The sequence below is a fragment of the Streptomyces sp. AM 4-1-1 genome, assembly GCF_029167625.1.
Lineage (GTDB): Bacteria > Actinomycetota > Actinomycetes > Streptomycetales > Streptomycetaceae > Streptomyces.
The window spans coordinates 1,147,673-1,204,119 of record NZ_CP119145.1 but is presented as its reverse complement, the minus strand read 5'-3'; the positions used below and the strand labels follow the sequence as shown (position 1 = coordinate 1,204,119).

The window sequence follows — 56,447 nt, the reverse complement described above, 5'->3', positions numbered from 1 at the left end:
GTCGCGGCCGCACAGGTGCGGCAGCCGCTCCCGGGCCGCCTCGACGTCCCCGGCGGCCAGCGCGGCCCCGACGGTACGGGCCTCGCGGCCCAGCGAGGTGCCGCCGAGCACGGACCAGGTGGCGGCGGCGGTCAGGGCGACGGCGGCGACGGGACGGTCGCGCACGGTACGGGCGGCCAGCGCGGCGGCCCCGGCGGCGCCTCCGGCGCAGACCAGGGCGTGCAGCGCGCCCCGGCCCCGGTCGTCGCGCCACAGCCGTCGTTCCACAGCGGCGGCGGCCCGCCCGAACACGGCGACCGGGTGCCCGCGGCGCGGGTCGCCGAGGAGCAGATCGCCGGCCAGACCGGCCGTGGCGCCGTACGCGAAGATGCGATCGGCACGCATGGGTTCAGACCGCCGTCACGCCTCGGTGGATCGTCGTACGGGGGTCTCGGGCGCGGGAAGCGCTCGGGCCCGCGGGGGCGGGGGCCGACGCACGGCAGCCAGGCATGGCGTTATGTCCTCACTCAGGGTCCGCGCCCTGGTTCGACGTGACCGGCGACGCAGAGTCTCCTGGCTCCCGGATCGGCGGTTCCCCCGGTCTTCCGGCCCGCTCGCGCGAACCGTGACTTCCGGTGGATGGGGGACCGCTCCCCGGTGACAGTGGCGGGACCGCGCCGGATTCGCACCGGACTTCCTCTGCTGTCGCCGTAAATGGCTTCGGCAGTCCACCACGCTCCGAGAACACCCGTCAACCTGCCGTTGACCTGCGACGGCGCAGTGTGCGAAGACGCACATCGGACCGGCCGCGGGGGAGTGCGGCCGGTCCGATGGAGGGTGAGCGCGCAGAGGGGCGCTCACCCCGGTGGTCAGGTGCGGTCGGAACCGCGGCCGGTCCCGGCGGGCGGCGTGTGCCGGGCCCGGACCTCGGGGCGTGCGCCGGGCTCAGGCGACGATCAGGAAGATCCCGTACGCGACCGCCGCCGCGCACAGCCCGAAGCAGGCGTACGCGCCCGCGCGCGCCGCGACGAGGGAGCCGCCGGAGCGTTTCCCGTCGACGCCCGGCGCCGTGGGCTCCGGCCGCTGCTTGGCGAGGCCGACGATGCCCAGGGTGAACAGGCCCACCAGGGCGACGGTGACGACGAGGGAGACGCCGAAGACGGTGCCGAGAGCGGCCCAGTCGATGTGCATGGTGCGGTGTCCTTTCTGCCGCTGGTGCCGGGGCGGTACTAGACCGTGGCGGGGCGGGCCGGGTCGGTGGCCGCCGGGGCCGGCGCGGGGGCCGGGATGGTGGCCTTGAGTTCGGCGGCCAGGACCCCGGCGGTCGGCGGGGGGCTGACGGCGGCGATGGCGGTGGTGACGACGCCCGCGGGCTCGGCGGCCGGGTCCTCGGGGGCTGCGCCCGAGGGAGCGACGTCGCCGTGGCCGACCGGACGGCGGCGGGACAGCGCCCAGATGGCGCCGGAACCCGCGGCCAGCAGCGCGGCGACCACGACCACACCCCAGGTGCCCTGCTGCGTCAGGAACTCCGCGCCCGCGCCCACCAGACCGGCGGCCGGCAGGGTCAGGCCCCAGGCGACGAACATCCGGGTGGCCGTGGACCAGCGGACCGCACCGCCCCGGCGGCCGAGGCCCGCGCCCATCACGGCACCGGAGCAGGACTGTGTGGTGGAGAGGGAGAAGCCGAGGTGCGAGGAGGCCAGGATGACGGTGGCCGCGCTGGTCTGCGCGGCGAATCCCTGCGGCGGCCGCAGTTCGGTGAGGCCGCTGCCCATGGTGCGGATGATGCGCCAGCCACCGAGATAGGTGCCCAGCGCGATGGCGGTCCCGGCGGCGACGATGACCCACACGGGCGGGTTGGAGCCGGGGGAGAGGACCCCGCCGGTGACCAGCGCGAGCGTGATGATGCCCATGGTCTTCTGGGCGTCGTTGGTCCCGTGGGCGAGTGAGACGAGACCGGCCGAGGCGATCTGCCCGGCGCGGTAGCCCTTGGCGGCGGCCTTCTCCTGCGCCCCGCCCCGGATCTTCCCGCCGATCCGGTACGTGAGCCGGGTGGCCAGCAGCGCGGCGATCCCCGCGACGACCGGGGCGGCGACGGCGGGGAGCAGCACCTTGGTGACGACGGTGCCGCCGTTGACGGACGACCAGCCCGCGGACATCACCGCGGCGCCGATGAGGCCGCCGAAGAGCGCGTGGGAGGAACTGGACGGCAGGCCGACCAGCCAGGTCAGCAGATTCCACAGGATGGCGCCGACGAGCGCGGCGAAGATGACCTCCGTCCTGATCCCGCTCTCGTTGATGATCCCGCCGGAGATCGTCCTGGCGACCTCCACGGACAGGAAGGCGCCGACGAGGTTGAGAACGGCGGACATGGCCACCGCGGTCTTGGGCTTGAGTGCGCCGGTCGAGATGGTCGTCGCCATCGCGTTCGCGGTGTCGTGGAAACCGTTCGTGAAATCGAACACTAGAGCTGTCGCGATCACGATCGCGAGCAGCAGCGTGATGTGTTCCATTTACCCAGGCAATCGTTCGACGTCAGTGGCACGTGGACCGTAGGCAACCTGGATGAACGGGAGATGAACTGGACGGGGCGTTGTGGTGACCCGAACGGCGCGTCGCCGTTCCGCTTGTGTCCGTCCGTGCGGGTGGGGGAGAAGCGACCGGGCGGTACGGGCGCGGCCCGGTCCGCCGTGGCCCGTACCGCACGCCGTTCCACGGCCGACGCCGACGTGCCGACGCCGACGTGCCCACGTGCTCGACCCGTCACATGACCCTCACGTCCGGAGTGACAGGATTCCCGTATGAGCGAGCGGATGCCGGACGCGATCGAACGGGCCTGGGACGAGGTCGTCACCACCGCCCGCAGGACGGTGGCGGACGGCCTGGTCGTCGGTACCTCGGGGAACGTCTCGGCGCGGGTCGGCGCGGTCGTCCTGGTCACCCCGAGCGGTGTGCCGTACGAGCGGCTGGGGCCGCGCGACGCCGTGGGCGTCGACCTCGAAGGCAATCAGGTCGTCGGAACACTCGCACCGACCAGCGAACTCCCCCTCCACCTCGCCGTCTACCGCACCACCGGGGCGGGCGCGGTGGTGCACACCCACGCCGTGCACGCCACCGCTGTCTCCACGCTGGTCGACGAGGTGCCGTCGGTGCACTACGCCGCCGCTTTCCTCGGCGGCCCGGTCCGCACCGCCGGTTACGCCCGCTACGGCACGTCCGAGCTGGCCGAGAACATGCTCGCCGCCCTCCGTGACCGCACGGGCTGCCTCCTGCGCAACCACGGAACCGTCACGTACGGCGACACCCTTGACGAGGCGTACGAGCGCACCGCCCAGCTCGAATGGCTCTGCCGCCTCTGGCTCACCGCCGCCTCGGTGCCGGGCCGCAGCCCGAGCCTCCTCTCCCCGGCCGAGATGGACGACGTGCGGGTGGCGCTGAGGGACTACGGCCAGCCGGGCGGAGCGCGCCGGGTCCGGGACTGAGACGGCCCGCGCGGGGAGGCCCCCAGTACCCGGAACGCACCGGCGGCCGGCCGGCCGCCGAACACGCGAAACGCAGGGCGCACGAAACGCACGGAGCACGGGGTGCGCACGGAGCACGGGGTGCGCTGGACGCCGGAGCGCACCGAACGTGGGGGCGCACTGAACGCACAGAGCACGCCGAACGCGGGGGAACGGGCTGGCCGCGGGGAGTGCGCGAACCGCACCCGGCCGCTCCTCCCGACAGGACCGGCGTGCCCGCGCCGAAGAACCGATTCCGGCGCCCGCCCCGCCTCCTCGGTGACCGTCCGACCAGCGGCGTCCGCCCCGCCCACACCACCCCGACACAACCGGACGGACCCCGTCCGCTGGCATCACGCGCCCCGCCCCACGACACTGAAGCCGTGCGCCCGGCAACAGCGACGGCAGCGACCGTCTCCACGATCCTCGGCGTCGGCGCGGCAGCGGTCGCCGCCGGCCGGTACGCGGGCGACGCCGCCCTCAAGGTGCCCTCCGACCGCCCCCTCCCCGCCGACCGCCGAGTCACCGTGCACGCGACGGCCGCCGGGCAGATCACCCTGACCCGCTCCTTCGCCGCGCTCAGGCCCGGCACCTACGGACTGGTGGGCCCCGGGGTGCACGCGGTCGTGGGACCGGTGATCGAGCAGGCGCACCACGCCGCCGACACCGTCGTCCGCAGACTGGAGCGCGTCAGCCACGGCGTCCTCCAGCCCGGGGACAAGGTCCGGTTCACCCCCGAGCTGCACAGCGGCGACCCACGCACCGCCCTCGGCCTGGACCACCGGGACGTCGAGATCCCCGGCGAACTCGGCGCCCTCCCCGGCTGGTTCGTCCCCGGTGTCCGTGAGACCTGGGTGATCACCGTGCACGGTCTCGGCGCCACCCGGGACCATCCCATGAACGTCATGGGGTTCCTGCACGACCAGCAGCTCCCGGTCCTCGACATCGCGTACCGGGGCGATCCCGGGGCACCTCGTCCGCCGGACGGGCTCAGCCGCCTCGGCGAGTCCGAGTGGCGCGACCTGGACGCGGCCATCCGCTACGCCGTCCGCTACGGCGCCGAGAACGTCATCGTGCACGGCTGGTCCACCGGGGCGACGATGGCCCTGTACGCGTCCGTCAATTCCGGGCTCCGCGACCGGATCAGCGGTCTGGTGCTGGACTCCCCGGTGCTCGACTGGACCACCACCCTGCGCGCCCTGGCGGCCGCCAGGGGGGTCCCGGCCGCGCTGTTGCCGCTCGCCGTGCGCGCCGCCCAGGGACAGACCGGACTGCACGGCACCCGCCTCCTGGACACCTCCCTCCCGCAGACCCTGAACATTCCGACGATGATCTTCCACGGCCCCGACGACACCCTGGCGCCCTGGCGCGACTCCCGCGAACTCGCCGGGCACCGCACGGACCTGGTCTCCCTGCACCCCGTACCGCGGGCTCCGCATGGGGCGATGTGGAACGCCGACCCGGCCGGGTACGAGGAGGCGCTGCGACGCTTCCTCACGCCCCTGATGTGAGCGGATGCCGAGCTTCGTCCGTTTGGTCCCCCATTCCGTGAACCGCCCGCCCGCACAGAATTCGGGTTCCGTTTGGGCTTTCGGCCCGTCAACGGGAAGACTGCTCCCCGTGACGTCCCGTACCCCGCGCGACTCCAGGCTGCGACTTGTCCGCCCGCGACCCCTTGCCACCGCTCGCAAGGCCGTGGCTTCCCGGCGCACCAGGCCGGCTCCCCGCCCTCCCGAGGGCACCCCGCCTCCCGCGGAGCTGGCCCGCCAGGCCAGGGCAGTGCTCGCCGACGCCGTGCGCATCGCGCGCTGGGTCGCCGACGGCGCCGCGCCCGGCACCACGCCGCTCGCCGCCCAGGCCCTGGAACGGGCCGCCGCCGCGCTGGAGTTGTCCCCGGACCGGATCAGGACCGGCTGGGACCGGGCCCGGCTGGCCGGCCTGATCGAGCTGCACGGCGACACCGCACGCGCCGGCTGGCGGCTGCGCGCCTGGGACCGCGACGACACCGCCGTGCTCCGGGGCTGGGTCGCGCTCTTCGACGCCTGGTCCCTCATCCACCCGGCCTCGCCCGACATCGAGGCCACCGCGGTCGCCGAAGCCGTCGAGGCCGTGCCCCAGGTGCTCTCCCTCCTCCAGCTCTCGGCGGGCCCCGTCACCGTGCCCGCCCTCCTCGACCTCCTCGGCCAGCGCGTCGCGGAACTCCACGAGGAGCGCTGCGAGGTGCCGTACGGCCCGCAGCCGCTGTCCGACGACGACCGGACCGCCCCGGCCGCCCACCCGGCGGAGCTGATCTCCCGGCTCCTCGACTGGGCGCTGGAGGGCCTGGCCTCCGTCGGAGCGCTCACTCTCGGCGCCGGACACGCCACCCTCTCCCCGCTCGGCAACTGGGCGGTCTGGGTCAAGCTGGAGCAGATCTGCGTCGCCGCCCAGAGCCCGGCCGGAAACATCGAACAGTCCGCGTCCGACATGCTGCTCGGCTGCGCCCGGCTCACCCCGGGACCGGCCCGCGCCGAATACCGTGCCTGGCTCGCCGCCCGCCCGGTCGGCAGCGCCGTCGCCGAACTCCTCGCCGTCGCCCGGGGTGAGGACGCCCTGCTGCGCGGTCTCGCCTTCGAGGCGCTGCGGGTGGTCGGCGCCCCCGCCGAGCCCGAGGTCCGCGCCGTTCTCACCGAACCCCCGCTGCGTCCCTACGCCCTGCTCTGGCTCGCCGAGTACGAGGGCGCCGATCCGGACGACGCCCAGGAGGTCCTCAGCAGGGAGGAGGCCACCTGGCTCTGGGTCGACACGGCGGCGGCCGTCGCCGACCACGGGGAGACCGCGCTGCTGGTCCGCCACCTCGAAACGGCGGTGCAGGGCACCGTCCCGGCGCTCCTCGACGAGATCCGGGCCGTCGGCCATCCCCGTACCGTCCAGGTCCTGGTCGCGCTGGCCGCCGCCCACCCGGACCCCGCGCTGGCCAAGGCCGTACGCAGAGCCGCCTTCCAGGTGCACACCGGCGGCGCCTGACCCGTCCCCGGACCGGCGACGCTCCCGGGACCATCCGCTTCGGGCCCCGGCCCCGAGGCGGGTGGACCTGTCGGTACCCCCGACCTGCCGGGGGCGTACGGCCCGTCGTGATCCCCGACCTGCCGAGGCCGTACGACCTGTCGTGATCCACGATCTGCCGGCAGCGTACGGCCCGTCGGGACCCACGACCTGCCCGGAGCGCGACCCCCGGTCCACGCCGCACCGCCCCGCGCCCGCCCCCACCGTCCACACCCCGGCCCGGCCCGCACCGACCACACCCCGCGCCTGTCCCGTCCCGACCCGGTCCCCCCGAGAGCCCCGCACCCCCGGAGCCACCGACGCTCGCCGCCCCGTCCCGGAGCGCGACCCCCGAGCCACCGACGGTTGGTCGCCGCCCCGTCCCGGCGTACGTACGTCAGGCCGTGACCCCCGGGGTGTACGTCCCGAAGCTCCACACATTGCCCTCCGCGTCCCGCGCCATGTAGTCCCGTGAGCCGTGGTCCTGGTCGGTGGGCGGCATCAGTATCTCCACGCCGTGCTCGACCGCCCGCGCGTGATGCGCGTCGACGGCGCTCACCACCACGTACACCCCGGCGGGTCCCGCGCCCTCCATCGCCTTGGCGAAGACGCCCCCGCGCCCCTTCGAGCCGAGCATCACCCGCCCGTTGCCGCAGGACAGCTCGGCGTGCAGCACGCTGCCGTCATCCCCCTCGTACACCGCCTCGGCGACGAATCCGAACGCCTCCGTCAGCGTCCTGATCGCGCTCTTCGCGTCGTCGTAGAGAATCGTCGGAAAGACCGTCACCAAACCGCTCGCCGTCTCTGTCATCGTGTTCGCCCCTTCTCCTGTTCCGTGCCGCACGTGCCATGTCGAAAGGCTCGTCCCGGCCGAAAGGCCCGTCCCGTGAAAGCCCGTGCCGGACACCGGTTCATCGGGGACCGGGCCTTTGTGTGACCTGTGTCTCAGTCTGGCACCCGCCACTGACAATGCCCCGCCGAGCGCCGTCGGCCCAGGTCAGGAGGGGAGCGGAGCGTGCGGACGGCCGGGCCGCGGGCCTCGGGGAGTGCGTGGTAAAGAAGTTGCACACCCCCAGTAGAATGGGCCGTATGGCAATTCTCCTTGTGCACTAGACGGCGTCGAGCCAGCTCCGTCCGCCGTCCCTCCGCCGTCCATACCGCCCTGGAGTTTTTCCCGTGATCACCGCTTCCGGCATCGAGCTGCGTGCCGGCGCCCGCATCCTCATCGAGTCCGCCTCCTTCCGTATCGCCAAGGGCGACCGCATCGGCCTCGTCGGCCGCAACGGCGCGGGCAAGACCACCCTCACCAAGTGTCTGGCGGGCGAGGGCACCCCCGCCGGGGGCACCATCACCCGCTCCGGCGAGGTCGGCTACCTCCCGCAGGACCCCCGCACCGGTGACCTCGACGTCCTCGCCCGCGACCGCGTCCTCTCGGCCCGTGGCCTCGACGCGATCCTGCGGAAGATGCACGAGAACGAGGAGCGGATGGCGAACGGCAAGGGCGCCACCCGCGAGAAGGCGATGAAGAAGTACGAACGCCTGGAGACGGAGTTCCTCACCAAGGGCGGTTACGCCGCCGAGGCCGAGGCCGCCACCATCGCCGCCGCGCTCAACCTTCCCGACCGGGTCCTCGGCCAGCCGCTCCACACCCTCTCCGGTGGTCAGCGCCGCCGCGTCGAGCTGGCCCGCATCCTCTTCTCGGACGCGGACACCCTCCTCCTCGACGAGCCCACGAACCACCTCGACGCGGACTCGATCGTCTGGCTGCGCGACTACCTCAAGAGCTACCGCGGCGGCTTCGTCGTGATCTCCCACGACGTCGAACTCGTCGAGACGGTCGTCAACAAGGTCTTCTACCTCGACGCCAACCGCGCGCAGATCGACATCTACAACATGGGCTGGAAGCTCTACCAGCAGCAGCGCGAGGCCGACGAGAAGCGCCGCAAGCGCGAACGGCAGAACGCCGAGAAGAAGGCCGCGGCCCTCAACACGCAGGCCGACAAGATGCGCGCCAAGGCGACCAAGACCGTCGCCGCCCAGAACATGGCCAAGCGCGCCGAGCGGCTGCTCTCCGGTCTCGAAGCGGTCCGCGTCTCCGACAAGGTCGCCAAGCTGCGTTTCCCCGAGCCGTCGCCGTGCGGGAAGACCCCCCTGATGGCGGAGGGGCTGTCCAAGTCGTACGGGTCGCTCGAAATCTTCACCGATGTCGACCTCGCCATCGACAAGGGTTCCCGGGTCGTCATCCTCGGCCTCAACGGCGCGGGCAAGACCACTCTGCTCCGCCTGCTGGGCGGCGCCGAGAAGCCCGACACCGGCCAGGTCATCGAGGGCCACGGCCTCCGGCTCGGCTACTACGCCCAGGAGCACGAGACGCTCGACCCCGAGCGCACCGTGCTGGAGAACATGCGCTCGGCGGCGCCCGACCTCGATCTGGTCGAGGTCCGCAAGACGCTCGGCTCGTTCCTGTTCTCCGGTGACGACGTCGACAAGCCCGCCGGGGTCCTCTCCGGCGGCGAGAAGACCAGGCTGGCCCTGGCCACCCTGGTGGTCTCCTCCGCGAACGTGCTGCTGCTCGACGAGCCGACGAACAACCTCGACCCCGCCAGCCGCGAGGAGATCCTCGGTGCGTTGCGCACGTACAAGGGCGCGGTCGTCCTCGTCACCCACGACGAGGGCGCGGTCGAGGCGCTCCAGCCCGAGCGCATCATCCTGCTGCCCGACGGTGTCGAGGACCTGTGGGGCGCGGACTACCGGGACCTCGTCGCGCTCGCCTGACCCGCTCGCCTTACCCGCTGGCCGGGCCCGTACCACCATGGCCCGGCCACGACCGCCGGACGCGCGGCCCCCGGTCACGGCCGCCGCGCGCCCCGGCCCCGGTCGTCACCACCGGGCGGGTACGCACTCATCGACGCCCGGTGCCCGCGTACGGCCGGCCCTCCTCGCGCCCCGGAGCGTCGCGTTGACACCGCTGATGCCTCCTGATCCACTCCGACCGGATCATTCGGCCCATGGGTGATCCTTCATCTGAGTGAGTACGTCTCGTACCCCGGCGTGGTGCCCGGTGGATAGCTGCTTAACCCATCCATTTTCGGCCTCGGTCGGCCCTGCGGCCCTGACCTGGCAGTTCGTTGATGTCGCGGCGCCGACGTGCGCTCCGGGCGCTCGGAATCCGCGCCTCCAGGGGCGTCGACACACCGTCCGGCCGGGAAATCCCGACGTACGTACCTTGCCGAATGGGTGGCCAGGAAGCCCCCGAGGGGTGATCATGAGAAGTCCAGAGCGCACTTCCCATGAGGAGGCACGGGTGGCCGAGACTCTGAAGAAGGGCAGCCGGGTGACCGGCGCCGCGCGCGACAAGCTCGCGGCAGACCTGAAGAAGAAGTACGACTCCGGTGCGAGCATCCGGGCGCTGGCCGAAGAGACCGGCCGCTCCTACGGGTTCGTCCACCGGATGCTCAGTGAGTCCGGAGTGACGCTGCGGGGACGTGGCGGCGCGACGCGAGGCAAGAAGGCCGCTTCGGCCTGACGGCCGACGGCGAGCGGGACGCGTCCTCGGACCCGTCCCGGTGCTCACCGGTTCCGGTGGCCACCCGGCCGATCGTGCGGTCGACCGGGTGGTTACTGTTCAGTCACTTATTTCTTGAGTGCTGACTGCACCCGATCCGGAGGGCACCTCATGACCTCGCTCGACTCTGTGCTCGACCAGGACGGCGTACGGCTCACCGTCGATGACGCGGTCGCCACGGTGACCCTCTGCAATCCGGCCAGGCGCAACGCTCAGTCTCCCGCTCTGTGGCGGGCGTTGACAGAGGCCGGACGGGTGCTGCCCGGCAGTGTCCGGGTGGTCGTGCTGCGTGGCGAGGGCGTGTCCTTCTCCGCGGGGCTCGACCGGCAGGCGTTCACCCCCGAGGGGTTCGACGGTGAGCCGTCCTTCCTGGACATGGCGCGCGGCTCCGAGGCGGAGCTCGACGCGACCATCGCCGCTTACCAGGAGGCGTTCACCTGGTGGCGGCGCAACGACCTCGTGTCGATCGCCGCCGTCCAGGGCCACGCGATCGGCGCGGGATTCCAGCTCGCCCTCGCCTGCGATCTGCGGATCGCCGCCGAGGACGCGCAGTTCGCCATGCGCGAGACCACGCTCGGTCTGGTCCCCGACCTGACCGGCACCCACCGCCTGGTGCACCTCGTGGGGTACGCCCGCGCGCTCGAAATCTGCGCCACCGGCCGCTTCGTGCGGGCCGAGGAGGCCGAGCGCACCGGCCTCGCCAACCTCGTCGTCCCCGCCGACCAGCTCGATGCCACCGCCCAGGACCTGGCCGCCGCGCTGCTGGCCGCGCCGCGCGACGCCGTCATCGAGACGAAGGCCCTGCTGAGCGGAGCCGTCTCCCGCACGTACGAGGAGCAGCGCGCCGCCGAACGGGCCGCGCAGGGCCGCCGGCTGCGGGACCTGGCGGGCATCACCGACTGACGTCCGATCCGGCTCCCGGTCCGGTCACGCGTCGTCGACCACGGCGGTGACCAGTACGGCGACCGGCGGATGTCCCGCCACGGCCGCCGTCACCGCCTCGCGCACCGCCAGGGCCACATCGAGCGTCCGGCGGTCCCCGGACGCGGCCACCTCGACCCGCACGTGGTCCGCCGCGACGTGCACCCCGCTGCCCAGCATCCGGGTCAGTGACACCACGCCGGGTACCGCCGCCGCCGCGATCCCCGCCGGGCCGTCCGGTTCGTCGCCGCGTACCGCGTCCGCCGAGGCCCCTCCGGCCGCCGTCTCCCCGGTGGGCTGTCCGGGCGCCGCGTCCAGCAGCTCCGTCACCCGCAGATCGACCTCCGACACCACCAGGCCGAGCCGGGCCGCCGCCGCAGACAGCAGCGCCGAGCGCAGCGCGGCGGCCGCCGCGGGCAGCGGCTCGGCGTCCGTGGCCGCCAGGCTCGCCTCGATCCGCAGCGGGCCCGGCGGCAGGGCGCTGGGCGGGCGCGGCACCACGGGCTCCGCCACCGCGTCGGGGTCCGCGGGGCCGAGCCTCAGCTTCCCGATCACCACCCCGGGCCGGGCCGCCGTCCGGCGCAGCACCCCGGCCGCCGCACGCTCCGAGATCCACGCCCCGTCGGAGGGGCCGCCCAGGGGGAGCAGCCGCCCCATGCCGAGCCGGTGCCGGGTGGCCGAAACCAGGGCCTCCGTGGCCGCGGCGGTCCTTCTGTCGTCCCTGTGCGGACTGTCAGCCGTCGTCATTGCTCCAGACTGCCCCATTCACGGCGCGAGACCGGGCAACCGGACTTAATGTGAACAAGGAAGTCAAATCATTCCCGAAGGGAAGAGCGGCGATGACCGAAACCCCCCAGCGCAACCGGCCCGAGAACCCCGACAAGGACTCCGGGGACGACAGGAGGAGTTCCAGCTCCCTGACCAAGCGCGGCGGCTCCCAGGGCAACCGTGGCCGCACCACCATCGCCGACGGCGTGGTGGAGAAGATCGCCGGAATGGCGGCACGGGACGCGTTCGGCGTCCACGCGATGGGCAGCGGCCTGTCCCGTACCTTCGGCGCCGTGCGCGACCGGGTCCCCGGCGGCGGCAAGTCCGTCACACGCGGGGTCAAGGCGGAGGTCGGCGAATCGCAGACCGCCCTCGATCTGGAGATCGTCGTCGACTACGGCGTGTCGATCTCCGATGTCGCCCGTGACGTACGGGAGAACGTGATCACGGCCGTGGAGCGCATGACGGGCCTCGAAGTCGTCGAGGTCAACATCGCGGTCAGCGACGTGAAGCTCCCGGACGAGGACGACGATGACGACGACGAGTCGGAGTCCCGTGTCCAGTAGCCCGTCACCGACGCAGTTGAGGAGTGCAGGATGAGCATGGCTGTGGTCGGCATGGTGGCCGGCATGGCACTCGGTTTCGCCGGATACTTCGGCGGGTTCGGTGCCTTTCTGCTGGTGGCCGCGCTGGGCGCGATCGGCTTCATCGCCGGGCGCTTCCTGGACGGCGACCTGGAACCGGGCGACTTCTTCCGGAGTCGCGAGCGCGGCGACCGACGGCGGTGACGGCCGTGACGGCGGGAACAGCGGTCGGCGACCGGGTCGAGGCGGCGCAGCGCGGACAGACCCGGATCGCCGACCGGGTCGTGGCGAAGATCGCCGCGCGGGCGGCGAGAGAAGCGGTCGACGAGCCGCCGGAGGACGGAGCGCTGCCCCGGGCCACCGTCACGGTGCACCGTGACAGCGCCCGTATCCGGATCGGTCTCGACCTGGGATATCCCTCCGACATCGGCAGGCAGTGCGGCGCGGTGCGGCGCCGGGTCGCCGAACGGGTGAAGGCACTGGCGGGAATGGACGTGCCCGAGGTCGCGGTGCGGGTCGAGCGCCTGCACTGCACCGCGGCGGGCACCGCGGCGCAGGGGAGAGTCGGATGAGCGAGCCCAGCGGCCCGGAGGACGGCACACGGCGTCCGGCCGGCCCCCGCACCCACGAACAGGGCGCTTCCGTACTCACCCCCGACCCGCCCGGACCCACCGCACCGAACGAACCGGCACCGGCCCGGGGACACGGGACCGGTGGCCGGGCGGGACGGTTCTGGTGCACCCGCCGAATTCCCGCCGCCGTGCTCGCCCTGGTGGTCCTCGGCGGCTCCGGACTGCTCCTCTACGACGTGGCCGCGGTACGGGCGGACCACCCCGCCATGCAGTGGCGCCGCTCCCTCGCCGACGACCTGGCGAAGCGTCCGCTGGACGACGTCTGGGTGCTGGCCGGTTCCGCCGCCGCGATGGCCGTCGGACTGTGGCTCCTCCTCCTCGCCCTCACACCGGGACTGCGGGCCCTGCTCCCGATGCGCCGCGACCACGAGGACGTCCGGGCCGGACTCGACCGCAAGGCCGCGGAACTGGTCCTGCGCGACCGGGCCGTGGAGGTCTCCGGGGTGCAGTCGGTACGGGTACGGATGGGCCGGGCCAAGGCCAAGGTGCACGCGGTGTCGCACTTCCGTGAACTCGACGACGTACGGGCCGATCTGGAGTCCGCGCTCGCCGACGGCGTCGGTGACCTCGGCCTGGCCCGGCCGCCGTCACTGTCCGTCCATGTCCGCCGACCGGCGAAGAAGGGATGAGCGGCATGCTCAGGACCGTCAACCGGGTGCTGCTCGGCCTGGCCGGGCTCGTACTGATCTGCGGCGGCGGGATCGTGCTCGCCGCCGGACTGGGGCTGTCCGTGCCCTCCTGGTGGCCGTACGACGGAACCCACGACGTCCTGCTCAGCAAGGCCGACCGGGTCCGCTGGCGGGACGAGGACTGGTGGTGGCCGACGGTGATCGCGGTCCTCGCCGTCCTCGTCGTGCTCGCGCTGTGGTGGCTGCTGGCCCAGCTCCGCCGGGCCAGGCTCTCCGAACTGCTCGTCGACAGCGGCGACGGTGACGGCGCTGTGCTGCGCGGCCGGGCGCTGGAAGGAGCGTTCGCCGACGAGGCGGGCGCCCTGGACGGGGTGTCCCGCGCCAAGGTCCGGCTGACCGGCCGGCGCACCGCGCCACGGGCCCGGGTGCGGCTGCTGACCGAGCCGCACGTGGCGCCGGGCGAGGTGCTCGACAGGTTCGCCGGTGAGTCCCTGACCCACGCCAGGAACTCCGCGGGGCTCGACTCCCTGCCCACCGAGGTCCGGCTGAAGGAGGTCAAGCACCACGCGGAGCGCGTGAACTGACGGGGGCCCCGGCGGACGGACGCCGCCCGCCGCACCCGGCCGTCAGAAGCCGTGCCGGGCGCCGCCGTCGACCGGCAGCATGACGCCCGTCAGATACGAGGCGGCGGGGGAGAGCAGGAACGCCGCGGTCCGCCCGAACTCCTCCGGTGTGCCGTAGCGGCGCAGCGGAATCTGCTCCGAGCGGGCCGCGCGGGACGCCTCGGCGTCACCGGAGAGCGCGTCCAGCTCGCGCATCCGGTCCGTGCCGATCCGGCCCGGCAGCAGCCCCACCACCCGGATGCCATGCGGGCCCAGCTCGTCGGCGAGGGACTTGGCGAACCCGGCGAGGCCGGGACGCAGTCCGTTGGAGAGGGTCAGTCCGGCGATCGGCTCGTGGACCGAGCCGGACAGCACGAAGCCGATGACGCCGCCGTCGCCGAGCGCGGCGGACGCGGTACGGGCGAGCCGCACGGCGCCCAGGAAGACGGTTTCGAACGCCGACCGCCACTGTTCGTCGGTGGTGTCGTCGGCGGCGCCGGGCGCGGGTCCGCCGACGCTGACCAGGATGCCGTCGAGCCGCCCGAACCGCTCCCGGGCGGTGTTCACCAGGCGCTGCGCGCTCCCGGGGTCGGTGTTGTCGGCGGCCACCCCCACGGCGTCCGGCCCCAGTTCGGCGGCGGCCGACGCGGCGCGCCGCTCGTCCCGGCCGCTGACGACCACCTTGGCCCCGTCCGCCGCGAGCGCCCGGGCGGTGGCGTTGCCCAGCCCTCGGGTCGCGCCGGTGACGATGTACACACGGTCCTTCAGTCCAAGCTCCATGGCCCTATCCTGCCGGGTCCGCCCCGGCCAGGGCGACCGCCGTCCCCACCAGAGCGACATGACCGAGGGCCTGCGGGAAGTCGCCGAGCGGGCGGCCGGTGACCGGGTCGTACTCCTCGGCGAGGAGTCCCACGTCGTTGCGGAGCGCGAGCAGTCGCTCGAAGAGCTCCGTCGCCTCAGCGGGACGCCCGGTCGAGAGCAGCGCGTCCACCAGCTGGAACGAGCAGCCCAGGAACGTCCCCTCGACGCCCGGGGCCCCCTCGGCCGGGACGCCCTCGGCGCCATGACGCCGCACCGGGCCGCTCGGGACGGCGCAGCGGCGCACCGGCCCGCCGCGCGTCAGCTCGGCACGTACCGCGTCGACCGTCCCGACGAACCGGGGGTCGTCGGCGGGCAGGAAGCCCGACCGGGCCATCAGCAGTGCCGACGGGTCCAGCTCCCGGGAACCGTACGACCGTGTGAAGGTGTTCCGCACCGGGTCGTACCCCTTCTCGCACACCTCCCGGTGCACCGCGTCCCGCATCGCCCGCCACCGGTCGGCGTCTCCCGGCAGCGAGGGGTCCTCCTCCAGCGTGCGCACCGCGCGGTCGGCCGCGACCCAGGTCATCACCTTGGAGTGCACGAAGTGGCGGCGCTCACCGCGCGTCCGGGCCGCCGCCTCGTCGGGCTCGCGCCAGCTGGACTCCAGGAAGCCGAGCAGGCTGAGCTGGAGTTTCCACGAGTGCCGCTCGTCGCCCATGCCCGCCTCGCGGGCCAGTCTGAGCGAGTCGATGACCTCGCCGTACACATCGAGCCGCCGCCGTCCCACGCCCGGGCCAGTGGTGACGGGCCATGAGCCGCGCCTTCCGTGCGGCAGGGGCGGCTCGGTCCCGGGCAGCCGTCGCTCGCCGGCGAGTCCGTACACGAGCTGGAGGTCCGCCGGGTTTCCCGCGACCGCGCGCAGCAGCCAGTCCCGCCAGGCGGTGGCCTCCTCCCGGTACCCGGTGGCGAGCAGCGCCCTGAGTGTCCGGGTGGAGCCGGGCAGCCGGCAGAAGCGGCGGTCGGGGCCCCGCGCGCCCCCGGTCTCCTCCGGCGGCGCGGTGGCGGGGGCGGCCACGATGCCTCCGGTGGGGGCGTAGGTCAGGGCCTTCAGGGTGATCAGCGAACGGATCACGGCTTCCCGGTACGGACCCTCGTACGTGCACCGGGCGGACCACTTCGCCCAGTCGGCGAGGGTGCGCGCCAGTGCCCCGAAGGGGTCGACGGGAGCCGGGCGGGGGGTGTGCGAGGGGTGCCAGGTCAGCACGAACGCCACCTGTTCCCCCTCGGTGACGGTGAACGACGAACAGGTGCTGAACTGCTGGCCCCAGGTCTTGACCGGCGGTTCGCTGCGCAGCCAGGCGGAGTCCGGCCCGGCGACCGCCACCCGGTGCCCGCCGGAGCGGCGCACCCACGGGACGACCGAGCCGAAGTCGAAACGCAGTCGGATCACGGCGCTCATGTCGACGGAGCCGCTGACCCCCTCGACGATGCGCACCACCTCGGGGGCCTGGGCGCGGTGCGGCATGAAGTCGATGACCTTGACGGTGCCGGTGCGCGTCTCCCACCACGTCTCCAGGACCAGGGAGTCCCCGACGTACCGTCGGCCGGAGCACAGGTGCGCGCCCTTCGGCGCGATCCGCCAGTGACCGTTCTCCTCGTCGCCGAGCAGCGCCGCGAAGCAGGCGCCCGAATCGAAGCGGGGAAGACAGAGCCAGTCGATCGAACCGTTCCCGCCGACGAGCGCGGCGGTCTCCAGATCGCCGATGAGGGCGTGGTCCTCGATGCGTGGGGTCACGTCCTGGCCTGTTCCCGGGCCGGAGGCCGGTTAAGCGGGCCCCGGCGCACCGGTCGCCCCGCCGCGGGAGCCGGTGCGGACCCGCCCTACGCCGTCGCGGGCTCGGCCTGTTCGGGCCGGCGCGGAGCGTCGGCGGCCTCGGCGGCCCGCGCGGCGGCCTCGGCGATCTCGCGCTTGTCGCGCCGCGCCAGGATCACCCAGCCGACCGGGACGGCGGCGGCGAACAGCCACCACTGCACGGCGTAGGCCATGTGCGGGCCGATGGAGCTGTCGTCGGGGGCGGCGACGAGCTCGGGGGAGTCACCGGGCGGCACGGGCCCGGTCTGTTCGACATAGCCGCCGAGCACCGGGCGGGAGAGCGCCTTCGCCTGCTGGGCGCTGCTGATCAGCATGATCTGACGGTCCGGCAGGTCGGACAGGTCCTTGATGCCGCTGGCGCCGGTCGTCTCGTCCGCCTTGAGCCGCCCGGTCACGGTCACCTCGCCCCTGGGCGGGGCCGGGACCTCGGGGAAGGCGCGCTGGTCGTCGGCGGACGGCACCCAGCCCCGGTTGATCAGGACCGTACCGCCGCCCTTGAGGTCGAACGGGGTCAGGACGAGGACACCGATCCGGCCGTCCTCGGAGGTCCTGCGGCGTACGACGACCTCGTGCGCGGTGTCGTACGTCCCGGTGGCCGTCACCCGGCGCCAGTAGTCGGTGCGCGGGACGGTGTGCCCGGGGGAGGTGAGCGCGGAGACCGCGACCGGGTCGGCCTTGAGGTTGTGCGAGATCAAGGCGTTCTGGGCCACGCGGTGCTCGTGCCGGTGCAGCTGCCAGAAGCCCAGCTCGACCATCGTGGGAATGAGTACGAGGACGAGGAGGGTGAGGATCACCCACTGCCGGGTCAACAGGAAGCGGTACACCCCATGACGGTACAACCGCGGCACGGGTCGCGGCACGGAGGGGGTGGGCGGGGCGGCCCGGAATGCCGTCGGAACGCCGCCCCGGGGCCGGCCGCTCACACCCGGTCGACGATGCCCGGCTTCCCCTCGGCGCGGGCGCAGTGCGCGCCGCAGAACCAGTGCCCCTCGACCTCCACGCCCTGCCCGATGACCTGGACCCGGCAGTGTTCACAGATGGGCGCCATGCGGTGAATGGCGCAGGAGAAGCAGTCGAAGACGTGCACCGCGCCCTGCGCGTGCACCTCGAACGACATGCCGTAGTCGTTTCCGCATACCTCGCAACGTGCCATGCGCCACAGGGTGGGACGCGGGGGCGGCGGCGGGCGAGCGGCTGACGGGCGAGTCGCGTCCGGTTCACTCCGATGCCGGTCCCGCGTCGGTCACCGGGCCGGTGCCACGTCCCGCAGCAACTGGGCGAAGGCGCCCTCGTCCAGGATCGGCGTGCCGAACGACTTCGCCTTCACCGTCTTCGAAGTGGCCGCGTCCGGGTCGTTGGTGACGAGCAGGCTGGTCAGCCGGGAGACGCTGGTCGCCACGTGCAGCCCGGCCTCCACGGCACGGTCCTCCAGCAGTTCGCGGTCGACGGAGGTGTCCCCGGAGAACGCCACCCGCATGCCCTGCACGAGGGGTTTGTCCCGTTCGTACCGTCCCGGGTTCGGGTACGGGCAGGGCGGCCGTTTGCGCGACGGGCGCCAGCTGCCCTGTCCGTAGGACATCTGACGGCCGATGCCCGGGGTGGCGGGCGACCGCGCCCACTCGGTCAGCGGGCGGCACTCCAGCAGCGGCAGCCGCACCCCGTCGCGCGCCGCCGCGTGGAGGCTGGGCCGGAACGCCTCCGCCAGCACCCGCGCGTCGTCGAGCGCGTGGTGCGCGTGCCGCTGCACGACACCGAAGTGCGCGGCCAGCGACTCCAGCTTGTGGTTGGGCAGCGGCAGCCGCAGCTCCTTGGAGAGCGCGATCGTGCACAGCCGCTGCCGCACCGGGGCGGTGGCGTCCGCCCGCGCGTACTCCCGGGCGAGCATCGACCAGTCGAAGACGGCGTTGTGCGCGACCAGGACCCGGCCGTCGAGCCGTGCGGACAGCTCGGCGGCGACCTCCGGGAAGAGCGGGGCACCCTCAAGGACGTCGCTGGTCAGCCCGTGGATCCAGACGGGGCCCGGGTCCCGCTCCGGATTGACCAGGGTGTACCAGTGGTCCTCGACGTCGCCCCGCGCGTCCAGGCGGTAGACGGCAGCGGACACTATCCGGTCGTCGCGGGCGAGTCCGGTGGTCTCCACGTCGACGACCGCGTACCCCTGCGGGTAGGCGGTCGGCCACGGTGCTGCTGCGGTCTGGCGGTCGTCGAGCATGGTCACAGAGGATACGGGCCCGCACTGACAGCTCCGGCCGCCGTCCCCCTCGACGACGGAACGCGAGGGCGGGTTCCGGCCCGCCGGTGCGAGGGTCCCGGACGGGCACGGAGGCCGAACACGTCTCCCCGGACGGGCCGTTGCGGCGCGGGCGGACGGATGCCGGGCGGACCGGGCCCAGGGCGGCCCCCCGGGCCGGGAGGTCCCGGAGCCGGCCGGTACGACCGCCCCGGGACCCGCGGCGGCGGAGTGCCGGGCCGGGCGGGACCGTTCGGGAGAGCCGCCCGGCGCGCGCACCCGGGCGTCACGGAAGAGCCGTCGGCGGGCCCGGTGGAACCGCCTCCGGGCCCGCCGACGGTCCTGGACCTCTCGGGCCTCGCGTCCCCTGCCTACCTGCGGACCGCGTTCAGCGCGTCCACCACACCGGCCCCGTAGAAGCCGTTGCCGCTCCGGCCGCCCTCGCACACCGCGTCGATCTTGCCGTCGCCGTTGATGTCGTACGGGTCACCGCAGGCGGTGCGGTCGGCCTGGGCCGTCAGCAGCGCCTTGACCGTGGCCGCCGACGCGTACGGGTGCCTCGACTTGATGAGCGCCACGACGCCCGCGACATGCGGGGACGCCATCGACGTACCGGCCTTGTAGCCGTAGCCGCCGCCCGGCAGCGTCGACAGGATCAGTCCGTTCGTGGCGGGCGGCTCGGGGGTCTGGTAGACGGTCGAGTCGCCACCCGGGGCCGCGACGTCGATGACCCCGTCGCCGTAGTTGGAGTACGACGCCTTCAGGCCCTTGGCACCCGTCGCCGAGACGGTCACGACGCCCGGCAGCATCGCCGGGATGTCCAGGCAGACACGCGGGTCGATCGTCCGCGGCACGGTGGTCGAGTCGTTCGGGCTGGACGGGTCCTCGATCGCCCGGGAGTGGAGATCGGTGTTGTCGTTGCCCGCCGCGGCGACGTTCACCACGCCCTTGCGCTCCGCGTAGCGGGCGGCCCGGCCGACCGCCTCGACCAGGGCGCCCTGGTCGGGGTCGTTCTTGCAGTTGAACTTCCACGGGTCGGTGTAATAGCTGTTGTTGGTGACGTCGGCGCCGTGGTCCGCGGCCCAGACGAAGCCGCAGACGATGGACTCGGTGTAGAAGAACCCGTCCGGGTTCGCCACCTTGATACCGGCGACCTTCACGCCCGGGGCGACCCCGGTCACCCCGATGCCGTTCTTCGCGGCGGCTATGGTGCCCGCGACATGCGTGCCGTGGTCGCTCTCCCCGGGGGCCGGCCGCCAGCCGCCCGCCGTGGTGTCGGGCGCTCCGGTCACGCAGTTGGCCGATGCCCGGCGGTCGAAGTTCGGCGCCAGATCGGGGTGGGTGTCGTCGACGCCCGTGTCGATGACCGCGACCGTCACGTTCCGGCTGCCGAGCGACTTCTCGTGCGCCTTGTCCGCCTTGATCGCCGGCAGGTCCCACTGCAACGGCTCCAGCGGGTCCTGGCCCGCCCGCGCGCCCGCCGCCGCGGCCTTGGCCTGCGTGGCGGTGAGCGGCTGCTCCACACCGATGTCCGTGGTCGCCTGCGGCACGATCGGGTTGGTACGGGTGGCCCCCGCGGACACGACCTCCCGCGACCGGCGGAGTGTCTTCGCGAAGTCCGGGTTCCGTGAGTGGGCGACGACGACGCCTATCCGGTCGTAGCCGGTCACCACCGTGCCACCGGCCCGGGATATCTCCTTCCGCACCCGGTCGACGGCGGAGCGGCCGCTGCCCCTCGCGTTCACGACGTACGACAACTCCGGCCCGTCGGCCGTGGCGACGGGCGGCCCGCCCGTCGGCGCGGCCGACGCGGCGCCCGTCGGCAGGAAGCCGAGCGCGACGGTGAGTGCCAGTCCGGCGGGCAGCGCGAGTGTGCGCGTACGCCCGGTTCTCAGATGAGCCATGGGGTGTCCACTTCATCCGTGTCGGCCGACCGGACACAGGACGTGTCCGGTCGAGTACATGACGAGCGAAACTATCGCCGATCCTCCCCACCCCTTCAATGAGTTGACCGGAAACGACCTCGGCCGACGGGGCCCTCCCGTGGCCCCCGGCAAGAAGTCCGGCCGGCGGTGAACCACATCCGCGCGCCCTCCGTGCCGTTGAACGAAGGAGGCATCCCGCCGTCCCCGGCCGAGGCCCCCGCCCCCGGCCGGAACCGTCCCCGTCACCACCAGAACCCGCCCCGCGAGGAGACCCCGTGGCCACCGACGCACCGCCGCAGCCCGAGGGCCGGAAGGACACCGGCCCCGTCCAACCCACGACCGAAGCGTTCGTCGAGGCGCAGAACAGCGCCGAGTTCGCCGAACTGCGCCGCGCGCACCGGTCGTTCGCCTTTCCGCTGACCATCGCCTTCATCCTCTGGTATCTGCTGTACGTGCTGCTGTCCAGCTACGCGGGCGGATTCATGGGCACCGAGGTCGTCGGCAACATCAACGTCGCGCTGGTCCTCGGCCTCGCCCAGTTCCTGACCACCTTCCTCATCGCCTGGTTCTACTCGCGGCACGCGACGAACCGGCTCGACCCCAAGGCCGCAGCGATCAAGTCCCGTATGGAGGCCGACGCATGAGCGCCGCCCACGTCGCACACCCCACGGTCCTGCTCGCCGCCGACGGGGCGAGCGAGCACCGGACCCTGATCATCACCCTGTTCGCCTGCTTCGTCGTCGCGACCCTGTTCATCACCGTGTGGGCGGGCCGGCAGACCAAGAGCGCGTCCGACTTCTACGCCGGCGGGCGGCAGTTCACCGCCTTCCAGAACGGTCTCGCGGTCTCCGGCGACTACATGTCCGCCGCCTCCTTCCTCGGTATCGCGGGCGCCATCGCGCTCTTCGGCTACGACGGCTTCCTGTACTCCATCGGCTTCCTCGTCGCCTGGCTCGTCGCCCTGCTGCTCGTCGCCGAACCGCTGCGCAACTCCGGCCGCTACACGATGGGCGACGTACTCGCGTACCGGATGCGCCAGCGCCCCGTCCGCACCGCCGCCGGCGCCTCCACCATCGTGGTGTCGATCTTCTACCTGCTGGCGCAGATGGCCGGCGCGGGCGTCCTGGTCTCGCTGCTCCTCGGCATCACCAGCGACGGCGGCAAGATCGCCATCGTCGCCCTGGTCGGCCTGCTGATGATCGTGTACGTCACCATCGGCGGCATGAAGGGCACCACCTGGGTGCAGATGGTGAAGGCGGTCCTGCTCATCGCGGGCACTCTGCTCATCACCTTCCTGATCCTGCTGAAGTTCCACTTCAACATCTCCGACCTGCTCGGCAGCGCCGCGGACAACAGTGGCCACGGCAAGGCGTTCCTGGAGCCCGGACTGAAGTACGGCGCCACCGGCAAGTCGAAGCTGGACTTCATCTCGCTCGGCATCGCCCTGGTCCTCGGTACGGCCGGACTTCCGCACATCCTGATCCGCTTCTACACCGTCCCGACCGCCAAGGCCGCCCGGAAGTCCGTCAACTGGGCCATCGGCATCATCGGTGCCTTCTATCTGATGACCATCGTGCTCGGCTTCGGGGCCGCGGCCCTGCTCAAGCCGGACGAGATCAAGGCGTCCAATCCGGCCGGCAACACCGCCGCCCCGCTGGCCGCCCTGGAGATCGGCGGCGGCTCCGGCTCCACCGGCGGCGCCGTCCTGCTCGCGGTGATCTCCGCCGTCGCCTTCGCCACCATCCTGGCCGTCGTCGCCGGACTCACCCTGGCGTCCTCGTCGTCCTTCGCGCACGACATCTACGCCAACGTCATCCGCCGGGGCAAGGCCACCGAGAAGGAAGAAGTACGTGCCGCGAAGTGGGCCACCGTCGCCATCGGCATCGTCTCCATCGCCCTCGGCGCCCTCGCCCGGGACCTGAACGTGGCCGGACTCGTCGCCCTCGCCTTCGCGGTCGCCGCCTCGGCGAACCTGCCGACCATCCTCTACAGCCTCTTCTGGAAGCGGTTCACCACCCAGGGAGCCCTCTGGTCGATCTACGGCGGCCTCGCCTCGTCGGTCCTCCTGGTGCTGTTCTCGCCGGTCGTCTCCGGGAAGGCCAGCTCGATGTTCCCCGACGCCGACTTCGCGTGGTTCCCGCTGGAGAACCCCGGCCTGATCTCGATCCCGCTGGGCTTCCTGCTCGGCTGGCTCGGCACCCTCCTGTCCAAGGAGGAGCCGGACACCGGCAAGTACGCCGAGCTGGAGGTCAAGTCGCTCACGGGCACCGGGGCGCACTGACCGGGGCGCGCTGACCGGAAGCACCGGCCCGGGAGCATCCGGAGCACCGGCCTCAGCGCGCCGCCGGGGAGCGTACTGAGGCCGGTGCGCCGACCTGGCGCACCGACCGGAGCCCCACGGCCGTGCCGTGGCCGCCCCGCGTCCGCCCCACGGCCGAGGCCGCGTCGCAGACCCCTGCGACGCGGCCTCGCCGCTCCCCGCGCCGAACGGCCCCCGCCGATGTCAGCGCTCTCGCGTAGTCTCGGAGAAGTCGGCTCCGTCACCGGAGCCATCACTCGGGGAGGAGGCCCATCGTGCTCATCGACACCTACGGCCGGGTCGCCACGGACCTGCGTGTCTCACTGACCGACCGGTGCAACCTGCGGTGCACCTACTGCATGCCCGAGGAGGGCCTGCAGTGGCTGGCCAAACCCGACCTGCTGAGCGACGACGAGATCGTCCGGCTCATCGGGATCGCCGTCACCCGCCTCGGGGTCACCCAGGTCCGCTTCACCGGCGGTGAGCCCCTGCTGCGCCCCGGACTGGTCTCCGTCGTCGAGCGCTGCGCGGCCCTGGCCCCGCGCCCCCGGATGTCCCTCACCACGAACGGCATCGGCCTGGCACGCACCGCCGCCGCCCTCAGGGCCGCGGGCCTCGACCGGGTCAACGTCTCCCTGGACACCCTGCGCCCCGACGTCTTCAGGACCCTCACCCGCCGCAACCGTCACGGGGACGTCCTGGACGGCCTGGAAGCCGCCTCCGCCGCGGGCCTCACCCCGGTCAAGGTGAACTCCGTACTGATGCCGGGGCTCAACGACGACGAGGCGCCCGAACTGCTCGCCTGGGCGGTGGCGCACGCCTACGAGCTGCGCTTCATCGAGCAGATGCCGCTCGACGCGCAGCACGGATGGAAGCGCGACGGCATGATCACCGCCGACGACATACTCCGGTCACTGCGCACGCGCTTCACGCTCACCGCCGAGGACGAGGACGAACGCGGCTCCGCCCCCGCCGAGCGCTGGCTCGTCGACGGCGGCCCGCACCGCGTCGGGGTCATCGGCTCCGTCACCCGCCCGTTCTGCGCGGCCTGCGACCGGACCCGGCTGACGGCCGACGGCCAGGTGCGCACCTGTCTGTTCGCCCGGGAGGAGACCGATCTGCGCGCCGCGCTGCGTTCCGGTGCGTCCGACGAGGAGATCGCCGGCCTCTGGCGGACCGCGATGTGGGGCAAGAAGGCCGGGTCCGGTCTCGACGATCCGGCGTTCCTCCAGCCGGACCGCCCGATGTCAGCGATCGGAGGCTGACCCCCGGCCGCCGTCCGGGGCGGGCTCAGTCCTCCGCCGCCGGTGCCTCCCACTCCTCCAGCGCCACGACGTCCTTGAGGAAACCCCGTACGCCGAGGAAAGAGGAAAGATGCTCCCGGTGTTCGTCACAGGCCAGCCAGGTCTTGCGGCGCTCCGGGGTGTGCAGTTTCGGATTGTTCCAGGCCAGCACCCACACCGCGGCCGTGCGGCAGCCCTTCGCGGAACAGACGGGCGCGGCGAGGTCGTCGGCCGGAGGACCGGGGAAGCCGGGGAAATCGGGGAAGTTCACGGACTCAACCCTAAGGGGGGCACGGGGCACCCCTCGGGCCGGCCGCGGGAAGCCGGCCGAGGAGGCCGGTGAACTGACGGCCCCCTGCCGGGAAATGGGCGACGCCGAGCAGCCACGGGGGGAGCTGCCCGGCGTCGGTCCGTCGCTCCGACGGGGGATGCGGAGCGCTTACGAAGTATGTCACGGGGACCGGGGTGTGGTGCACCGGAACTTCATGATTGATCTGAGCTTTTCTTGAGCCTTGGCGGGGCGTCGGCTCACCCGTGCTCGTGCGGACGGCCCGGCCGGCCGGGAGCCCCCGGTTCCGGACCTGATTCCGCCGCGCCCGTCACAGGGGCCCCGTCGAGCACCGGTCGCATCGGCGTGGGGACGAACGTCGACGGCAGTGAAGGGGCGTTCTCCCGGCCCGCGTTGGCGATGACCACGGCCACGTACGGCAGGAGCAGGCCCAGCGCGAGCGCCACGATCGCCACCGGCCGCTCGACGTTCCACAGCGTGGTCGCCAGGACAACCGCCACCGTCCGCACGGACATCGAGATCACATAGCGCCGCTGTCTGCCGCGCACGTCCTCGGCCAGTCCCTGGCGGGCTCCCGTGATCCGGAAGACCTCCGTGCCGCTCTGCTTCCGCATCACTGTTCCACCACCCGATCGCCATGCCGGACTCTCCCCGGACCGGACCGCCACCACGGTACGCCCGCCGTCCGCCGGGCACGAGAGCGGGGCGCCCGTCGCCGTACGGGCCGGGCCGGGTTTCGCACGGACGGCCCTGCCCGGCATGCGCCGTATCGTCCCCCGGACCAGACTGGGCCGGGCACGCGCATACCGCGCCGCACGAGGAGGCGACATGAGCTGGTTGTGGGCGATCATCGTGGGTCTGGTGCTCGGTCTGATCGCCAAGGCGATCCTGCCGGGCAAGCAGAACATCCCGCTCTGGCTGACGACCGTGTTCGGCATCATCGGCAGCGTTCTCGGCAACGCCGTGGCGACCTGGCTCGGTGTCAACGACACCAAGGGCATCGACTGGATCCGTCATCTGCTCCAGCTGATCGGCGCCGTCGTCGTGGTCGGTGTCGGAGACTCGCTCTGGGCGTCGATCCGGGGACACAAACAGAGGTCCTGAGCCGACAACGGCCCAAGAACGCGCCGCGGCCGGACACCTGGGCAGTGTGTCCGGCCGCGGCGGCATGTCCGGGGCTGCGGCATGTCCGGGCTGGGGACGCGGGCATCCCCGAGCCGTCGCCGGCCCGCCGTCAGCCCGCCGTCAGCTCGACGGCGGCGAGGTTCTTCTTGCCCCGGCGCAGCACGAGCCAGCGACCGTGCAGCAACCGCGCCCGTTCCGGCGCGGCCTCGCCGTCCGTGACCTTCACGTTGTTCACGTACGCCCCGCCCTCCTTGACCGTGCGGCGGGCCCCCGACTTGCTCGGCGCGAGACCGACCTCCACCAGCAGGTCCACCAACGGACCCAGCTCGGCGACCCGCGCGTGCGGCACCTCGGAGAGCGCCGCGCCCAGCGTCGCCTCGTCCAGCGCGTCCAGCTCACCCTGGCCGAACAGCGCCTTGGACGCGGCGATGACCGCCGCGCACTGCTCGCCGCCGTGCACCAGCGTTGTCAGCTCCTCCGCCAGCGCGCGCTGCGCGGAACGGGCCTGCGGGCGCTCCTCGGTGAGCCGTTCCAGCTCCTCCAGCTCCTCACGGCTCCTGAAGCTGAGGATGCGCATGTACGAGGAGATGTCCCGGTCGTCGACGTTCAGCCAGAACTGGTAGAAGGCGTACGGGGTCGTCATCTCCGGGTCGAGCCAGACGGCGCCGCTCTCCGACTTGCCGAACTTGGTGCCGTCCGCCTTCACCATCAGCGGCGTCGCCAGCGCGTGCACGGTGGCGCCCGGCTCCAGCCGGTGGATCAGGTCGATGCCCGCGGTCAGATTGCCCCACTGGTCGCTGCCGCCCTGCTGGAGGACGCAGCCGTGGCGCCGGTACAGCTCCAGGAAGTCCATGCCCTGCAACAGCTGGTAGCTGAACTCCGTGTAGCTGATGCCCTCCTGGGACTCCAGCCGACGGGCCACCGACTCCTTGGTGAGCATCTTGTTGACCCGGAAGTGCTTGCCGATGTCCCGCAGGAACTCGATCGCGGAGAGCCCCGCGGTCCAGTCCAGGTTGTTGACCATCGTCGCGGCGTTCGGCCCCTCGAAGGTGAGGAACGGCTCGATCTGCCCGCGCAGCCGCCGCACCCAGGCGGCGATGGTCTCCGGGTCGTTCAGCGTGCGCTCGGCGGTCGGCCGGGGGTCGCCGATCTGGCCGGTGGCTCCGCCGACCAGGGCCAGCGGCCGGTGCCCGGCCAGCTGGAGCCTGCGCACGGTGAGGACCTGGACCAGATGCCCGACGTGCAGACTCGCCGCGGTCGGGTCGAAACCGCAATAGAAGGTGACGGGACCGTCCGCGAGCGCCTTGCGCAAAGCGTCCTCGTCAGTGGACTGGGCGAACAGCCCGCGCCACTTCAGCTCGTCGACGATGTCCGTCACGGTCTTCTCTCTTCTCGTGCCGTTCTCCACTGCTCCGGTGAATTCACCGGTCGGGTCAGTCTAAGGGCTGTCCCGTACTCCCTGGTGGGCGTGCGACGACAGCTACGGCACCTCGCGGCGTTGTCGGAACGTCCCCGTACATCCAGTACGCGGACGCCCCTCCGCCTTGCGACGCACCGCATCCGACGCCGCACGCTGATCCACCACGGACTGCGGGACAGCCCTTAGTGCCGTGACCGGCGACGCCCGCCGGGCGCCGGACGGTCCGGGGGCCGCCGCGGTCCGGAGTCAGACCCCCCGGCTGACCGAACTCATGTTGAAGTCCGCGACGCGCAGCGCCGGCATCGCCGCCCTGGTGAACCAGTCGCCCCACTCGCGCGGCAGCGTCTGCTCCGTACGGCCCGCCTCGGTGGCCCGCGACAGCAGGTCGACCGGCGACTCGTTGAACCGGAAGTTGTTCACCTCGCCGACCACCTCGCCGTCCTCCACGAGGTACACCCCGTCCCGGGTCAGCCCGGTCAGCAGCAGGGTCGCCGGATCGACCTCCCGGATGTACCAGAGGCAGGTCAGCAGCAGCGCGCGCCCGGTCGTCGCGGCGACCATCTCGTCCAGCGACCGCTCGCCGCCCCCGTCGAGCACCAGGTTGTCGATGGCCGGGGCGACCGGCAGCCCGGTCAGCGCCGCCGAGTGCCGGGTGGTGGTCAGACGCTCCAGACGGCCGTCCCGCACCCAGTCGGTCCTCGCCAGCGGCAGCCCGTTGTCGAAGACCGAAGCGTCGTCCCCCGAGGCGTGCGCGATCACGAACGGCGCCGACTCCAGGCCCGGCGCGTGCGGGTCGCTGCGCAGCGACAGCGGCAGCCGGGCCAGGCTCTCGCCCAGGCGCGTGCCACCGCCGGGCTCGGAGAACACCGTGCGGCCCTCGACCGCGTCCCGGGCCGTCGACGACCACAGCTGGTAGATCAGCAGATCGGCCACGGCGGTCGGCGGCAGCAGCGTCTCGTACCGCCCGGCGGGCAGTTCGGTCCGGCGCCGCGCCCACTCCAGCCGCCGCGCCAGCTCGGTGTCCAGGGCGCCCGGGTCGACGTCCTTGAAGTCCCTCGTCGAGCGGCCCGCCCAGGCGGACCGGGGGCTCCCGTCCGTGCCCGGCGACTTGGCGTTCAGCTCCAGCGTGCCGTTCGGCTGGTCGTGGCGCAGCCGCAGCCCCGTCGACGTACCGAGATAGGTGGAGGTCATCTCGTGGTGGGCGAAGCCGTACAGTTCGCGGCCACCGGACCGGGCCCGCGCGAAGGCGTCGCCGAGCGCCGGGGCGAACTCCGCGAAGACACCGGAGTCCGTCTCGGCCGGGCGGTCCGTGAAGTCGGCGGACACCGGCACCCCGGTGACCAGCGGCTGCGCGTCCTCGGCGGGCTCGGCACCGCGTGCGGCGGCCTCGGCGGCCCGGACCAGCGGTTCCAGGTCGTCGGGGGTGACGGCGGAACGCGACACCACCCCGGACGCCGTGCCCTGCCCGCCGTCCACGGTGGCGATGACGGTGAGGGTGCGCCCGCGGGTCACCCCGTTCGTGGTGAGGGCGTTGCCCGCCCAGCGCAGATTCGCGGACGAGTTCTCCTCCGCGATGACCACGCAGCCGTCGGCGGTGGACAGTTCGAGAGCGCGCTCGACGATCTCGTACGGCTTGCTGACACGGCTCATCGGCCCGCCTCCTGCGTCGTGTTGAGGATGTTCACGCCCCGGAAGAGGGCGGAGGGACAGCCGTGCGAGACGGCCGCGACCTGACCCGGCTGGGCCTTGCCGCAGTTGAAGGCGCCGCCCAGGACGTACGTCTGCGGGCCGCCGACCTTCTCCATCGAGCCCCAGAAGTCCGTCGTCGTCGCCTGGTACGCCACGTCACGCAGCTGACCGGCCAGCCTGCCGTTCTCGATCCGGAAGAACCGCTGCGCGGTGAACTGGAAGTTGTAGCGCTGCATGTCGATCGACCACGAGCGGTCGCCGACCACGTAGATCCCGCGCTCCACCCCGCCGATCAGGTCCTCCGTGGACAGCCCGCCCGGCTCGGGCAGCAACGACACGTTCGCCATGCGCTGCACCGGTACGTGCGCGGGGGAGTCCGCGTAGGCGCAGCCGTTGGAGCGGCCCAGCCCGGTCAGTTCCGCGATCCGGCGGTCGAGCTGGTAGCCGACCAGCGTTCCGTCCTTCACCAGGTCCCACGACTGGGCCTCGACGCCCTCGTCGTCGTACCCGACGGTCGCGAGCCCGTGCTCCGCCGTGCGGTCCCCGGTCACCTGCATCACCGGGGAGCCGTACCTCAGCGTCCCCAGCCGGTCGAAGGTGGCGAACGACGTCCCGGCGTACGCCGCCTCGTAACCCAGCGCCCGGTCCAGCTCCGTGGCGTGCCCGACCGACTCATGGATGGTCAGCCAGAGATTGGACGGGTCGACGACCAGGTCGTACGTCCCCGGCTCGACACCAGGCGCCCGCATCTTCTCGGCGAGCAGCTCCGGGATCTCCGCCAGCTCCGCGTCCCAGTCCCAGCCGGTGCCCGTCAGATACTCCCAGCCCCGGCCCACCGGCGGCGCGAGCGTCCGCATCGAGTCGAACCCGCCGCTCGCGCCGTCCACCGCGACCGCGGTGAACTCCGGGTGCAGCCGCACCCGTTGCTGGGTGGTGACGGTGCCCGCCGTGTCGGCGTAGAACTTGTTCTCGTGGACGGTCGTCAGCGAGGCGTCGACATGCGCGACGCCGTCGGCCGCCAGCAGCCGCGCGCTCCGCTCGGCGAGCAGCGCCGCCTTCTCCTCGTCCGGTACGTCGAACGGGTCGATCCCGTACGACGAGACCCAGGTCCGCTCGCCGTGCACCGGCTCGTCCGCCAGCTCCACCCGCTCGTCGGAGCCCGCCGCGGCGATCACCTTCGCCGACAGCTTCGCCATGGCCACGGCCTGCGAGGCGACCTTCGCCGCCGCGTCCATGGTCAGGTCCACCCCGGACGCGAATCCCCAGGCCCCGCCGTGCACCACCCGCACCGCGTACCCGAGATCGGTGGTGTCCGACGAACCGGCCGGCCGCGCGTCCCGCAACCGCCAGGACGCGCTGCGCACCCGCTCGAACCGGAAGTCGGCGTGCACCGCGCCCAGTGCCCGGGACCGGGCGAGCGCCGCGTCGGCGAGGGCCCGTAGCGGCAGGGCCAGAAACGACTGATCTACCTCATGGGGCACGTCGGCCTTCCCTTCTCTACCCGGGAGGGCGTTGAGGACCTCGGCCCGACCGGCCGCGGTCCTCAACGCCCTCCTCGATGGCGTGTCTTCTGTTCCGTGGCGTGCCGTCCGCGCGCGGCGAACGCGTCTTCCCGTGCCGCGAGGCACGCATCTTCCCTTACCGGCGGAGGCACCCGCAGTGAATCATGCGTGGCGGACGGCCCCAAGGCCCCGCCTTTCACACTTCGTGTACATCCCGTCGGACCGCGCCGCGCGGCGGCCGACCAGCCGGGATACGGCTGTTATGTAGGAATCCCACAGTGCCGTGTGGTGGCCACTGTCAGGGGCCGATTCCCCGGACGGCGCACAGTACCGATAGGTTTTCGATGTACCAGACCGCTTATCGAAAGGGTGATCCGTTGAGCCGCTCGGTTCTCGTCACCGGAGGAAACCGGGGCATCGGCCTCGCCATCGCCCGCGCCTTCGCGGGCAACGGCGACAAGGTCGCGATCACCCACCGTTCGGGCGAGCCGCCCCAGGCCCTGACCGACGCGGGCTGCCTGGCGGTCCGGTGCGACATCACCGATTCCGAACAGGTGGAGCAGGCCTACAAGGAGATCGAGGAGAAGCACGGCCCGGTGGAGGTGCTGGTCGCCAACGCCGGCATCACCAAGGACCAGCTGCTGATGCGGATGTCGGAGGACGACTTCACGTCGGTGCTCGACACCAACCTCACCGGCACCTTCCGGGTCGTCAAGCGCGCCAACCGCGCGATGCTGCGCGCCAAGAAGGGCCGCGTCGTCCTGATCTCGTCCGTCGTCGGGCTGATGGGCTCGCCGGGGCAGGCGAACTACGCCGCCTCGAAGGCGGGGCTCGTCGGGTTCGCCCGGTCGCTGGCCCGGGAGCTGGGTTCGCGGAACATCACTTTCAACGTCGTCGCACCCGGTTTCGTCGACACCGACATGACCAAGGTGCTCACCGACGAACAGCGCGCCGGGATCGTCACTCAGGTGCCGCTCGGCCGTTACGCGCAGCCGGAGGAGATCGCCGCGGCGGTGCGCTTCCTCGCCTCCGACGACGCGTCGTACATCACTGGAGCCGTCATCCCCGTTGACGGCGGATTGGGTATGGGTCACTGATCACCATGAGTGGAATTCTCGACGGCAAGCGCATCCTCATCACCGGGGTGCTGATGGAGTCGTCCATCGCCTTCCACGCCGCGAAGGTGGCCCAGGAGCAGGGCGCCGAAATCATCCTGACCGCGTTCCCGCGGCCGACGCTGACCGAGCGCGTCGCGAGGAAGCTGCCCAAGCCGGCCAAGGTCATCGAGCTGGACGTGACCGACACCGAGCACCTGGACCGGCTCGCCGAACTGGTCCGTGCCGAGCTGGGTTCCCTCGACGGGGTCGTCCACTCCATCGGTTTCGCGCCGCAGGACGCCCTCGGCGGCAACTTCCTCAACACGCCGTTCGAGTCCGTCGCCACGGCGATGCACGTCTCGGCGTTCTCGCTGAAGTCGCTCACCATGGCCTGTCTGCCGCTGATGAGCGAGGGCGGTTCGGTCGTCGGGCTGACCTTCGACGCCCAGTTCGCCTGGCCCCAGTACGACTGGATGGGCCCGGCCAAGGCCGCGCTGGAGTCCACCTCCCGTTACCTCGCCCGTGACCTGGGCAAGCAGGGCATCCGCTGCAACCTGGTGTCGGCGGGGCCGCTGCGTTCCATGGCCGCCAAGTCCATCCCCGGCTTCTCCGAGCTGGCGGCGGTCTGGGACACCCGTTCTCCGTTGCCGTGGGACATGACCGACTTCGAGCCGGCCGGCCTCGGGGTCGTCGCGCTCCTCTCGGACTTCTTCCCCAGGACGACGGGCGAGATCGTCCATGTCGACGGCGGCGTGCACATGATGGGCGCCTGACCTCCCCGGCGGTCCCGACGGCCGCGTACCCCTTCTTCCGGAAGCGGTACGCGGCCGTCGTGCGTCCGGGTCCGCCCGGCCCCGGGGTCGCGCGGTTCCCGTCCCCGCCCCCCGGGCCACGCGTTCGCCGGTACCAGCGGCCGGGCCCTCCGGTCCCTCAAGTCGAAAAGCCGGTCGATCCACCGCAGAATGTGGAGCAACCGGACTTTTCTTCAGGCTGGTCCGGTCAGGCTGGTGGGGAGGAGGTCGTCGTGCGCCTCATGCGTCGCCGAGCCCGGCACCTCCTGGCGGCGTCGGCGGTGGCCGCCGTACTCCTCGCGCCGGTCGGTGTCTACGCGGCGACGAGGGGCGGGGCCGGTGCCGCCGCGCCGCTCCCACCGCGCCCCGACCCGTCCGGTTCCGACTGCCGTACCTCCGTGGAGGGCTCCACGGTCGTGGCGTACTGCCACAACCCGTATCCCTCGGGCGACCTCGTGCAACTGCACACCGAATGCGCGCGCTGGTGGGACGTGGACGCCGACGGCGCGCCGGTCGAGGTCGAGCCCGGCCGGACGGTCCGGCTGGAGGACCGCTGCTGGAAGGAGGTCGGCTCCGCCTGGGTCACCCACCGGCGGGCCGGCTGACCATGTGGAGTGGCCCCGTGATCCGGATGGGCTTTGCCGCGGGGGAGAGGCGTGGCGGACGGCGAAGGCGGGACGGCCGGCACCGGACATCGGCCGCGGGGCATCGGCCGCGGGGCGAGGGCCGGGCGCGGCCGCGACGAGGGCCGGGCGAGGGTGCGCGACGAGGATCGGGGGCCCGGGGGCCGGCGCCGGGAGAGGGTTCGGGACCGGGGACCGGGGTCGGGGTCGGGGGTGCGGGATCAGCTCCGCTCAAGCAGGCAGCTGAGCGCGTGGCTCGCGGCCTCGGAGGCCGCCGTCTCCGCGTCCCCGGCCCGGATCGCCTCGATCAGTCGGTGGTGGTCCATGTGCGCCTCCGGCCGCAGCTCGGGACCCACATTGTCCCGCAGGCAGTGGCGCAGCAGATCGCCCAGGTCCGCGTACAGCCCGGTCAGTACGTCGTTGTGCGAGGCGGCCACCACGGCCAGGTGCAGAGTCGAGTCGGCGGCCACGAACGCCTCCGCGTCGCCCGCCGCCCAGGTCTCCTCCCGGCGTGCCATCAGCGCGTCCAGCTGCTTCAGGTCCCGGTCGGTCCGCCGGGCGGCGGCCAGGCGCGCCGCCGAGGACTCCAGCGTCGACCGAAGCTCGGCGACGTGGAGCGGGTCGGCGGCGGTGAAGCGGCGGTGCATCACACCGGCCAGTTCACTGGTGGCGACGACATAGGTCCCGGACCCCTGTCTGATGTCCAGCAGCCCGTTGTGCGCCAGCGCGCGGACCGCTTCCCGCACGGTGTTGCGCGCCACCCCGAGCTGCTCGACCAGCTCGGGTTCGGTCGGGATGCGGGAGCCCACGGGCCACTCGCCGGAGGTGATCTCCGTTCTCAGCTGGGCGATCACCTGGTCGGCGAGGGCCGAACGCCGTGGAGACGTCAGCGTCATGATGCTCCTTGCTCTGTTCCGGAGGAGATTCCGGCGGGGGAAAGCTACAGGGGCGCGGGGACCCTGTGCTTCCGGACACCGGGGCTCGGAGTGGACAACCAATCATCCCATGATTCTATGATGTCCCTATGCCCGACGACGATACCCGGACCATGAGCCAGCACGACCGGAACCCCACGACCGCCGACCTTCCGGACCCGGCGGTCCCCGCCCCGAAGCCCCCCGCCTGGATGCTCCGGCTGGTGATGGTCGGGCTCGTCCTCGCCGCGCTCAACCTCCGCCCCGCCATCACCAGTCTCGGCTCGCTCCTCGAAGAGGTACGGGACGGACTGCACATGAGCGGCAGCGTCGCGGGGGTCCTCACCTCCGTACCCCCGCTCTGCTTCGCGGTCTTCGGGGTGATGGCCCCGCGCCTGGCCCGCCGCTTCGGCCCCGGCGCGGTCGTCTGCGCCGGCATGGTGGCCATCGCGACCGGACTGGTGATACGCCCCTTCATCGGCGGCACCGCCGGCTTCCTCGCCGCCAGCGCGCTCGCCCTCATGGGCATCGCCGTCAGCAACGTCCTGATGCCGGTGATCGTCAAGCGCTGGTTCCCGGACCGGGTCGGCAGCATGACCGGCCTCTACTCCATGGCCCTGGCCATCGGCACCTCGCTCGCCGCGGCCGTCACGGTCCCGCTCACCGACGCGCTCGGCGGCAGCTGGAGGGCCGGCCTGGGCATCTGGGCCGCGCTCGCGGCGGTCGCGATCCTGCCCTGGATTCCCCTGGTGCGGCAGCGGAGCGACACCCCGGGACGGCCCGCGCCCAACGACAGCACGGCCCCCCGGCTCCGCATCACCCGCAGCCGCACGGCCTGGGGCCTCGCCTGCTTCTTCGGCCTCCAGTCCACCGCCGCGTACATCACCATGGGCTGGATGCCGCAGATCTTCCGCGACGCCGGAGTCTCGGCGGGCACGGCCGGCGCGCTGCTCGCGGTCATCATGGCGATGGGCGTACCGCTCGCCTTCGTCATCCCCCGGGTCGCCTCCCGCATGAGGAACCAGGGGCCGATCGTCGTCGTGCTCGGCGCCTGCGGGCTCGCCGGATACGCGGGCCTCTACCTGGCCCCGACCGCCGGCGCCTGGGCCTGGGCCCTGCTGCTCGGCGTCTCCAACTGTGCCTTCCCGCTGGCCCTCACCATGATCGGCATGCGGTCGCGCAGCGGTCCCGGAGTCGTCCAGCTGTCGGCGTTCGCCCAGTCCACCGGCTATCTGATCTCGATCCCGGGTCCGCTCCTGGTCGGTGTGCTGTACCAGCACAGCGGTGGCTGGGGACTGCCGATCGCCCTGATGGCGGCCCTGATGGTGCCGCAGATCGTGGCGGGCGTTCTCGCCGGGCGGGACCGGACCATCGAGGACGAGTGCTGAGATGCGAGACTGGCCTCATGCCAGTGCTCGATCCACACCCCCAGAACGGTCAGAAGAAGCTCCTCGCGGTCCTCGGAGCGATGCTTCTCATCACCGTGGTCATCAGCGTCATCGCCTCCATCGCCTCTCCCTGACCTGCCATGCCCCGACCCCCATGGTGGGGCTGGCCCCACCATCCCTTAGGGGGCCAGGGTCAGGGTGAAGTGGGTGGGTCGCCGGATGGGCCGCGAGTGCCGGGTTCCGTAGGTTCGTGACAACAGAACCGATGACTCACGGAGGCGGACATGTCGGCCCGTACACACCCCCGGTCCCAGCGGCAGGCGCCCGGCGGTGTCGAGGTCCATCTGCCGTGGTGGGCCATCGCGCTGCCCTCGCTCGCGTTCGCCGCACTGCTGCTGCTCATCGTGGGACCGGGACAGGCCCACGCCACGACGAGCGACCCGGCGATCGGCCGGCTGATCGGGCGGCTCATGGCGGCGCTGACTCCCTGACGTCCTTCTCCGCCCCGCCGGAACGATCCCGTCAACACCCTGCGCCTTACGGCACGTTTCGTGCGAAGCTGAGGTGTATGAGCGCCGATACACCACGCAGGATCGTTCTTCTCAGGCACGCGAAAGCGGAATGGTCCGACCAGTCCGACCATGAGCGACCGCTCGCCGAACGCGGCCGGAAGGACGCGCCCGTGGCGGGCCGCAAACTCGCCGACTCCGGTGTCGCCTTCGACCTCGCCCTGTGCTCGACCGCGGTCAGGACGCGCGAGACCTGGAAGCTGGCGGTGCAGGAGATGCCCCAGCGCCCCAGGACGGTGTACGAGGAGCGGCTGTACGAAGCCTCCCTCGGCGAGCTGATCGCCCTGATCAACGAGACGCCCGACGAGGTGCGCGACCTCCTCGTCATCGGCCACAACCCGGGAACCCACGCCGTGGCGGACGCCCTGTCGGGCACGGCCGAGGGCGATCTCCTGGCCCGGATGACCCGTGACGGCTTCCCGACCGCCGCGTTCGCCGTCGTCACGTTCACCGGGGACTGGAAGAACGTGGAGCACGGCGTGGGCAGGCTCGTCGACTACTGGACTCCGAACGACTGAGCCGGACGGTACGACCCGCGGGCCGACCCGACCGGGGCGCGACGCGGGTGGAGGGGCCCGGCGGACACCGCCGGGCCCCTCCACTGTGCCGGGTCACGCGCACGTGCCCACGAGGTCGGACGGCCGGCGCGTCACCGGGACACCACCACTGTCAGTCGATGAGGCCGTCGGCCGACTCGACCTCCTCGCGGGTGATGCCGAGCAGATACAGCACGGTGTCCAGGAAGGGGACGTTCACCGCGGTGTGCGCGGCCTGACGGACCACCGGCTTGGCGTTGAAGGCGACCCCGAGGCCCGCCGTGTTCAGCATGTCCAGGTCGTTCGCCCCGTCCCCGATCGCGACCGTCTGCTCCAGCGGCACCCCCGCCTCGGCGGCGAACCTCCGCAGCAGCCTGGCCTTCCCCGCCCGGTCCACGATGTCACCGACGACCCGTCCGGTGAGCTTGCCGTCGACCACTTCCAGCGTGTTGGCGGAGGCGAAGTCCAGCCCCAGACGCTCCTTGAGGTCGTCCGTGACCTGGGTGAACCCACCGGACACCACGCCGACTTGGTAACCGAGCCGCTTGAGCGTGCGGATCAGGGTGCGGGCACCGGGCGTCAGCCGCACCTCCGCCCGCACCTTGTCCACCACCGACACGTCGAGCCCCGCCAGCAGGGCCACCCGCGCGTGCAGCGACTGTTCGAAGTCCAGCTCACCGCGCATCGCCCGCTCGGTCACCTCGGCCACCCGCCCCTCACAGCCGGCGTGGGCCGCGAACAGCTCGATGACCTCGTCCTGGATGAGCGTCGAGTCGACGTCCATGACGATCAGGCGCTGGGCCCGGCGGCTCAGCCCCGCGGACATCACGGCCACGTCGACGCCGATCTCGGCGGCCTCGGTGGCCAGAGCGGTACGCAGGTCCTCGGTCGCCGATCCCGACACCGCGAACTCCACGGCGGTGACGGGGTACTTCGCCAGCCGGAAGATCCGGTCGATGTTGGCGCCGGTCGAGGTGATCCTGGCCGCTATGGCGGCGGTCGACTCGGCGGTGAGCGGGTGGCCGAGCACGGTGACGTGCGAACGGCCGTATCCGCGCGGCCGGTTGTCCCCCGTACCCGAGATGATCTCGGCCTGGAGCCTCAGCGATTCGGCCCAGCTGTGCACGGTCGCCCGGAGGTCGCCCTCGGTCGTGCCACCCACGGTCGGCGCGGTGACCAGCGCGCACAGGACGATACGGCCCCGGGTGACGACCTGCTCGATGTCGATGACGTCGACGGAGTAGGCGGCGAGTGTGTCGAAGAGACCGGCGGTGATGCCGGGACGGTCCTTGCCGAAGATCTTGACGAGAAGAGTGGGTGCGTCCGTGCCCTGAAGGGACTCAGGGAGCTCAGAAGACTGTGACGGCTGAGAGGACTGAGATGCGCTCATGGTGCTCCCACCGTATCGGTCCCGCTCAGGGCGCCGAAGTCCGTCCCGCGTTGCGGACAGCGCGGCCACGGCGCGGCCACGGCGCGGGTACCGCGCGAGCGGTGCGCGCCCTGCCGGGCCGGCCGCGCCCGGCCCGGCCGCCGGAACACACCGGTCGCGCGGCGGAATATCCATGTTGGGGCGGGTTTCTCCCGCTCTGCGGGCGTTCGTCCGACACTGTCGCTCCACGGCCGGTTTCACCCGGTCCTCCGGGGTGAGGGCGCGGACCCGCGGCGCCGCCCGGCTTTCGGTTCGGGGACCGCTCCTGGAATAGTTCGCGCCCAGATGTTCAGCATCCCTGGACTCCCTGCACGGGGGCGACTCGGGGGACAACAAGTGGGGCGCGGAGTGCCGGATCTCGTACTGGAAATGAACGGAAGAACCTGGACGCTCGATCCGTCCAGGTCGTACACCCTCGGACGTGATCCGCAGGGGGACCTCGTGATCGACGACGCCAGGGTGTCGTGGCGGCACGCCACGATCAGCTGGGGAGGCCGTGGCTGGGTCATCGAGGATCACGGCAGCACCAACGGTACGTACGCGCAGGGGCAGCGCGTCCAGCGGCTGGAGCTGGGAGCCGGATTCTCCGTACACCTGGGCAACGCGACCGACGGACCGAGGCTGAGCCTCACCGGCGTACCGGCGGCTGCCGGGGCGTACGGTGGCGAGGGCGCGGACACGCCCCCGGCCCCCGCGCGGCAGCCGGCACCGCCCCAGCACCAGCCACCGGTCCAGCCCCCGTACCAGCAGCCGGTCCAGCCGCAGTACCAGCAGCCCGCCCAGGGGTACCAGCCGCAGCCGGGCCCGCAGCCGGGCCCGCCGCAGCAGCCCCAGGCGTGGCAGCAGGCCCCTCAGGCCCAGCCACCCCAGGCTCAGGCGCAGCGCCCCCCGCAGGACCAGCGGCCGGACCGGCCCCAGGTCCCGCACCAGCAGCAGAACCAGCAGGCACCCCCGCGGACGCCCGGTCCGGGTGGCGACGGCGTCGCGGGGGCGTCGGCGATGTACGGCGACCGCAGCCCGACGACGTTCCACCAGCTCGACCTCGGCCGGGTGATGCGCATCGGCCGCGCGCTGGAGAACGAGCTGGTCGTCTCCGACCTCCAGGTCTCCCGGCACCACGCGGAGTTCCGCGCGACACCCGACGGCCGCTTCGAGATCACCGACCTCGGTTCCCACAACGGCACGTACGTCAACGGCCAGCCGCTCGGCAAGTCCGGCTCCGCGCTGCTCGGCCCGAACGACATCGTCGGTGTCGGACACTCGACCTTCCGGCTGGTCGGCGACCATCTGGAGGAGTTCGTCGACACCGGCGAGGTCTCCTTCTCGGCCCGTCACCTCACCGTGACGGTCGACGGCGGGAAGCAGATCCTCAAGGACGTCTCCTTCGGCGTCCCGGAGAAGTCCCTCGTCGCCGTCATCGGTCCGTCCGGCTCCGGCAAATCCACCCTGCTCAAGGCGCTCACCGGCTACCGCCCCGCCAACGAGGGCGATGTCCTCTACGACAGCCGGAACCTCTACAAGCAGTTCGCCGAGCTGCGCCAGCGCATCGGTCTGGTCCCGCAGGACGACATCCTGCACAAGGAGCTGACCGTCGCCAAGGCGCTCAAGTACGCGGCCAGGCTCCGCTTCCCCGCCGACACCACCGAGGCCGAGCGCGAGGCCCGGATTCACGAGGTGCTGGCCGAGCTGAAGCTCGACATCCACAAGGGCAAGAAGGTCAGCTCGCTCTCCGGCGGTCAGCGCAAGCGCGTCTCGGTGGCGCTGGAGCTGCTGACCAAGCCGTCGCTGATCTTCCTGGACGAGCCGACCTCCGGTCTGGACCCGGGCATGGACCGCGACGTCATGCAGCTGCTGCGGGGACTGGCGGACGACGGCCGCACGGTGCTCGTCGTCACCCACTCCGTGGCCGAGCTGGCGATCTGCGACAAGCTCCTCGTCATGGCGCCCGGCGGCGCGGTCGCCTACTTCGGCCCGCCGGAGGAAGCGCTCAACTTCTTCGGCTACGGCTCCTGGGCCGACGTCTTCTCCGCGTTCGAGAACTACCGCGACTACGACTGGGCGGGCCGCTGGCGCGGTTCGCAGCACTACCAGCTGTACGCCGCCGACCTCGACGCCGTCGCCGCCCAGCCCGCGCACATGCCGTCGCCGCAGCAGACCCGCCCGCCCAAGCCGCAGGGCTGGTCGACCCAGCTGTGGACACTGATGCGCCGGTACGTCTCGGTGATCGCGTCCGACAAGGGCTTCATGGGGCTGATGGTGATCCTGCCCGCGGTCATCGGGGTGGTGAGCGCCGTCATCCCGGCCGAGTTCGGCCTCGCGGCGCCCACTCCGCCGCACCGCTTCAACAGCAAGGCCGGGACGATCCTGCTGATCCTGACGGTCGGCATGTGCTTCTCCGGGTCCGCCAACTCCGTACGTGAACTGATCAAGGAACGCGTCATCTACGAACGCGAACGGGCCACCGGCCTGTCCCGCTCCGCCTATCTGATGTCGAAGGTGATCGTGCTCGGGGTGATCACGGCCATCCAGGGCGTGATCCTCTGCGGAATCGGCTTCGCCACCCGCGATCTGCCGGACGAGGGCCTGCTCATGCCCCCCGCCGTCGAGATGTGCGTGACCATCGGGGCGCTCGGTTTCACCTCGATGATGTTCGGCCTGGTCATCTCCTCGCTGGTGAAGACCTCCGAGAAGACCATGCCGCTGCTGGTCATGTTCGCGATCATCCAGGTCGTCTTCACCGGAGTGCTCTTCCAGGTGTACGCCTCGCCGGGACTGGAACAGTTCGCCTGGCTGATGCCGTCCCGCTGGGCGGTCGCCGGGGCCGGCACGACCCTGGACCTCGCCCGTCTGATGCCGCCGTGGGACACGGACAACCCGACCGACCTCGACCCGCTGTGGGAGCACTCCGTGGCCCAGTGGGGCACGGACCTCATGGCGCTGCTCGCCCTCGGGGCGGTCTGCGGCTTCGTCGTCGCCCGCCTGCTGCGCCGCCACGAGCCCGAGGTGATGCGCAAGTAGCCGCACGAGCGGACGCCGGCACCCCGTACGGGGTGCCGCCCTCCGGCGCATGTCCGGACCCGCTGCGATCAGTGCGCGCTGGTGGCGCTGATCAGTACGCGCTGTTCACGTTGTCGATCGAGCCGTACTTACCGGCGGCGTAGTTCGCCGCGGCGGTGATGTTGGCGACCGGGTCGTAGATGTTCTTCGGGGTGCCCTTGACGTGGAACGCGTTGAACGTCGGCGGGATCACCTGGAGCAGACCCTTGGACGGGATGCCGTTCTGGGCGTTGACGTCCCAGTTGTTGATCGCCTTCGGGTTACCGCTGGACTCCCGGATGATGTTGCGGTGCAGCCCCTCGTACGAACCCGGGATGCCCTTGGCCTTCATGATGTCGAGGGCCTCGCGAATCCAGCCGTCCAGGTTGTTCGAGTAGAGGGCCGGGCGGGAGACGGAGCGGCTGGCCGCCTGGGCCGACCGCTTCTTCGTGCCGGCCTTCGCCTTCGACGGGGCCTTCTTCTCCGCCTTGACGGCCGACGCGGCCTTCGAGGCGCTCTTCGACTGCGCGGCGGCCTTGGCCTTGGCCAGGTCGGCGGCCCTCACCAGCTGCTCGGCGGTCGAGTTCTTCTCGATGACACTCGACTGCAGGGCCTTGGACTGGGCCGTGCCGGTGGAGGAGAGGGTCACCGGAGCGGCGGACACCGCCTGCGGCTCGGTCTCGGCGTCCGAGCCACCGGGGACGAGGGAGAAGGCGAGAGCGGCGGCACCGAGAGCGGAAACTCCCGCGACGGAGAGCTTCTGGGCCTTGTTCAGACGTCGACGACGGTCAAGGATGCTGGACGCGAACATGCGGATACCTCTTCGAATAGCAGGAGTCCTCACGGAGGACGAAGACGGCTGCGCGGCGTTGCACAGATGCGTCAGGGGGACGAGTGCAATTCTTAGCGCCAGCAAAAAGCCGTGGCAAAGGTGTGACGTACGAAGCCCGTTAGTGGATCAGGAGCCGCTCTGTACCGCACGGTCCGCGCTCCCGTTCACCCGGGTCCTGCTTGGGCGACAACTAGCAGGGTTCGTAAGTGACGTGGGTCCTATGCGCGGGCTCACATGGGGCCCCCGTCGATCTCACGGTAAGTTGCGTCAGCAATTCGGAGGGTCAGCGTCCGTTTTCTCGGAAGGGCGGGGAGGAGGGGGCACCCCGACGCGTTCACCGCCGCACCGCCCCGGGGCACTGTCGGCCGGGCGCCGCGCCGCCCCCGCGCGGCCGTGTCGCCCCGCCGCCCGGTACCCGCGGCCTTGTCGTGGCGCCCGCCTCCTCCCCTTTCTCGCCCGCCCGCCTCCTTCTCGTTCCGCGGCCTTGCCACACGCAGCCCCGCGGCCCCGCCCCCTCACACACACCGCCCCGGCCCCGCCGTCCCGCTCCTCCCGGCCGTACGACCTAGTCCCTCAGCCCTGGTCAGCGGCCGTCCACAGGCCGATACGCGGGGTCGGCGGCCGCCGGTACGGTGAGGTCATGAGCCATCGCCCCTCGTCGGGTCTCGCCGCGGTGAGTGCCGCGCTGCTCGCCATGAGCCGGCATCTCGAAACGCGTGACGTCCTCAAGACGATCGTGGCGTCCGCCCGCGAGCTGCTGGACGCCGAATACGCGGCTCTCGGTGTCCCCGACGACCACGGCGGCTTCGCCCAGTTCGTCGTCGACGGCGTCAGCGAGGAGCAGTGGAAGGCCATCGGGCCCCTGCCCCGGCAGCACGGCATCCTCGCCGCGATGCTCCACGACGCGAAGCCGGAACGCCTCGCGGACGTCCGTGAGGACCCGCGCTTCGAGGGCTGGCCCGACGCCCACCCGGACATGTCCGACTTCCTCGGGCTGCCCGTCAAGGACGGCGACGAGACCATCGGCGCCCTCTTCCTCGCGAACAAGCGCTGCCCCAGACCGCTGGGCGGCTGCGGCTTCACCGCCGAGGACGAGGAACTGCTCTCGATCCTGGCCCAGCACGCGGCCATCGCCCTCACCAACGCCCGCCTGTACGAGCGCAGCCGCGAACTCACCATCGCGGAGGAGCGCTCCAGGCTCGCCCACGACCTGCACGACGCGGTCAGCCAGAAACTGTTCTCGCTCCGTCTGACCGCCCAGGCGGCCGCCGCCCTGGTGGACCGCGATCCGAGCCGGGCCAAGGACGAGCTCCAGCAGGTCGCGGCCCTCGCCGCCGAAGCCGCGGACGAGCTCCGCGCGGCCGTGGTCGAGCTGCGCCCCGCCGCCCTCGACGACGACGGCCTCGTCGCCACCCTCCGCACCCAGGCCCGGGTCCTGGACCGCGCGCACACCGCCCGGGTCACCTTCGAGAGCGCCGGGGTGCGCGCCCTGCCCGCGGCTCAGGAGGAGGCGCTGCTGCGGGTCTCCCAGGAGGCCCTGCACAACGCGCTGCGTCACTCCGGGGCCGCGCACGTCGGGGTCGTACTCGCCCGGCGCGGCCGTGGCACGGTGCTGCGGATCACCGATGACGGCCGCGGCTTCGACCCCACGGCCGTCCGGCGGGCGGGCCGCCACCTGGGGCTGGTGTCGATGCGCGACCGCGCGGGCGGCGTCGGCGGAACGCTCACCGTTGAATCGGCGCCCGGCACGGGCACGACGATCGAGATGGAGGTCCCCGGTGGCTGACAGGATCATCCGGGTGCTGCTGGTCGACGACCATCAGGTGGTACGCCGGGGACTGCGGACGTTCCTGGAGATCCAGGACGACATAGAAGTGGTCGGGGAGGCGTCCGACGGCGCGGAGGGGGTCGCCGCCGCCGAGCAGCTGCGTCCCGACGTGGTGCTGATGGACATCAAGATGCCGGGCACCGACGGCATCGAGGCGCTGCGCGGGCTCCGGGAGCTGGACAACCCGGCGAAGGTGCTGATCGTCACCAGTTTCACCGAGCAGCGCACGGTGGTTCCCGCCCTGCGCGCGGGAGCGTCGGGTTACGTGTACAAGGACGTCGACCCGGACGCGCTGGCCGGTGCCATCCGCTCGGTGCACGCGGGCCATGTCCTGCTCCAGCCGGAGGTCGCGGGGGCCCTGCTGGCCCAGGAGGACGCGGGCGGTGGTACGGGCCGGGGGAGCACCCTCACCGAGCGGGAGCGCGAAGTGCTCGGCCTGATCGCCGACGGGCGTTCCAACCGGGAGATCGCCCGCGCGCTCGTGCTCTCCGAGAAGACCGTCAAGACGCATGTCTCGAACATCCTGATGAAGCTGGATCTCTCGGACAGGACCCAGGCGGCACTCTGGGCGGTCCGGAACGGGGCCGCGGGCTGAGGGGCCCGTCGGCGGCCGACCATGAGCACGACCGGGCACCTGAGCCGCGTACCGAGCCGCCCATCCGAGCCCTCCGATGTGAACACCTGTTCGCGACCGGACTGAGATTCATACTGTCGGGTGTATGTCACTCGTACGGCGCACCCTGAGCTGCCGGTGACCGTTCTCCAGGGCGTGCTGCGGCGGCCGGCCGCGGCGATACCAGGAGGAAACCCGAAGTGAAGAACCTCAAGAAGGCCGCTGCCGTCACCATGATCGCGGGCGGGATCATCGCCGCCGGTGCCGGCGCGGCCTCCGCCGCCGGCCACGGCGCGGGGGCCCACGGCGCGGCCGTCAACTCCCCGGGCGTGATCAGCGGCAACACCGTCCAGGTCCCGGTGGACGTCCCGGTGAACGTGGTCGGCAACACCATCAACGTGGTCGGCCTGCTCAACCCCGCCTTCGGCAACCTCGGCGTGAACGGCTGACCACCCAAGGTCATTACGGCCACCTGTGGCCACCCGGTGGCCACCCACGGCCGCACACGGCTCCCTCGGCCCCCGGGCGACCACGCCCGGGGGCCGAGGGCGGCTCCCCCCGACGCCGTCCGTACGCCTGCCCACCCCTCCCTCAGCGCCGGTCCCGCCCGGCCTCCTCCACGTACGCGTTGTAGGCCGCCACCTGCGCCCGTCGCGCCACCCGCTCCACCGGCCTCAGCACCTCCCCGCGCGCCGCGATCTCCGACGCGCTCACCGCGCCGCCCGGCCCGTGCTCGTACGCCACCGAGACCAGCAGCCCGACCCGCTGAGCCAGCTCCAGCACCCGTACCGCCCGTGGCGGATACCCCGGCGCGAGCACGTCGCGCTCGCGCTCCGCCCGTGCCCGGTAGGCGTCCACAGCCGCCTCCGCCACCGGACCCGCCCCGGCGACGTCCAGCCGCGCCAGCGCCGTGGTCGCCTCCCGCAGGGCCTCCGCCAGCTCCCGCTCCGCCTCGCCCAGCGACGGCACGTCCGCGGGCGGCGCCTCCCGCACCGGCAGCGAGCGCCACACCACCTCCACCCGCACATCCCCGGGCGGCCCCGCCTCGAACACCTCGGGCACCAGCCCGTACGGCGCTCCCGACGACACCACCGCCTCCTCCGCGTCCAGTGCCCGCGCGTTGAACTCCGGCGGACCGCTCAGCCCCAGCGGATGCCCCGGCACCGGCAGGGCGACCCGGAAACCCGTCACCCCCAGCGCCCGAAGCCGCCCCAGGGCCAGCGTGAGCCCGACCGGCCCCGCCTCACCCGGCAGCCCCTCGACGCGGTGCACCGCGTCGTCCCCGACAATCGCGAGCGCCGCGTCGTCCGGCGACACCTGTCCGGCCAGCAGCGCGTTCCCCCAGGCGGCAAGCCGCCCTGAGCGTGGTTCCGAAAGCATGGGAACAGCCTAAGAGCTGTCCCGTCGCCCCCGGCGGGCCCGCGACGAAGCCGCAGCACCCCACGCTTCACCGGAACATCCGCATGTGTCCGGTATGCGCATTCCCCTCCGCCCTGCGGCGCACCGCGTCCGACGCCGCACGCCGCTCCGCCACGAACGGCGGGGCAGCCCCTGGGGAACCGACCTACCGGCCGGTGCGCTTCCGCGGTGGCGTAGGTTTTCCTTGGGAGCCGTGCCTCCAGGCACGCGACGATTCCAAGACTGCATGGGGAGACAAGGCGCTCATGAGCGATGTACTGGAGCTGGTGGACGTTTCCGTGGTCCGCGACGGACGTGCTCTGGTGGACGACGTCTCCTGGTCGGTCAAGGAAGGGGAGCGCTGGGTCATCCTCGGCCCGAACGGCGCGGGCAAGACCACCCTCCTCAACATCGCGTCCAGCTACCTCTTCCCGACCACCGGCACCGCCACCGTCCTCGGTGAACGTCTCGGCGGCGTCGGTACGGACGTCTTCGACCTCCGCCCCCGCATCGGCATCGCGGGCGTCGCCCTGGCCGAGAAGCTGCCCAAGCGCCAGACCGTGCTCCAGACGGTCCTCACCGCCGCGTACGGCATGACCGCCACCTGGAACGAGAACTACGACGCCGTCGACGAGGACCGCGCCCGCGCCTTCCTCGACCGGCTCGGCATGACCGACTACCTCGACCGCCGGTTCGGCACCCTCTCCGAGGGCGAGCGCAAGCGCACCCTGATCGCCCGCGCGATGATGACCGACCCCGAGCTGCTGCTCCTCGACGAACCCGCCGCGGGCCTCGACCTCGGCGGCCGTGAGGACCTGGTCCGCCGCCTGGGCCGGCTCGCCCGCGATCCGTACGCCCCCTCGATGGTCATGGTCACCCACCACGTCGAGGAGATCGCCCCCGGCTTCACACACGTCCTGATGATCCGCCAGGGCAAGGTCCTCGCCGCGGGCCCGATGGAGACCGAGCTCAGCTCCCGGAACCTCTCCCTCTGCTTCGGGCTGCCGCTCGTCGTCGAGCACACCGGCGACCGCTACACCGCCCGCGGACTGCCCCTCTCCTGACACCCCGTCGCCCGCGCCCTGTCCGTAACGGGGCTCACGGTCCTACCATGACCAGGTGGACATCGACGCGTGGGTGTGGTGGCTGATCGGGGCCGCGGGACTGGGCATCCCGCTGGTCGTGACCGCGATGCCCGAATTCGGGATGCTCGCCGTCGGAGCGGTCGGCGCGGCGATCGTCGCGGCCCTCGGAGGCGGCGTCGTCGCCCAGGTCCTGGTCTTCGTCGTGGTCTCGGTGGCGCTCATCGCCGTCGTCCGGCCGATCGCGGCCAGACACCGGTCGGGCCGGTCCGGGTACGCCACCGGCATCGACGCGCTGAAGGGCCGTCAGGCGACCGTCCTGGAACGGGTCGACGGCAGCGGCGGCAGGATCAAGCTCGCCGGAGAGATCTGGTCGGCCCGCGCACTCGACGGCGACCAGAGCTACGACCCCGGACAGCAGGTCGACGTCGTGGACATCGACGGGGCCACCGCCGTCGTCATGTGACCGAACGGCACACGCGGCAGGCCCACTTCTGCGAGACTCGATGTCGATCATCATTTGACCGACCTCGACACCGATCCCGAACATCGCGATCCGTCGGCAACCGAAGGGCACGAGGAACACGATGCAACCGATCATCATCGTTCTGATCATTCTGGTGGTGCTCGTCTTCATCGCCCTGATCAAGACGATCCAGATCATTCCACAGGCCAGCGCCGCCATCGTGGAGCGCTTCGGCCGCTACACCCGAACCCTCAACGCGGGCCTGAACATCGTCGTTCCGTTCATCGACACCATCCGCAACCGGATCGACCTCCGCGAGCAGGTCGTCCCCTTCCCGCCCCAGCCGGTGATCACCCAGGACAACCTGGTCGTCAACATCGACACCGTCATCTACTACCAGGTGACCGACGCCCGCGCCGCGACCTACGAGGTCGCCAGCTACATCCAGGCGATCGAGCAGCTGACCGTCACCACCCTCCGCAACATCATCGGCGGCATGGACCTGGAGCGGACCCTCACCTCCCGCGAGGAGATCAACGCGGCCCTCCGCGGTGTCCTCGACGAGGCCACCGGCAAGTGGGGCATCCGCGTCAACCGCGTCGAGCTCAAGGCCATCGAGCCGCCGACCTCCATCCAGGACTCGATGGAGAAGCAGATGCGCGCCGACCGGGACAAGCGCGCCGCGATCCTCCAGGCCGAGGGCACGCGCCAGTCCGCGATCCTCACCGCCGAGGGCGAGAAGCAGTCCGCGATCCTGCGCGCCGAGGGTGAGGCCAAGGCCGCCGCCCTGCGCGCCGACGGCGAGGCCCAGGCCATCCGCACGGTCTTCGAGTCCATCCACGCCGGAGACCCGGACCAGAAGCTCCTCGCGTACCAGTACCTCCAGATGCTTCCGAAGATCGCCGAGGGCGACGCCAACAAGCTCTGGATCGTGCCCAGCGAGATCGGCGACGCGCTCAAGGGCCTCAGCGGCGCCTTCGGCAACCTCGGCGACGGCATGCCCGGCTTCAGCACCGGCAAGGAGCGCCGCGAGCAGCCCCCGCTCGACTGACACGTACACGCCTCGTGCATGATCGACGCACCAAGAACCGATCATGCACGGGGGCACAGCGTGACCATCTGGGAGATGCTCGCCGTCTTCGTCGCGGGCATCAGCGCGGGCACCATCAACACCATCGTCGGCTCGGGAACACTGATCACCTTCCCGGTCCTGCTCGCCACCGGTCTGCCACCGGTCACCGCCACGGTGTCCAACGCCCTCGGCCTGATCCCCGGCTCCATCAGCGGCGCCATCGGCTACCGCGAGGAACTCGCGGGCCAGGGCCGCCGGGTGCGGAAGCTCGCCGTCGGTTCGCTCATCGGCGGCCTCACGGGCGCCACCCTCCTGCTGTCCCTGCCTTCGACGGCCTTCGAGACCATCGTCCCGGCCCTGGTGGCCCTCGCCCTCGTCCTGGTCATCCTCCAGCCCCGCATCTCCAGGGCCGTGCGACGCCGCCGCGAGGAAGCCGGAGCGGGCCCCACCCGCCCCGACGGCGGCCCGCTCCTCCTGGTCGGCCTCACACTCGCCAGCGTCTACGGCGGCTACTTCACCGCCGCGCAGGGAATCATCTACCTCTCCCTGATGGGCATGCTGCTCGACGACACCATGCAGCGCCTCAACGCCGTCAAGAACGTCCTCGCCGCCCTCGTCAACTCCGTCGCCGCGCTCTTCTTCCTCTTCGTCGCGGACTTCGACTGGACGGCCGTCGCACTGATCGCGGTCGGCTCGGCACTCGGCGGCCAGATCGGTGCCAGGATCGGCCGCCGCCTCAGCCCCGTCGTCCTGCGCACCCTCATCGTGCTGGTCGGCACGGCGGCCATCGTCCAACTGCTGCTCCGCTGACACCGGGGAGCCCGCCGCGACGCGGAGACGGACTCGCGGTACGACAGCACGCGGACGACCACACGTACCCGACGGCTACGCCGCGGACCGCTCCAGCCATCCCGGCAGCACCGGCCGGACACCGCCCCCGAGCGACAGCAGCATCGCGTCGGCGGGTGACGGCACGAAGGGTTCGCGCAGCAGAGGCATCCCCGCCTGCTCCGGCGTCCGGGCCGCCTTCCGGTGATTGTCCTCGGAGCAGGACGCCACCGTGTTCAGCCAGGTGTCCTGACCTCCCTGGGCGCGCGGCACCACATGATCCACGGTCGTCGCCCGCCGCCCGCAGTACGCGCACCGGTGCTGGTCCCGGACCAGCACGCCCCTCCTCGACCACGGCGCCTGTCTTCGGAACGGCACCCGGACGTACCGGCTGAGCCTGATCACCAACGGCACCGGCAGCTCCACAGCGGCGGCACGCATCCGGAGCCCCGGGTGCGCCTGCTCCACGACGGCCTTGTCCTGGAGGACCAGCACCACCGCGCGGTTCGAGGTCACCGTCGACAGTGGCTCGAAGCTCGCGTTCAGAACCAGCGTGTCCCGCATCCCGCCCACCTCCCGTGTGCCGCCCGCCCGACGGCGGGCCCGGATCAACTCTGTCCGGGCCCGCCGTGATGGACAACGCAATAAAAAGGCCCTGCCCTGGTCTCTCCAGGACCAGGGCAGGGCAAACAGATGGCCGAACGCTCAGCCCTCCTCGGGAGTCGCGTACTCACCGATCAACTGGGCGCGGCCGAGGGTGTGGAACCGCAGATTGAAACCGACCGCGGCGGGCGAAGCGTCGCTGTCGGGACCGAGCTTCTCGCTGTCCACCGCGTACACGGTGAAGACGTAGCGGTGGTTCTCCCCGGCCGGCGGCGCCGCGCCGCCGAACTCCCTGGTCCCGTAGTCGTTACGGACCTGCACGGCCCCCTCGGGCAGCGCACCGGACTTCCCGCTGCCCGCCCCCGCCGGAAGCTCCGTGACCGTGGCCGGGATGTCGAAGACCGACCAGTGCCAGAACCCGCTGCCCGTCGGGGCGTCCGGATCGAAGCACGTCACGGCGAAACTCTTCGTCCCGGCCGGGAACCCCTCCCAGCGCAGCTGAGGGGAGGTGTTCCCGCCGGCGAACGCCTGGGCGTCCGCCAGCACACCCCCCGGCGCCAGATCGTCGCTCACCACCGTGAACGACGGCACCTCCGGATGGAAGTCGTGCGGCAGCGGCGGCCTCTTCGACTCGGCCACGTCAGTACCTCCTGATCGGATACGGCTCTTCCCACCGACCCTAACGAGTCCTCACAGCCAGTTGCGCCGACCGCCGACCTCGGCGAGCCACTGGTTGAGGTACCCGGCCCAGTCGGTGTTCCCGTAGTCGTACAGACCGACCTGGAACGAGCGGTACGAGTCGCTGCCCTCGCTGAACAGCCCCGGCTTCTTGTCCATCTCCAGGACGACGTCCATCTCACGGTCGTCCGCGACGAACGTCAGCTCGACCTGGTTCAGCCCCCGGTACCGCTCCGGCGGGAAGAACTCGATCTCCTGGTAGAACGGCAGCCGCTGCCGCGTGCCCCGGATGTGTCCGCGTTCCATGTCGGCGCTGCGGAACCTGAAGCCGAGTTCACCGAAGGCGTCCAGGATCGCCTGCTGCGCCGGCAGCGGGTGCACGTTGACCGGGTCGAGGTCGCCGGAGTCCAGGGCGCGGGCGATCTCCAGCTCGGTGGTCACACCGATGTTCATACCGTGCAGATGCTGACCGGCGAACGTGGTGACCGGCGTCTCCCACGGGATCTCCAGACCGAACGGCACCACGTGCACGGCCCCGGCCCGCACCTCGAACGCGCCGCCGAGCCGCAGCTTGGTGAACTCGATGTCCTGCTTGGTCTCCTGCTCACCGCCCTCGACCTCGACCCGGGCCTGGAGGCCGACGGAGAGCCCTTCGATCCGCTGATCCACCGATCCGCCCTGAACGCGCACCTCGCCCTGCACGACCCCGCCGGGTACGACGTCCGGTCCGGTCAGCTCGGTCTCCACCGAGGCACCGCCCGCACCCATGCTCGCGAGCAGTCGTTTGAAGCCCATGTCTTCTCCTCCTAGGTCCTGATCCCTACTTACGCGTCATGGCCGCCATCGGTTCCCGTACCCTCGGACTCCATGACCGAGGGCCTTGAACGTACGCCGCTGCCGCGGGAATTCTTCGACCGTCCGGTGCTGGAGGTGGCGCCGGACCTGCTGGGCCGGATTCTCGTCCGGACGACCGACGAGGGCGTCATGGAACTGCGTCTCACCGAGGTCGAGGCGTACGCGGGCGAGATCGATCCCGGGTCGCACGCCTTCCGCGGCCGGACGGCCCGGAACGACGTGATGTTCGGTCCGCCGGGTCACGCCTACGTCTACTTCACCTACGGCATGTGGCACTGCCTGAACCTCGTCTGTGGACCCGAGGGGAAGGCGAGCGGGGTGCTGCTGAGGGCCGGCGAGATTCATGTCGGCGCGGACCTCACTCGCAAGCGTCGACTTTCGGCCCGTCATGACGGAGAACTGGCCAAGGGCCCGGCCCGGCTGGCCACGGCGCTCGCCGTCGACCGGGCGCTGAACGGCACCGATGTCATCGCCGGACCAGGTGCACCCCTGTCGGTGCTGCACGGCACTCCGCCACCCGGCGACCTGGTGCGCAGCGGCCCGCGGACCGGGGTGGGCGGCGACGGTGCCGTGCACCCGTGGCGCTTCTGGATCGACGGTGATCCGACCGTGAGTCCGTACCGCGCCCACGCGCCACGCCGTCGCGCAACTTGACTCGCCCCTATCGGGCCCCTAATGTGGTCCGAGCCGCTTGAAACGAGCACTGTGATCGGCGCGGTCCCACGGATCGCACACCGGACATCTCGAAGCGGCCAACCACTACCTACGAATCACCCTGACGGGTAAGTGTCTCGGCATGCCGAAATATGAACTCACCGGCTCGATTATGTGCCGCCAGGGGAATCCGCTAAAGTAGTGGACACGCCGAAAGGCAAAAGGCCACTCCAAAGGCCACCGGAATCAAATTCGGACCGGAAACGGAACGAAAAAGAGTCTGGTAAGGTTGGAAGCACAGAAGGGAAGCGCCCGGAGGAAAGCCCGAGAGGGTGAGTACGAAGGAAGCGTCCGTTCCTTGAGAACTCAACAGCGTGCCAAAAGTCAACGCCAGATATGTTGATACCCCGGCCTGTTTCGGCAGGTTGGTGGTTCCTTTGAAAGTCCTGTTCACCGGTCCTTGTGGCTGGGGGCAGGCAATGACACAGCGAGGACGCTGTGGATGACCGGTCTTATTCCGACCGGTTGTTCCGCTCTCGTGATGTGTGTCCCGATTACGGGAAAACATTCACGGAGAGTTTGATCCTGGCTCAGGACGAACGCTGGCGGCGTGCTTAACACATGCAAGTCGAACGATGAAGCCTTTCGGGGTGGATTAGTGGCGAACGGGTGAGTAACACGTGGGCAATCTGCCCTGCACTCTGGGACAAGCCCTGGAAACGGGGTCTAATACCGGATAATACTCTGTCCCGCATGGGATGGGGTTGAAAGCTCCGGCGGTGCAGGATGAGCCCGCGGCCTATCAGCTTGTTGGTGGGGTGATGGCCTACCAAGGCGACGACGGGTAGCCGGCCTGAGAGGGCGACCGGCCACACTGGGACTGAGACACGGCCCAGACTCCTACGGGAGGCAGCAGTGGGGAATATTGCACAATGGGCGAAAGCCTGATGCAGCGACGCCGCGTGAGGGATGACGGCCTTCGGGTTGTAAACCTCTTTCAGCAGGGAAGAAGCGCAAGTGACGGTACCTGCAGAAGAAGCGCCGGCTAACTACGTGCCAGCAGCCGCGGTAATACGTAGGGCGCAAGCGTTGTCCGGAATTATTGGGCGTAAAGAGCTCGTAGGCGGCTTGTCACGTCGGTTGTGAAAGCCCGGGGCTTAACCCCGGGTCTGCAGTCGATACGGGCAGGCTAGAGTGTGGTAGGGGAGATCGGAATTCCTGGTGTAGCGGTGAAATGCGCAGATATCAGGAGGAACACCGGTGGCGAAGGCGGATCTCTGGGCCATTACTGACGCTGAGGAGCGAAAGCGTGGGGAGCGAACAGGATTAGATACCCTGGTAGTCCACGCCGTAAACGTTGGGAACTAGGTGTTGGCGACATTCCACGTCGTCGGTGCCGCAGCTAACGCATTAAGTTCCCCGCCTGGGGAGTACGGCCGCAAGGCTAAAACTCAAAGGAATTGACGGGGGCCCGCACAAGCAGCGGAGCATGTGGCTTAATTCGACGCAACGCGAAGAACCTTACCAAGGCTTGACATACACCGGAAAGCATCAGAGATGGTGCCCCCCTTGTGGTCGGTGTACAGGTGGTGCATGGCTGTCGTCAGCTCGTGTCGTGAGATGTTGGGTTAAGTCCCGCAACGAGCGCAACCCTTGTCCTGTGTTGCCAGCATGCCCTTCGGGGTGATGGGGACTCACAGGAGACCGCCGGGGTCAACTCGGAGGAAGGTGGGGACGACGTCAAGTCATCATGCCCCTTATGTCTTGGGCTGCACACGTGCTACAATGGCCGGTACAATGAGCTGCGATGTCGTGAGGCGGAGCGAATCTCAAAAAGCCGGTCTCAGTTCGGATTGGGGTCTGCAACTCGACCCCATGAAGTCGGAGTTGCTAGTAATCGCAGATCAGCATTGCTGCGGTGAATACGTTCCCGGGCCTTGTACACACCGCCCGTCACGTCACGAAAGTCGGTAACACCCGAAGCCGGTGGCCCAACCCCTTTGTGGGGAGGGAGCTGTCGAAGGTGGGACTGGCGATTGGGACGAAGTCGTAACAAGGTAGCCGTACCGGAAGGTGCGGCTGGATCACCTCCTTTCTAAGGAGCATCTAGACCCTGCGAGGGGTCCAGAGCCACTACGTCGGCATCTGTCCGGCGGTGGTCAGCTCATGGGTGGAACGTTGACTATTCGGTCTGGTTGGGTCTTGTTCATTAGTACTGCTTCGGCGTGGAACGTGAGGAGGGTTTGACCGGTCCGGGCACGCTGTTGGGTATCTGAAGGTACGGCCGTCAGGTCGCCTTCGGACACCGGCCCCGGTACAGCATCGCGCGAGCGGTGTGTGACGGGTGACTGGTCGTTGCTTGAGAACTGCACAGTGGACGCGAGCATCTGTGGCCAAGTTTTTAAGGGCGCACGGTGGATGCCTTGGCACCAGGAACCGATGAAGGACGTGGGAGGCCACGATAGGCCCCGGGGAGCTGTCAACCAAGCTTTGATCCGGGGGTGTCCGAATGGGGAAACCCGGCAGTCGTCATGGGCTGTCACCCGCTGCTGAACACATAGGCAGTGTGGAGGGAACGAGGGGAAGTGAAACATCTCAGTACCCTCAGGAAGAGAAAACAACCGTGATTCCGGGAGTAGTGGCGAGCGAAACTGGATGAGGCCAAACCGTATGTGTGTGATACCCGGCAGGGGTTGCGCATGCGGGGTTGTGGGAGTTCTCTTGATCAATCTGCCGATTGGTCGGCAAGTCAGAAACCGTTGGTGTAGGCGAAGGACATGCGAAAGGTCCGGCGTAGAGGGTAAGACCCCCGTAGCTGAAACATCAACGGCTTGCTTGAGAATTTCCCAAGTAGCACGGGGCCCGAGAAATCCCGTGTGAATCTGGCGGGACCACCCGCTAAGCCTAAATATTCCCTGGTGACCGATAGCGGATAGTACCGTGAGGGAATGGTGAAAAGTACCGCGGGAGCGGAGTGAAATAGTACCTGAAACCGTGTGCCTACAAGCCGTGGGAGCGTCGCGCATCGAGCTTGCTCGGTGCGTCGTGACTGCGTGCCTTTTGAAGAATGAGCCTGCGAGTTTGCGGTGTGTTGCGAGGTTAACCCGTGTGGGGAAGCCGTAGCGAAAGCGAGTCCTAATAGGGCGTTTTAGTAGCGCGCTCAAGACCCGAAGCGGAGTGATCTAGCCATGGGCAGGTTGAAGCGGAGGTAAGACTTCGTGGAGGACCGAACCCACCAGGGTTGAAAACCTGGGGGATGACCTGTGGTTAGGGGTGAAAGGCCAATCAAACTCCGTGATAGCTGGTTCTCCCCGAAATGCATTTAGGTGCAGCGTCGTGTGTTTCTTGCCGGAGGTAGAGCACTGGATAGGCGATGGGCCCTACCGGGTTACTGACCTTAGCCAAACTCCGAATGCCGGTAAGTGAGAGCGCGGCAGTGAGACTGTGGGGGATAAGCTCCATGGTCGAGAGGGAAACAGCCCAGAGCATCGACTAAGGCCCCTAAGCGTACGCTAAGTGGGAAAGGATGTGGAGTCGCAGAGACAACCAGGAGGTTGGCTTAGAAGCAGCCATCCTTGAAAGAGTGCGTAATAGCTCACTGGTCAAGTGATTCCGCGCCGACAATGTAGCGGGGCTCAAGCGTACCGCCGAAGTCGTGTCATTTCAGCATGTACTCCTAACGGGGGCTGGGATGGGTAGGGGAGCGTCGTGTGCCGGGTGAAGCAGCCGCGGAAGCGAGTTGTGGACGGTTCACGAGTGAGAATGCAGGCATGAGTAGCGATACACACGTGAGAAACGTGTGCGCCGATTGACTAAGGGTTCCTGGGTCAAGCTGATCTGCCCAGGGTAAGTCGGGACCTAAGGCGAGGCCGACAGGCGTAGTCGATGGACAACCGGTTGATATTCCGGTACCCGCTTTGAAACGCCCAGTACTGAATCAGGCGATGCTAAGTCCGTGAAGCCGGCCTGATCTCTTCGGAGTTGAGGGTAGTGGTGGAGCCGACGATCCAGACTTGTATTAGGTAAGCGATGGGGTGACGCAGGAAGGTAGTCCAGCCCGGGCGGTGGTTGTCCCGGGGTAAGGGTGTAGCCCGTTGTGCAGGTAAATCCGTGCAACATGGAGGGTGAGACCTGATGCCGAGCCGATTGTGGTGAAGTGGATGATCCTATGCTGTCGAGAAAAGCCTCTAGCGAGTTTCATGGCGGCCCGTACCCTAAACCGACTCAGGTAGTCAGGTAGAGAATACCGAGGCGTTCGGGTGAACTATGGTTAAGGAACTCGGCAAAATGCCCCCGTAACTTCGGGAGAAGGGGGCCATTTCTGGTGATTGGGCTTTGCTCCATGAGCTGGGGGTGGCCGCAGAGACCAGCGAGAAGCGACTGTTTACTAAAAACACAGGTCCGTGCGAAGCCGTAAGGCGATGTATACGGACTGACGCCTGCCCGGTGCTGGAACGTTAAGGGGACCGGTTAGTGCGCTTTCGGGTGTGCGAAGCTGAGAACTTAAGCGCCAGT

At 70.8% G+C, this 56,447-nt stretch carries 54 protein-coding genes, 2 rRNA genes and 1 riboswitch (2 of these 57 running past the window's edge); of the genes, 33 read left to right on the top strand and 23 right to left on the bottom strand.

The window, feature by feature from the left end; translation table 11 throughout:
- The 3 genes from PZB75_RS04985 to PZB75_RS04975 form a co-directional block, all read right to left on the bottom strand.
- Positions 1-384, bottom strand: the beginning of a protein-coding gene (locus tag PZB75_RS04985) for a cobalamin biosynthesis protein (RefSeq protein ID WP_275534064.1). It extends 597 nt beyond the left edge of the window; only the first 384 of its 981 coding nucleotides appear in the window; its start codon is at positions 382-384; its stop codon lies off the left edge, out of view.
- A gap of 161 nt (positions 385-545) precedes the next feature.
- Positions 546-680, bottom strand: a riboswitch (cobalamin riboswitch).
- A 244-nt stretch (positions 681-924) separates the two neighbouring features.
- Positions 925-1,170 (bottom strand): hypothetical protein, encoded by a 246-nt coding sequence (locus PZB75_RS04980; protein ID WP_275534063.1) that lies wholly within the window; start codon positions 1,168-1,170, stop codon positions 925-927.
- A gap of 38 nt (positions 1,171-1,208) precedes the next feature.
- Positions 1,209-2,492 (bottom strand): inorganic phosphate transporter, encoded by a 1,284-nt coding sequence (locus PZB75_RS04975; RefSeq protein WP_275534062.1) that lies wholly within the window; start codon positions 2,490-2,492, stop codon positions 1,209-1,211.
- Between the two features lie 288 nt (positions 2,493-2,780).
- Between PZB75_RS04975 and PZB75_RS04970 the strand changes: the two genes are divergently transcribed.
- The 3 genes from PZB75_RS04970 to PZB75_RS04960 all read left to right on the top strand — a co-directional run bounded on the left by PZB75_RS04970 (position 2,781) and on the right by PZB75_RS04960 (position 6,485).
- Positions 2,781-3,461: a class II aldolase/adducin family protein gene (locus tag PZB75_RS04970; protein WP_275534061.1), complete on the top strand. Its 681-nt coding sequence runs from the start codon at positions 2,781-2,783 to the stop codon at positions 3,459-3,461.
- Between the two features lie 401 nt (positions 3,462-3,862).
- Entirely contained in the window at positions 3,863-4,990 is a 1,128-nt protein-coding gene (locus tag PZB75_RS04965; protein ID WP_275534060.1) for a hypothetical protein, read from the top strand.
- A gap of 184 nt (positions 4,991-5,174) precedes the next feature.
- Positions 5,175-6,485, top strand: coding sequence for a hypothetical protein (locus PZB75_RS04960; RefSeq protein ID WP_275538589.1), 1,311 nt, complete (start codon positions 5,175-5,177; stop codon positions 6,483-6,485).
- Between the two features lie 415 nt (positions 6,486-6,900).
- Here PZB75_RS04960 and PZB75_RS04955 read toward each other — a convergent pair whose 3' ends face one another.
- A complete protein-coding gene (locus PZB75_RS04955; protein WP_275534059.1) occupies positions 6,901-7,314 on the bottom strand; it encodes a VOC family protein in 414 nt (137 codons plus the stop codon).
- Positions 7,315-7,679: 365 nt separating this feature from the next.
- On the opposite strand from PZB75_RS04955, the gene PZB75_RS04950 reads away from it, so the two are divergent.
- The 3 genes from PZB75_RS04950 to PZB75_RS04940 all read left to right on the top strand — a co-directional run bounded on the left by PZB75_RS04950 (position 7,680) and on the right by PZB75_RS04940 (position 10,971).
- The gene (locus PZB75_RS04950) at positions 7,680-9,278 is read left to right on the top strand and encodes an ABC-F family ATP-binding cassette domain-containing protein (RefSeq protein WP_275534058.1); all 1,599 of its coding nucleotides are present in this window, start codon (positions 7,680-7,682) and stop codon (positions 9,276-9,278) included.
- A gap of 529 nt (positions 9,279-9,807) precedes the next feature.
- On the top strand, positions 9,808-10,029 hold the full coding sequence (locus PZB75_RS04945) for a helix-turn-helix domain-containing protein (RefSeq protein ID WP_006123601.1): 222 nt from the start codon (positions 9,808-9,810) through the stop codon (positions 10,027-10,029).
- Between the two features lie 150 nt (positions 10,030-10,179).
- On the top strand, positions 10,180-10,971 hold the full coding sequence (locus PZB75_RS04940; protein ID WP_275534057.1) for an enoyl-CoA hydratase/isomerase family protein: 792 nt from the start codon (positions 10,180-10,182) through the stop codon (positions 10,969-10,971).
- 24 nt (positions 10,972-10,995) lie between these two features.
- Here PZB75_RS04940 and PZB75_RS04935 read toward each other — a convergent pair whose 3' ends face one another.
- Positions 10,996-11,736: a hypothetical protein gene (locus tag PZB75_RS04935; protein ID WP_275534056.1), complete on the bottom strand. Its 741-nt coding sequence runs from the start codon at positions 11,734-11,736 to the stop codon at positions 10,996-10,998.
- A 92-nt stretch (positions 11,737-11,828) separates the two neighbouring features.
- On the opposite strand from PZB75_RS04935, the gene PZB75_RS04930 reads away from it, so the two are divergent.
- From PZB75_RS04930 to amaP, 5 genes are read left to right on the top strand one after another with little or no spacing between them, the layout of a single operon-like run.
- Positions 11,829-12,323, top strand: a complete 495-nt coding sequence (locus PZB75_RS04930; RefSeq protein ID WP_275534055.1) for an Asp23/Gls24 family envelope stress response protein — start codon at positions 11,829-11,831, stop codon at positions 12,321-12,323.
- Positions 12,324-12,353: 30 nt separating this feature from the next.
- Entirely contained in the window at positions 12,354-12,545 is a 192-nt protein-coding gene (locus tag PZB75_RS04925) for a hypothetical protein (protein WP_123526843.1), read from the top strand.
- Between the two features lie 5 nt (positions 12,546-12,550).
- Entirely contained in the window at positions 12,551-12,913 is a 363-nt protein-coding gene (locus PZB75_RS04920; protein WP_275534054.1) for a hypothetical protein, read from the top strand.
- Complete coding sequence (locus PZB75_RS04915; protein ID WP_275534053.1) at positions 12,910-13,602, top strand: DUF6286 domain-containing protein; 693 nt, start codon at positions 12,910-12,912, stop codon at positions 13,600-13,602. The genes PZB75_RS04920 and PZB75_RS04915 overlap by 4 nt, the downstream gene beginning before the upstream one ends.
- Positions 13,599-14,186 carry an alkaline shock response membrane anchor protein AmaP gene (amaP, locus tag PZB75_RS04910; RefSeq protein ID WP_275534052.1) on the top strand — a complete coding sequence of 196 codons (588 nt, stop codon included), beginning with the start codon at positions 13,599-13,601 and terminating at the stop codon, positions 14,184-14,186. Before PZB75_RS04915 ends, amaP begins: the two co-directional genes overlap by 4 nt.
- A gap of 42 nt (positions 14,187-14,228) precedes the next feature.
- Here amaP and PZB75_RS04905 read toward each other — a convergent pair whose 3' ends face one another.
- From PZB75_RS04905 to PZB75_RS04880, 6 genes are all read right to left on the bottom strand, one after another.
- Positions 14,229-14,984 carry an SDR family oxidoreductase gene (locus PZB75_RS04905; protein WP_275534051.1) on the bottom strand — a complete coding sequence of 252 codons (756 nt, stop codon included), beginning with the start codon at positions 14,982-14,984 and terminating at the stop codon, positions 14,229-14,231.
- Between the two features lie 4 nt (positions 14,985-14,988).
- The gene (locus tag PZB75_RS04900) at positions 14,989-16,800 is read right to left on the bottom strand and encodes a glycoside hydrolase family 15 protein (protein WP_275534050.1); all 1,812 of its coding nucleotides are present in this window, start codon (positions 16,798-16,800) and stop codon (positions 14,989-14,991) included.
- Between the two features lie 86 nt (positions 16,801-16,886).
- Complete coding sequence (locus tag PZB75_RS04895) at positions 16,887-17,702, bottom strand: SURF1 family protein (RefSeq protein WP_275534049.1); 816 nt, start codon at positions 17,700-17,702, stop codon at positions 16,887-16,889.
- Between the two features lie 95 nt (positions 17,703-17,797).
- Complete coding sequence (locus PZB75_RS04890; protein WP_275534048.1) at positions 17,798-18,031, bottom strand: hypothetical protein; 234 nt, start codon at positions 18,029-18,031, stop codon at positions 17,798-17,800.
- Between the two features lie 90 nt (positions 18,032-18,121).
- Entirely contained in the window at positions 18,122-19,096 is a 975-nt protein-coding gene (locus PZB75_RS04885; protein ID WP_275534047.1) for a DEDDh family exonuclease, read from the bottom strand.
- Positions 19,097-19,479: 383 nt separating this feature from the next.
- The gene (locus PZB75_RS04880; RefSeq protein WP_275534046.1) at positions 19,480-21,012 is read right to left on the bottom strand and encodes a S8 family serine peptidase; all 1,533 of its coding nucleotides are present in this window, start codon (positions 21,010-21,012) and stop codon (positions 19,480-19,482) included.
- A gap of 296 nt (positions 21,013-21,308) precedes the next feature.
- Between PZB75_RS04880 and PZB75_RS04875 the strand changes: the two genes are divergently transcribed.
- From PZB75_RS04875 to moaA, 3 genes are all read left to right on the top strand, one after another.
- Entirely contained in the window at positions 21,309-21,677 is a 369-nt protein-coding gene (locus PZB75_RS04875) for a DUF485 domain-containing protein (RefSeq protein WP_275534045.1), read from the top strand.
- The gene (locus tag PZB75_RS04870; RefSeq protein WP_275534044.1) at positions 21,674-23,314 is read left to right on the top strand and encodes a cation acetate symporter; all 1,641 of its coding nucleotides are present in this window, start codon (positions 21,674-21,676) and stop codon (positions 23,312-23,314) included. Before PZB75_RS04875 ends, PZB75_RS04870 begins: the two co-directional genes overlap by 4 nt.
- A gap of 293 nt (positions 23,315-23,607) precedes the next feature.
- Positions 23,608-24,597, top strand: coding sequence for a GTP 3',8-cyclase MoaA (gene moaA, locus PZB75_RS04865; protein WP_275534043.1), 990 nt, complete (start codon positions 23,608-23,610; stop codon positions 24,595-24,597).
- Positions 24,598-24,622: 25 nt separating this feature from the next.
- Here the strand turns inward: moaA and PZB75_RS04860 are convergent, their stop codons facing one another.
- The gene (locus tag PZB75_RS04860) at positions 24,623-24,886 is read right to left on the bottom strand and encodes a hypothetical protein (protein WP_275534042.1); all 264 of its coding nucleotides are present in this window, start codon (positions 24,884-24,886) and stop codon (positions 24,623-24,625) included.
- Between the two features lie 257 nt (positions 24,887-25,143).
- Positions 25,144-25,518, bottom strand: coding sequence for a DUF3099 domain-containing protein (locus PZB75_RS04855; RefSeq protein WP_275534041.1), 375 nt, complete (start codon positions 25,516-25,518; stop codon positions 25,144-25,146).
- 214 nt (positions 25,519-25,732) lie between these two features.
- Between PZB75_RS04855 and PZB75_RS04850 the strand changes: the two genes are divergently transcribed.
- A complete protein-coding gene (locus PZB75_RS04850) occupies positions 25,733-26,008 on the top strand; it encodes a GlsB/YeaQ/YmgE family stress response membrane protein (RefSeq protein ID WP_275534040.1) in 276 nt (91 codons plus the stop codon).
- Positions 26,009-26,138: 130 nt separating this feature from the next.
- Here the strand turns inward: PZB75_RS04850 and tyrS are convergent, their stop codons facing one another.
- The 3 genes from tyrS to PZB75_RS04835 form a co-directional block, all read right to left on the bottom strand.
- Positions 26,139-27,407, bottom strand: coding sequence for a tyrosine--tRNA ligase (gene tyrS / locus PZB75_RS04845; protein ID WP_275534039.1), 1,269 nt, complete (start codon positions 27,405-27,407; stop codon positions 26,139-26,141).
- A gap of 288 nt (positions 27,408-27,695) precedes the next feature.
- Complete coding sequence (locus tag PZB75_RS04840) at positions 27,696-29,099, bottom strand: metallopeptidase TldD-related protein (protein ID WP_275534038.1); 1,404 nt, start codon at positions 29,097-29,099, stop codon at positions 27,696-27,698.
- The gene (locus PZB75_RS04835) at positions 29,096-30,619 is read right to left on the bottom strand and encodes a TldD/PmbA family protein (RefSeq protein ID WP_275534037.1); all 1,524 of its coding nucleotides are present in this window, start codon (positions 30,617-30,619) and stop codon (positions 29,096-29,098) included. Before PZB75_RS04835 ends, PZB75_RS04840 begins: the two co-directional genes overlap by 4 nt.
- A 398-nt stretch (positions 30,620-31,017) precedes the next feature.
- Between PZB75_RS04835 and fabG the strand changes: the two genes are divergently transcribed.
- The 3 genes from fabG (at position 31,018) to PZB75_RS04820 (ending at position 33,133) form a co-directional block, all read left to right on the top strand.
- Positions 31,018-31,737 (top strand): 3-oxoacyl-[acyl-carrier-protein] reductase, encoded by a 720-nt coding sequence (gene fabG, locus PZB75_RS04830; RefSeq protein WP_275534036.1) that lies wholly within the window; start codon positions 31,018-31,020, stop codon positions 31,735-31,737.
- A 5-nt stretch (positions 31,738-31,742) separates the two neighbouring features.
- Positions 31,743-32,510 (top strand): enoyl-ACP reductase FabI, encoded by a 768-nt coding sequence (gene fabI / locus PZB75_RS04825; protein WP_275534035.1) that lies wholly within the window; start codon positions 31,743-31,745, stop codon positions 32,508-32,510.
- Positions 32,511-32,761: 251 nt separating this feature from the next.
- A complete protein-coding gene (locus PZB75_RS04820; RefSeq protein WP_275534034.1) occupies positions 32,762-33,133 on the top strand; it encodes a hypothetical protein in 372 nt (123 codons plus the stop codon).
- A 239-nt stretch (positions 33,134-33,372) separates the two neighbouring features.
- Here PZB75_RS04820 and PZB75_RS04815 read toward each other — a convergent pair whose 3' ends face one another.
- The gene (locus tag PZB75_RS04815) at positions 33,373-34,047 is read right to left on the bottom strand and encodes a FadR/GntR family transcriptional regulator (protein WP_275534033.1); all 675 of its coding nucleotides are present in this window, start codon (positions 34,045-34,047) and stop codon (positions 33,373-33,375) included.
- Between the two features lie 128 nt (positions 34,048-34,175).
- Between PZB75_RS04815 and PZB75_RS04810 the strand changes: the two genes are divergently transcribed.
- The 4 genes from PZB75_RS04810 (at position 34,176) to PZB75_RS04795 (ending at position 36,540) form a co-directional block, all read left to right on the top strand.
- Positions 34,176-35,453, top strand: a complete 1,278-nt coding sequence (locus PZB75_RS04810; protein ID WP_275534032.1) for an MFS transporter — start codon at positions 34,176-34,178, stop codon at positions 35,451-35,453.
- Positions 35,454-35,470: 17 nt separating this feature from the next.
- Positions 35,471-35,587: an SGM_5486 family transporter-associated protein gene (locus PZB75_RS04805; RefSeq protein ID WP_275534031.1), complete on the top strand. Its 117-nt coding sequence runs from the start codon at positions 35,471-35,473 to the stop codon at positions 35,585-35,587.
- Between the two features lie 150 nt (positions 35,588-35,737).
- Entirely contained in the window at positions 35,738-35,944 is a 207-nt protein-coding gene (locus PZB75_RS04800) for a hypothetical protein (RefSeq protein ID WP_275534030.1), read from the top strand.
- Positions 35,945-36,021: 77 nt separating this feature from the next.
- The gene (locus tag PZB75_RS04795; protein ID WP_275534029.1) at positions 36,022-36,540 is read left to right on the top strand and encodes a histidine phosphatase family protein; all 519 of its coding nucleotides are present in this window, start codon (positions 36,022-36,024) and stop codon (positions 36,538-36,540) included.
- A 151-nt stretch (positions 36,541-36,691) separates the two neighbouring features.
- On the opposite strand, the gene serB is transcribed toward PZB75_RS04795, so the two are convergent.
- Positions 36,692-37,948: a phosphoserine phosphatase SerB gene (serB, locus tag PZB75_RS04790; RefSeq protein ID WP_275534028.1), complete on the bottom strand. Its 1,257-nt coding sequence runs from the start codon at positions 37,946-37,948 to the stop codon at positions 36,692-36,694.
- Between the two features lie 408 nt (positions 37,949-38,356).
- On the opposite strand from serB, the gene PZB75_RS04785 reads away from it, so the two are divergent.
- Complete coding sequence (locus PZB75_RS04785) at positions 38,357-41,005, top strand: FHA domain-containing protein (RefSeq protein WP_275534027.1); 2,649 nt, start codon at positions 38,357-38,359, stop codon at positions 41,003-41,005.
- A 91-nt stretch (positions 41,006-41,096) separates the two neighbouring features.
- Here the strand turns inward: PZB75_RS04785 and PZB75_RS04780 are convergent, their stop codons facing one another.
- A complete protein-coding gene (locus PZB75_RS04780) occupies positions 41,097-41,834 on the bottom strand; it encodes a transglycosylase SLT domain-containing protein (protein ID WP_275534026.1) in 738 nt (245 codons plus the stop codon).
- 661 nt (positions 41,835-42,495) lie between these two features.
- Here PZB75_RS04780 and PZB75_RS04775 point away from each other — a divergent pair.
- The 3 genes from PZB75_RS04775 to PZB75_RS04765 all read left to right on the top strand — a co-directional run bounded on the left by PZB75_RS04775 (position 42,496) and on the right by PZB75_RS04765 (position 44,745).
- Positions 42,496-43,641 carry a GAF domain-containing sensor histidine kinase gene (locus tag PZB75_RS04775; protein ID WP_275534025.1) on the top strand — a complete coding sequence of 382 codons (1,146 nt, stop codon included), beginning with the start codon at positions 42,496-42,498 and terminating at the stop codon, positions 43,639-43,641.
- The gene (locus PZB75_RS04770; RefSeq protein ID WP_275534024.1) at positions 43,634-44,278 is read left to right on the top strand and encodes a response regulator transcription factor; all 645 of its coding nucleotides are present in this window, start codon (positions 43,634-43,636) and stop codon (positions 44,276-44,278) included. Before PZB75_RS04775 ends, PZB75_RS04770 begins: the two co-directional genes overlap by 8 nt.
- A gap of 218 nt (positions 44,279-44,496) precedes the next feature.
- Positions 44,497-44,745, top strand: a complete 249-nt coding sequence (locus PZB75_RS04765) for a chaplin (RefSeq protein WP_275534023.1) — start codon at positions 44,497-44,499, stop codon at positions 44,743-44,745.
- 142 nt (positions 44,746-44,887) lie between these two features.
- Here PZB75_RS04765 and PZB75_RS04760 read toward each other — a convergent pair whose 3' ends face one another.
- Positions 44,888-45,676 carry a hypothetical protein gene (locus PZB75_RS04760; RefSeq protein WP_275534022.1) on the bottom strand — a complete coding sequence of 263 codons (789 nt, stop codon included), beginning with the start codon at positions 45,674-45,676 and terminating at the stop codon, positions 44,888-44,890.
- Positions 45,677-45,960: 284 nt separating this feature from the next.
- Between PZB75_RS04760 and PZB75_RS04755 the strand changes: the two genes are divergently transcribed.
- The 4 genes from PZB75_RS04755 to PZB75_RS04740 all read left to right on the top strand — a co-directional run bounded on the left by PZB75_RS04755 (position 45,961) and on the right by PZB75_RS04740 (position 49,124).
- Entirely contained in the window at positions 45,961-46,758 is a 798-nt protein-coding gene (locus PZB75_RS04755; protein ID WP_275534021.1) for an ABC transporter ATP-binding protein, read from the top strand.
- Between the two features lie 55 nt (positions 46,759-46,813).
- Positions 46,814-47,242, top strand: a complete 429-nt coding sequence (locus tag PZB75_RS04750) for an NfeD family protein (protein WP_275534020.1) — start codon at positions 46,814-46,816, stop codon at positions 47,240-47,242.
- Between the two features lie 121 nt (positions 47,243-47,363).
- Positions 47,364-48,293 carry an SPFH domain-containing protein gene (locus PZB75_RS04745; RefSeq protein WP_275534019.1) on the top strand — a complete coding sequence of 310 codons (930 nt, stop codon included), beginning with the start codon at positions 47,364-47,366 and terminating at the stop codon, positions 48,291-48,293.
- A 60-nt stretch (positions 48,294-48,353) separates the two neighbouring features.
- The gene (locus tag PZB75_RS04740; RefSeq protein WP_275534018.1) at positions 48,354-49,124 is read left to right on the top strand and encodes a sulfite exporter TauE/SafE family protein; all 771 of its coding nucleotides are present in this window, start codon (positions 48,354-48,356) and stop codon (positions 49,122-49,124) included.
- Between the two features lie 75 nt (positions 49,125-49,199).
- Here the strand turns inward: PZB75_RS04740 and PZB75_RS04735 are convergent, their stop codons facing one another.
- The 3 genes from PZB75_RS04735 to PZB75_RS04725 form a co-directional block, all read right to left on the bottom strand.
- A complete protein-coding gene (locus PZB75_RS04735) occupies positions 49,200-49,706 on the bottom strand; it encodes an HNH endonuclease (protein WP_275534017.1) in 507 nt (168 codons plus the stop codon).
- Positions 49,707-49,847: 141 nt separating this feature from the next.
- Positions 49,848-50,384 (bottom strand): YbhB/YbcL family Raf kinase inhibitor-like protein, encoded by a 537-nt coding sequence (locus PZB75_RS04730; RefSeq protein WP_275534016.1) that lies wholly within the window; start codon positions 50,382-50,384, stop codon positions 49,848-49,850.
- A 51-nt stretch (positions 50,385-50,435) separates the two neighbouring features.
- The gene (locus PZB75_RS04725) at positions 50,436-51,218 is read right to left on the bottom strand and encodes a sporulation protein (RefSeq protein ID WP_275534015.1); all 783 of its coding nucleotides are present in this window, start codon (positions 51,216-51,218) and stop codon (positions 50,436-50,438) included.
- Between the two features lie 72 nt (positions 51,219-51,290).
- On the opposite strand from PZB75_RS04725, the gene PZB75_RS04720 reads away from it, so the two are divergent.
- The 3 genes from PZB75_RS04720 to PZB75_RS04710 all read left to right on the top strand — a co-directional run.
- A complete protein-coding gene (locus PZB75_RS04720) occupies positions 51,291-51,932 on the top strand; it encodes a DNA-3-methyladenine glycosylase (protein WP_275534014.1) in 642 nt (213 codons plus the stop codon).
- A gap of 567 nt (positions 51,933-52,499) precedes the next feature.
- A 16S ribosomal RNA gene (locus tag PZB75_RS04715) occupies positions 52,500-54,027 on the top strand.
- 296 nt (positions 54,028-54,323) lie between these two features.
- Positions 54,324-56,447, top strand: a 23S ribosomal RNA gene (locus PZB75_RS04710); it runs 1,002 nt beyond the window's last position.
- Together the 16S and 23S rRNA genes form the textbook arrangement of a ribosomal RNA operon.

Coding starts and splice junctions, on each gene's coding strand:
- PZB75_RS04980 (WP_275534063.1), bottom strand. CDS start 1,170: ATGCACATCGACTGGGCCGCTCTCGGCACCGTCTTCGGCGTCTCCCTC.
- PZB75_RS04975 (WP_275534062.1), bottom strand. CDS start 2,492: ATGGAACACATCACGCTGCTGCTCGCGATCGTGATCGCGACAGCTCTA.
- PZB75_RS04970 (WP_275534061.1), top strand. CDS start 2,781: ATGAGCGAGCGGATGCCGGACGCGATCGAACGGGCCTGGGACGAGGTC.
- PZB75_RS04955 (WP_275534059.1), bottom strand. CDS start 7,314: ATGACAGAGACGGCGAGCGGTTTGGTGACGGTCTTTCCGACGATTCTC.
- PZB75_RS04940 (WP_275534057.1), top strand. CDS start 10,180: ATGACCTCGCTCGACTCTGTGCTCGACCAGGACGGCGTACGGCTCACC.
- PZB75_RS04935 (WP_275534056.1), bottom strand. CDS start 11,736: ATGACGACGGCTGACAGTCCGCACAGGGACGACAGAAGGACCGCCGCG.
- PZB75_RS04930 (WP_275534055.1), top strand. CDS start 11,829: ATGACCGAAACCCCCCAGCGCAACCGGCCCGAGAACCCCGACAAGGAC.
- PZB75_RS04925 (WP_123526843.1), top strand. CDS start 12,354: ATGAGCATGGCTGTGGTCGGCATGGTGGCCGGCATGGCACTCGGTTTC.
- PZB75_RS04915 (WP_275534053.1), top strand. CDS start 12,910: ATGAGCGAGCCCAGCGGCCCGGAGGACGGCACACGGCGTCCGGCCGGC.
- amaP (WP_275534052.1), top strand. CDS start 13,599: ATGAGCGGCATGCTCAGGACCGTCAACCGGGTGCTGCTCGGCCTGGCC.
- PZB75_RS04905 (WP_275534051.1), bottom strand. CDS start 14,984: ATGGAGCTTGGACTGAAGGACCGTGTGTACATCGTCACCGGCGCGACC.
- PZB75_RS04890 (WP_275534048.1), bottom strand. CDS start 18,031: ATGGCACGTTGCGAGGTATGCGGAAACGACTACGGCATGTCGTTCGAG.
- PZB75_RS04880 (WP_275534046.1), bottom strand. CDS start 21,012: ATGGCTCATCTGAGAACCGGGCGTACGCGCACACTCGCGCTGCCCGCC.
- PZB75_RS04870 (WP_275534044.1), top strand. CDS start 21,674: ATGAGCGCCGCCCACGTCGCACACCCCACGGTCCTGCTCGCCGCCGAC.
- PZB75_RS04855 (WP_275534041.1), bottom strand. CDS start 25,518: ATGCGGAAGCAGAGCGGCACGGAGGTCTTCCGGATCACGGGAGCCCGC.
- PZB75_RS04850 (WP_275534040.1), top strand. CDS start 25,733: ATGAGCTGGTTGTGGGCGATCATCGTGGGTCTGGTGCTCGGTCTGATC.
- PZB75_RS04840 (WP_275534038.1), bottom strand. CDS start 29,099: ATGAGCCGTGTCAGCAAGCCGTACGAGATCGTCGAGCGCGCTCTCGAA.
- fabI (WP_275534035.1), top strand. CDS start 31,743: ATGAGTGGAATTCTCGACGGCAAGCGCATCCTCATCACCGGGGTGCTG.
- PZB75_RS04815 (WP_275534033.1), bottom strand. CDS start 34,047: ATGACGCTGACGTCTCCACGGCGTTCGGCCCTCGCCGACCAGGTGATC.
- PZB75_RS04810 (WP_275534032.1), top strand. CDS start 34,176: ATGCCCGACGACGATACCCGGACCATGAGCCAGCACGACCGGAACCCC.
- PZB75_RS04805 (WP_275534031.1), top strand. CDS start 35,471: ATGCCAGTGCTCGATCCACACCCCCAGAACGGTCAGAAGAAGCTCCTC.
- PZB75_RS04800 (WP_275534030.1), top strand. CDS start 35,738: ATGTCGGCCCGTACACACCCCCGGTCCCAGCGGCAGGCGCCCGGCGGT.
- PZB75_RS04795 (WP_275534029.1), top strand. CDS start 36,022: ATGAGCGCCGATACACCACGCAGGATCGTTCTTCTCAGGCACGCGAAA.
- serB (WP_275534028.1), bottom strand. CDS start 37,948: ATGAGCGCATCTCAGTCCTCTCAGCCGTCACAGTCTTCTGAGCTCCCT.
- PZB75_RS04785 (WP_275534027.1), top strand. CDS start 38,357: ATGAACGGAAGAACCTGGACGCTCGATCCGTCCAGGTCGTACACCCTC.
- PZB75_RS04780 (WP_275534026.1), bottom strand. CDS start 41,834: ATGTTCGCGTCCAGCATCCTTGACCGTCGTCGACGTCTGAACAAGGCC.
- PZB75_RS04775 (WP_275534025.1), top strand. CDS start 42,496: ATGAGCCATCGCCCCTCGTCGGGTCTCGCCGCGGTGAGTGCCGCGCTG.
- PZB75_RS04760 (WP_275534022.1), bottom strand. CDS start 45,676: ATGCTTTCGGAACCACGCTCAGGGCGGCTTGCCGCCTGGGGGAACGCG.
- PZB75_RS04755 (WP_275534021.1), top strand. CDS start 45,961: ATGAGCGATGTACTGGAGCTGGTGGACGTTTCCGTGGTCCGCGACGGA.
- PZB75_RS04745 (WP_275534019.1), top strand. CDS start 47,364: ATGCAACCGATCATCATCGTTCTGATCATTCTGGTGGTGCTCGTCTTC.
- PZB75_RS04735 (WP_275534017.1), bottom strand. CDS start 49,706: ATGCGGGACACGCTGGTTCTGAACGCGAGCTTCGAGCCACTGTCGACG.
- PZB75_RS04725 (WP_275534015.1), bottom strand. CDS start 51,218: ATGGGCTTCAAACGACTGCTCGCGAGCATGGGTGCGGGCGGTGCCTCG.
- PZB75_RS04720 (WP_275534014.1), top strand. CDS start 51,291: ATGACCGAGGGCCTTGAACGTACGCCGCTGCCGCGGGAATTCTTCGAC.